General features: G+C 63.6%; 55 protein-coding genes (2 of these 55 cut by a window edge). 26 read left to right on the top strand and 29 right to left on the bottom strand.

Going from position 1 to position 55,455, the window contains the following annotated elements; all coding sequences use genetic code 11:
* Nucleotides 1-649: the 5' portion of a universal stress protein gene (locus ABVV53_RS16845; RefSeq protein WP_353985593.1), read on the bottom strand. Its footprint begins 134 nt before the window's first position; the window shows 649 of its 783 coding nt (coding positions 1-649); the start codon lies at nucleotides 647-649; its stop codon lies beyond the left edge, outside the window.
* Nucleotides 650-817: 168 nt separating this feature from the next.
* On the opposite strand from ABVV53_RS16845, the gene ABVV53_RS16850 reads away from it, so the two are divergent.
* The 3 genes from ABVV53_RS16850 to ABVV53_RS16860 all read left to right on the top strand — a co-directional run bounded on the left by ABVV53_RS16850 (nucleotide 818) and on the right by ABVV53_RS16860 (nucleotide 2,810).
* Nucleotides 818-1,537: a CoA transferase subunit A gene (locus tag ABVV53_RS16850; RefSeq protein WP_353985594.1), complete on the top strand. Its 720-nt coding sequence runs from the start codon at nucleotides 818-820 to the stop codon at nucleotides 1,535-1,537.
* Nucleotides 1,537-2,187: a CoA transferase subunit B gene (locus tag ABVV53_RS16855; RefSeq protein WP_353985595.1), complete on the top strand. Its 651-nt coding sequence runs from the start codon at nucleotides 1,537-1,539 to the stop codon at nucleotides 2,185-2,187. The genes ABVV53_RS16850 and ABVV53_RS16855 overlap by 1 nt, the downstream gene beginning before the upstream one ends.
* 77 nt (nucleotides 2,188-2,264) lie before the next feature.
* Nucleotides 2,265-2,810: a glutathione peroxidase gene (locus ABVV53_RS16860; RefSeq protein WP_353985596.1), complete on the top strand. Its 546-nt coding sequence runs from the start codon at nucleotides 2,265-2,267 to the stop codon at nucleotides 2,808-2,810.
* Between the two features lie 22 nt (nucleotides 2,811-2,832).
* On the opposite strand, the gene ABVV53_RS16865 is transcribed toward ABVV53_RS16860, so the two are convergent.
* The 7 genes from ABVV53_RS16865 to hisS form a co-directional block, all read right to left on the bottom strand.
* On the bottom strand, nucleotides 2,833-3,708 hold the full coding sequence (locus ABVV53_RS16865; protein ID WP_353985597.1) for a sulfurtransferase: 876 nt from the start codon (nucleotides 3,706-3,708) through the stop codon (nucleotides 2,833-2,835).
* A gap of 5 nt (nucleotides 3,709-3,713) precedes the next feature.
* A complete protein-coding gene (metK, locus tag ABVV53_RS16870; protein ID WP_353985598.1) occupies nucleotides 3,714-4,958 on the bottom strand; it encodes a methionine adenosyltransferase in 1,245 nt (414 codons plus the stop codon).
* A 26-nt stretch (nucleotides 4,959-4,984) separates the two neighbouring features.
* Nucleotides 4,985-6,658: an apolipoprotein N-acyltransferase gene (gene lnt, locus ABVV53_RS16875; RefSeq protein WP_353985599.1), complete on the bottom strand. Its 1,674-nt coding sequence runs from the start codon at nucleotides 6,656-6,658 to the stop codon at nucleotides 4,985-4,987.
* Between the two features lie 61 nt (nucleotides 6,659-6,719).
* The gene (locus ABVV53_RS16880) at nucleotides 6,720-7,571 is read right to left on the bottom strand and encodes a DUF4167 domain-containing protein (protein ID WP_353985600.1); all 852 of its coding nucleotides are present in this window, start codon (nucleotides 7,569-7,571) and stop codon (nucleotides 6,720-6,722) included.
* Nucleotides 7,572-7,807: 236 nt separating this feature from the next.
* Complete coding sequence (gene prmC / locus ABVV53_RS16885) at nucleotides 7,808-8,656, bottom strand: peptide chain release factor N(5)-glutamine methyltransferase (RefSeq protein ID WP_353985601.1); 849 nt, start codon at nucleotides 8,654-8,656, stop codon at nucleotides 7,808-7,810.
* A gap of 18 nt (nucleotides 8,657-8,674) precedes the next feature.
* On the bottom strand, nucleotides 8,675-9,742 hold the full coding sequence (gene prfA / locus ABVV53_RS16890; RefSeq protein ID WP_353985672.1) for a peptide chain release factor 1: 1,068 nt from the start codon (nucleotides 9,740-9,742) through the stop codon (nucleotides 8,675-8,677).
* Nucleotides 9,743-9,744: 2 nt separating this feature from the next.
* Entirely contained in the window at nucleotides 9,745-11,013 is a 1,269-nt protein-coding gene (gene hisS, locus ABVV53_RS16895) for a histidine--tRNA ligase (protein ID WP_353985602.1), read from the bottom strand.
* A 99-nt stretch (nucleotides 11,014-11,112) separates the two neighbouring features.
* Between hisS and ABVV53_RS16900 the strand changes: the two genes are divergently transcribed.
* Both ABVV53_RS16900 and ppa read left to right on the top strand, forming a co-directional pair.
* Entirely contained in the window at nucleotides 11,113-13,047 is a 1,935-nt protein-coding gene (locus ABVV53_RS16900) for a M61 family metallopeptidase (RefSeq protein WP_353985603.1), read from the top strand.
* A 106-nt stretch (nucleotides 13,048-13,153) separates the two neighbouring features.
* Nucleotides 13,154-13,717: an inorganic diphosphatase gene (gene ppa, locus ABVV53_RS16905; RefSeq protein ID WP_353985604.1), complete on the top strand. Its 564-nt coding sequence runs from the start codon at nucleotides 13,154-13,156 to the stop codon at nucleotides 13,715-13,717.
* A 61-nt stretch (nucleotides 13,718-13,778) separates the two neighbouring features.
* Here ppa and ABVV53_RS16910 read toward each other — a convergent pair whose 3' ends face one another.
* From ABVV53_RS16910 to ABVV53_RS16950, 9 genes are all read right to left on the bottom strand, one after another.
* Nucleotides 13,779-14,528, bottom strand: a complete 750-nt coding sequence (locus tag ABVV53_RS16910; RefSeq protein WP_353985605.1) for an SDR family NAD(P)-dependent oxidoreductase — start codon at nucleotides 14,526-14,528, stop codon at nucleotides 13,779-13,781.
* An 81-nt stretch (nucleotides 14,529-14,609) separates the two neighbouring features.
* The gene (gene bla / locus ABVV53_RS16915) at nucleotides 14,610-15,518 is read right to left on the bottom strand and encodes a class A beta-lactamase (RefSeq protein ID WP_353985606.1); all 909 of its coding nucleotides are present in this window, start codon (nucleotides 15,516-15,518) and stop codon (nucleotides 14,610-14,612) included.
* A gap of 11 nt (nucleotides 15,519-15,529) precedes the next feature.
* Nucleotides 15,530-16,447, bottom strand: coding sequence for an RDD family protein (locus tag ABVV53_RS16920; RefSeq protein ID WP_353985607.1), 918 nt, complete (start codon nucleotides 16,445-16,447; stop codon nucleotides 15,530-15,532).
* 2 nt (nucleotides 16,448-16,449) lie between these two features.
* Complete coding sequence (locus ABVV53_RS16925) at nucleotides 16,450-17,475, bottom strand: stage II sporulation protein M (RefSeq protein ID WP_353985608.1); 1,026 nt, start codon at nucleotides 17,473-17,475, stop codon at nucleotides 16,450-16,452.
* Nucleotides 17,475-18,803 (bottom strand): DUF58 domain-containing protein, encoded by a 1,329-nt coding sequence (locus ABVV53_RS16930; RefSeq protein ID WP_353985609.1) that lies wholly within the window; start codon nucleotides 18,801-18,803, stop codon nucleotides 17,475-17,477. Before ABVV53_RS16930 ends, ABVV53_RS16925 begins: the two co-directional genes overlap by 1 nt.
* A gap of 4 nt (nucleotides 18,804-18,807) precedes the next feature.
* Nucleotides 18,808-19,782: an AAA family ATPase gene (locus ABVV53_RS16935; protein WP_353985610.1), complete on the bottom strand. Its 975-nt coding sequence runs from the start codon at nucleotides 19,780-19,782 to the stop codon at nucleotides 18,808-18,810.
* Nucleotides 19,779-21,086 (bottom strand): DUF4350 domain-containing protein, encoded by a 1,308-nt coding sequence (locus ABVV53_RS16940; RefSeq protein ID WP_353985611.1) that lies wholly within the window; start codon nucleotides 21,084-21,086, stop codon nucleotides 19,779-19,781. Before ABVV53_RS16940 ends, ABVV53_RS16935 begins: the two co-directional genes overlap by 4 nt.
* Entirely contained in the window at nucleotides 21,083-21,721 is a 639-nt protein-coding gene (locus tag ABVV53_RS16945) for a hypothetical protein (protein WP_353985612.1), read from the bottom strand. The genes ABVV53_RS16940 and ABVV53_RS16945 overlap by 4 nt, the downstream gene beginning before the upstream one ends.
* 112 nt (nucleotides 21,722-21,833) lie before the next feature.
* Nucleotides 21,834-22,727, bottom strand: a complete 894-nt coding sequence (locus ABVV53_RS16950) for a prephenate dehydratase (protein WP_353985613.1) — start codon at nucleotides 22,725-22,727, stop codon at nucleotides 21,834-21,836.
* Between the two features lie 117 nt (nucleotides 22,728-22,844).
* On the opposite strand from ABVV53_RS16950, the gene ABVV53_RS16955 reads away from it, so the two are divergent.
* Both ABVV53_RS16955 and ABVV53_RS16960 read left to right on the top strand, forming a co-directional pair.
* Nucleotides 22,845-23,549, top strand: a complete 705-nt coding sequence (locus ABVV53_RS16955; protein WP_353985614.1) for a c-type cytochrome — start codon at nucleotides 22,845-22,847, stop codon at nucleotides 23,547-23,549.
* Between the two features lie 223 nt (nucleotides 23,550-23,772).
* Nucleotides 23,773-25,050, top strand: a complete 1,278-nt coding sequence (locus tag ABVV53_RS16960; protein WP_353985673.1) for a chloride channel protein — start codon at nucleotides 23,773-23,775, stop codon at nucleotides 25,048-25,050.
* 123 nt (nucleotides 25,051-25,173) lie between these two features.
* Here the strand turns inward: ABVV53_RS16960 and ABVV53_RS16965 are convergent, their stop codons facing one another.
* A complete protein-coding gene (locus ABVV53_RS16965; protein ID WP_353985615.1) occupies nucleotides 25,174-26,352 on the bottom strand; it encodes a GAF domain-containing sensor histidine kinase in 1,179 nt (392 codons plus the stop codon).
* 172 nt (nucleotides 26,353-26,524) lie between these two features.
* Between ABVV53_RS16965 and ABVV53_RS16970 the strand changes: the two genes are divergently transcribed.
* The 4 genes from ABVV53_RS16970 to ABVV53_RS16985 all read left to right on the top strand — a co-directional run bounded on the left by ABVV53_RS16970 (nucleotide 26,525) and on the right by ABVV53_RS16985 (nucleotide 30,427).
* Entirely contained in the window at nucleotides 26,525-27,637 is a 1,113-nt protein-coding gene (locus ABVV53_RS16970; RefSeq protein ID WP_353985616.1) for a histidine kinase dimerization/phosphoacceptor domain -containing protein, read from the top strand.
* The gene (locus tag ABVV53_RS16975) at nucleotides 27,630-28,052 is read left to right on the top strand and encodes a response regulator (protein WP_353985617.1); all 423 of its coding nucleotides are present in this window, start codon (nucleotides 27,630-27,632) and stop codon (nucleotides 28,050-28,052) included. Before ABVV53_RS16970 ends, ABVV53_RS16975 begins: the two co-directional genes overlap by 8 nt.
* A 161-nt stretch (nucleotides 28,053-28,213) precedes the next feature.
* Entirely contained in the window at nucleotides 28,214-28,483 is a 270-nt protein-coding gene (locus tag ABVV53_RS16980) for a hypothetical protein (protein WP_353985618.1), read from the top strand.
* A 546-nt stretch (nucleotides 28,484-29,029) separates the two neighbouring features.
* The gene (locus tag ABVV53_RS16985; RefSeq protein WP_353985619.1) at nucleotides 29,030-30,427 is read left to right on the top strand and encodes a methyl-accepting chemotaxis protein; all 1,398 of its coding nucleotides are present in this window, start codon (nucleotides 29,030-29,032) and stop codon (nucleotides 30,425-30,427) included.
* 35 nt (nucleotides 30,428-30,462) lie between these two features.
* On the opposite strand, the gene ABVV53_RS16990 is transcribed toward ABVV53_RS16985, so the two are convergent.
* Genes ABVV53_RS16990 through ABVV53_RS17000 form a run of 3 tightly spaced genes read right to left on the bottom strand, consistent with a single transcriptional unit; the run spans nucleotide 30,463 to nucleotide 32,688 of the window.
* Nucleotides 30,463-30,948, bottom strand: a complete 486-nt coding sequence (locus ABVV53_RS16990) for a nuclear transport factor 2 family protein (RefSeq protein ID WP_353985620.1) — start codon at nucleotides 30,946-30,948, stop codon at nucleotides 30,463-30,465.
* A gap of 33 nt (nucleotides 30,949-30,981) precedes the next feature.
* The gene (locus ABVV53_RS16995) at nucleotides 30,982-32,025 is read right to left on the bottom strand and encodes an NAD(P)H-dependent amine dehydrogenase family protein (protein WP_353985621.1); all 1,044 of its coding nucleotides are present in this window, start codon (nucleotides 32,023-32,025) and stop codon (nucleotides 30,982-30,984) included.
* Between the two features lie 51 nt (nucleotides 32,026-32,076).
* Nucleotides 32,077-32,688: a TetR/AcrR family transcriptional regulator gene (locus ABVV53_RS17000; RefSeq protein ID WP_353985622.1), complete on the bottom strand. Its 612-nt coding sequence runs from the start codon at nucleotides 32,686-32,688 to the stop codon at nucleotides 32,077-32,079.
* A 186-nt stretch (nucleotides 32,689-32,874) separates the two neighbouring features.
* Between ABVV53_RS17000 and ABVV53_RS17005 the strand changes: the two genes are divergently transcribed.
* The 4 genes from ABVV53_RS17005 (at nucleotide 32,875) to ABVV53_RS17020 (ending at nucleotide 35,361) form a co-directional block, all read left to right on the top strand.
* Nucleotides 32,875-33,540 (top strand): carboxymuconolactone decarboxylase family protein, encoded by a 666-nt coding sequence (locus ABVV53_RS17005; protein WP_353985623.1) that lies wholly within the window; start codon nucleotides 32,875-32,877, stop codon nucleotides 33,538-33,540.
* A 69-nt stretch (nucleotides 33,541-33,609) separates the two neighbouring features.
* Entirely contained in the window at nucleotides 33,610-34,362 is a 753-nt protein-coding gene (locus tag ABVV53_RS17010) for an SDR family NAD(P)-dependent oxidoreductase (protein WP_353985624.1), read from the top strand.
* A gap of 46 nt (nucleotides 34,363-34,408) precedes the next feature.
* Nucleotides 34,409-34,843 (top strand): hypothetical protein, encoded by a 435-nt coding sequence (locus ABVV53_RS17015; RefSeq protein ID WP_353985625.1) that lies wholly within the window; start codon nucleotides 34,409-34,411, stop codon nucleotides 34,841-34,843.
* A 26-nt stretch (nucleotides 34,844-34,869) separates the two neighbouring features.
* Complete coding sequence (locus tag ABVV53_RS17020; RefSeq protein WP_353985626.1) at nucleotides 34,870-35,361, top strand: nuclear transport factor 2 family protein; 492 nt, start codon at nucleotides 34,870-34,872, stop codon at nucleotides 35,359-35,361.
* A 23-nt stretch (nucleotides 35,362-35,384) separates the two neighbouring features.
* Here the strand turns inward: ABVV53_RS17020 and ABVV53_RS17025 are convergent, their stop codons facing one another.
* On the bottom strand, nucleotides 35,385-36,461 hold the full coding sequence (locus ABVV53_RS17025; protein WP_353985627.1) for an extracellular catalytic domain type 1 short-chain-length polyhydroxyalkanoate depolymerase: 1,077 nt from the start codon (nucleotides 36,459-36,461) through the stop codon (nucleotides 35,385-35,387).
* 20 nt (nucleotides 36,462-36,481) lie between these two features.
* On the bottom strand, nucleotides 36,482-36,895 hold the full coding sequence (locus ABVV53_RS17030; protein WP_353985628.1) for a hypothetical protein: 414 nt from the start codon (nucleotides 36,893-36,895) through the stop codon (nucleotides 36,482-36,484).
* A gap of 301 nt (nucleotides 36,896-37,196) precedes the next feature.
* Here ABVV53_RS17030 and ABVV53_RS17035 point away from each other — a divergent pair, with 301 nt between their 5' ends.
* Nucleotides 37,197-38,192 carry a YihY/virulence factor BrkB family protein gene (locus tag ABVV53_RS17035; RefSeq protein WP_353985629.1) on the top strand — a complete coding sequence of 332 codons (996 nt, stop codon included), beginning with the start codon at nucleotides 37,197-37,199 and terminating at the stop codon, nucleotides 38,190-38,192.
* A gap of 32 nt (nucleotides 38,193-38,224) precedes the next feature.
* Here the strand turns inward: ABVV53_RS17035 and ABVV53_RS17040 are convergent, their stop codons facing one another.
* Entirely contained in the window at nucleotides 38,225-38,959 is a 735-nt protein-coding gene (locus ABVV53_RS17040) for a hypothetical protein (RefSeq protein WP_353985630.1), read from the bottom strand.
* A gap of 227 nt (nucleotides 38,960-39,186) precedes the next feature.
* Here ABVV53_RS17040 and ABVV53_RS17045 point away from each other — a divergent pair, with 227 nt between their 5' ends.
* Nucleotides 39,187-39,981: a PhzF family phenazine biosynthesis protein gene (locus tag ABVV53_RS17045; protein ID WP_353985631.1), complete on the top strand. Its 795-nt coding sequence runs from the start codon at nucleotides 39,187-39,189 to the stop codon at nucleotides 39,979-39,981.
* A 7-nt stretch (nucleotides 39,982-39,988) separates the two neighbouring features.
* Here ABVV53_RS17045 and ABVV53_RS17050 read toward each other — a convergent pair whose 3' ends face one another.
* Nucleotides 39,989-41,110 carry a serine hydrolase domain-containing protein gene (locus ABVV53_RS17050; protein ID WP_353985632.1) on the bottom strand — a complete coding sequence of 374 codons (1,122 nt, stop codon included), beginning with the start codon at nucleotides 41,108-41,110 and terminating at the stop codon, nucleotides 39,989-39,991.
* Nucleotides 41,111-41,140: 30 nt separating this feature from the next.
* Here ABVV53_RS17050 and ABVV53_RS17055 point away from each other — a divergent pair, with 30 nt between their 5' ends.
* Nucleotides 41,141-41,497, top strand: a complete 357-nt coding sequence (locus ABVV53_RS17055) for a hypothetical protein (RefSeq protein ID WP_353985633.1) — start codon at nucleotides 41,141-41,143, stop codon at nucleotides 41,495-41,497.
* A gap of 9 nt (nucleotides 41,498-41,506) precedes the next feature.
* Here the strand turns inward: ABVV53_RS17055 and mnmA are convergent, their stop codons facing one another.
* Entirely contained in the window at nucleotides 41,507-42,658 is a 1,152-nt protein-coding gene (gene mnmA / locus ABVV53_RS17060) for a tRNA 2-thiouridine(34) synthase MnmA (RefSeq protein WP_353985634.1), read from the bottom strand.
* A gap of 130 nt (nucleotides 42,659-42,788) precedes the next feature.
* Here mnmA and ABVV53_RS17065 point away from each other — a divergent pair, with 130 nt between their 5' ends.
* From ABVV53_RS17065 to ABVV53_RS17090, 6 genes are all read left to right on the top strand, one after another.
* Nucleotides 42,789-43,115, top strand: coding sequence for a hypothetical protein (locus tag ABVV53_RS17065; RefSeq protein WP_353985635.1), 327 nt, complete (start codon nucleotides 42,789-42,791; stop codon nucleotides 43,113-43,115).
* Nucleotides 43,112-43,411, top strand: a complete 300-nt coding sequence (gene sciP, locus ABVV53_RS17070) for a CtrA inhibitor SciP (RefSeq protein WP_353985636.1) — start codon at nucleotides 43,112-43,114, stop codon at nucleotides 43,409-43,411. The genes ABVV53_RS17065 and sciP overlap by 4 nt, the downstream gene beginning before the upstream one ends.
* A 321-nt stretch (nucleotides 43,412-43,732) precedes the next feature.
* Nucleotides 43,733-44,917 (top strand): efflux RND transporter periplasmic adaptor subunit, encoded by a 1,185-nt coding sequence (locus tag ABVV53_RS17075; RefSeq protein ID WP_353985637.1) that lies wholly within the window; start codon nucleotides 43,733-43,735, stop codon nucleotides 44,915-44,917.
* A 16-nt stretch (nucleotides 44,918-44,933) separates the two neighbouring features.
* On the top strand, nucleotides 44,934-48,377 hold the full coding sequence (locus tag ABVV53_RS17080; protein ID WP_353985638.1) for an efflux RND transporter permease subunit: 3,444 nt from the start codon (nucleotides 44,934-44,936) through the stop codon (nucleotides 48,375-48,377).
* Nucleotides 48,378-48,477: 100 nt separating this feature from the next.
* Nucleotides 48,478-49,686 (top strand): DUF445 domain-containing protein, encoded by a 1,209-nt coding sequence (locus tag ABVV53_RS17085; protein WP_353985639.1) that lies wholly within the window; start codon nucleotides 48,478-48,480, stop codon nucleotides 49,684-49,686.
* On the top strand, nucleotides 49,683-50,222 hold the full coding sequence (locus tag ABVV53_RS17090) for a GNAT family N-acetyltransferase (RefSeq protein WP_353985640.1): 540 nt from the start codon (nucleotides 49,683-49,685) through the stop codon (nucleotides 50,220-50,222). The genes ABVV53_RS17085 and ABVV53_RS17090 overlap by 4 nt, the downstream gene beginning before the upstream one ends.
* 39 nt (nucleotides 50,223-50,261) lie before the next feature.
* Here the strand turns inward: ABVV53_RS17090 and ABVV53_RS17095 are convergent, their stop codons facing one another.
* The gene (locus tag ABVV53_RS17095; RefSeq protein WP_353985641.1) at nucleotides 50,262-51,137 is read right to left on the bottom strand and encodes an LOG family protein; all 876 of its coding nucleotides are present in this window, start codon (nucleotides 51,135-51,137) and stop codon (nucleotides 50,262-50,264) included.
* A gap of 99 nt (nucleotides 51,138-51,236) precedes the next feature.
* Here ABVV53_RS17095 and ABVV53_RS17100 point away from each other — a divergent pair, with 99 nt between their 5' ends.
* Nucleotides 51,237-52,286 carry a S66 peptidase family protein gene (locus tag ABVV53_RS17100; RefSeq protein ID WP_353985642.1) on the top strand — a complete coding sequence of 350 codons (1,050 nt, stop codon included), beginning with the start codon at nucleotides 51,237-51,239 and terminating at the stop codon, nucleotides 52,284-52,286.
* Between the two features lie 63 nt (nucleotides 52,287-52,349).
* Nucleotides 52,350-53,702, top strand: coding sequence for a DUF2254 domain-containing protein (locus ABVV53_RS17105; RefSeq protein ID WP_353985643.1), 1,353 nt, complete (start codon nucleotides 52,350-52,352; stop codon nucleotides 53,700-53,702).
* A gap of 11 nt (nucleotides 53,703-53,713) precedes the next feature.
* Here the strand turns inward: ABVV53_RS17105 and ABVV53_RS17110 are convergent, their stop codons facing one another.
* Together ABVV53_RS17110 and ABVV53_RS17115 are read right to left on the bottom strand one after the other, a co-directional pair.
* Nucleotides 53,714-54,376, bottom strand: a complete 663-nt coding sequence (locus ABVV53_RS17110; protein WP_353985644.1) for an RlmE family RNA methyltransferase — start codon at nucleotides 54,374-54,376, stop codon at nucleotides 53,714-53,716.
* Nucleotides 54,373-55,455 carry the 3' portion of a Ppx/GppA phosphatase family protein gene (locus ABVV53_RS17115; protein ID WP_353985645.1) on the bottom strand. Its footprint extends 174 nt past the window's final position, so the window shows 1,083 of its 1,257 coding nt (coding positions 175-1,257); its start codon lies off the right edge, out of view; the stop codon is at nucleotides 54,373-54,375. The genes ABVV53_RS17110 and ABVV53_RS17115 overlap by 4 nt, the downstream gene beginning before the upstream one ends.

A 55,455-nucleotide genomic window follows, 5' to 3' on the forward strand; every position in this document is an offset into this window, starting at 1 on the left:
CCGCAAGGGCAAGGGTTTCTTCCACCGATCCATCAGGTTCGACTTCCTTTAGCTCTGCCCTGATGCCGTAACGCGAGAGATAGCGCAGCACGTCCGTCCCGGGAAACCCGCCGGGCTTCTCTGCGATACGAATCACTTCCACGGTTTCGCAGTTGACCAGAAGCGGCACAGCCGCCCGCACTGCCGCTGCGGCTTCATCCCCGCCGTTCCAGCCAATGCAGGCACGGCGGGGCGGCAGCACGACGTGACCTTCGTCCGGCAGCGCAAGCACCGGAACTTGCCCCATCATAGCAACGTCACCGGCGATCGGGCCTGAGCGTGAAAGGACGACCAGGTCTGCCAGTCGCGCCGCTGACGCCAGAGCAGCGCCGGGTTCTTCTTCGCTACGCACCAAATCGAACGGCACCCCTTCGCGAGTCAGGCGCTGCTCCAGGGCAGCCACTGCCTCGTCTTCGTCCTTGCGGGCCTGCTCCAAGGCATCACCGACGATGTAGCTGCCGCCGATGCCGTCGAAGGCGACATATCGGGATACAGGCAGGCTGAACAAGACGGTGAGATGCGCGCCGAATGATCGTGCAAGACCAAGAGCGGCTTGCAAGCGCACTTCGGTTCCGGGGCCGGCTTCACCGCTAACGAGTATCGAACGCATGCCTTTCTCCTCCTTCATCTCGCACGGACTTACCGTGGGCAGGATTTCAAACTCCATGACGCAAGTCAAAAGGCGGGATCGGGAACTGGACCTTCGCGTAACGCTTGGGCTATCGGCAGCAGGAAGCGCGCTGCAGCGCAAAATGCGAAGCCAGCAGGGAGGCCGCCCATGAACAAGCTTTACCCCGACGCCACCGCCGCGCTTGACGGCCTGCTAAGGGACGGGCTGCTGATTGCCGCCGGCGGCTTCGGCTTGTGCGGCATCCCCGAACGACTGCTCGACGCCGTCCGCGACAGCGGGGTCAAGGATCTGACTTTCGCCTCTAACAATGCCGGCATCGACAACGAAGGCATCGGCAAACTGCTGCGCACCAAGCAGGTAAAGAAGATGATCTCGTCCTACGTTGGCGAGAACAAGGAGTTTGAGCGCCAGTACCTCTCGGGTGAACTCCAGGTGGAATTCTGCCCGCAGGGTACTCTGGCAGAGAGACTGCGTGCTGGCGGTGCCGGTATCCCCGGCTTCTATACCAAGACCGGCGTCGGCACTCTCATCGCCGAAGGTAAGGAAACCAAAGTTCTGGCCGGTCGGAATGGCGAAGAGGAATACGTGCTGGAGCGAGGCATCTTTGCCGATCTGTCTCTGGTGAAGGCCTGGAAGGCGGATGAGACCGGCAACGTGATGTTCCGCAAGACCGCGCGCAACTTCAACGTCCCGGCCGCCACTTGTGGCAAGATCTGCGTCGTTGAAGTGGAAGAGATCGTGCCCACTGGCTCGCTGGATCCTGACGCCATCCACCTACCCGGCGTCTTCGTGCAGCGGATGATCGTTGGGGCTCCGTACGACAAGAAAATCGAGTTCACGACCACGCGCGAGAGGGAGACCGTCTGATGCCTCAGGAAAGCAAAGGCTGGACCCGCGACGAAATGGCCGCCCGTGCCGCGCAGGAGCTGCAGGACGGCTTCTACGTCAACCTCGGCATCGGCATCCCCACTCTCGTCGCGAACCATGTGCCCAAGGGCATGACAGTGACGCTGCAGTCCGAGAATGGCATGCTGGGCATCGGCCCCTTCCCCTACCCTGATGAAGTTGACCCCGACCTCATCAACGCGGGCAAGCAGACTGTCAGCGAGCTGCCACACTCGGCCTACTTCGATAGTGCGACGAGCTTCGCGATGATCCGTGGAGGGCACATCGACCTGGCCGTGCTCGGCGCCATGGAAGTGGCCGAGAATGGCGACATCGCCAACTGGATGATCCCGGGCAAGATGATCAAGGGCATGGGCGGAGCGATGGACCTGGTCGCTGGCGTGAAGAAGATCATCGTCGTGATGGAGCACACTTCGAAGAACGGCGATCCCAAGTTCATCCCCGCTTGTACCTTGCCCCTTACCGGGAAGAACGTGGTGGACATGATCGTCACCGACATGTGTGTCTTCGCACGCCCCGATCACGCCAGCCCGTTCCGCCTGATCGAACTGGCGCCCGGAGTTACCGCAGAGGAGGTCGCGGCAAAGACCACGGCGCGCTATGAGAGCTAGAAACGCATCTTAGCGATGTCTTGCAGCGGTCATGGGTCGGCCCCATAACTCCTCCCTCATCATTGGGAGATCACAGCATGGCCGACCTCGCAGCAGTTCCACTGACCCGCATCAATGGTGCGCCCGACACTCTTGGCGATCATGCCGGCAAAGTCCTGCTCGTGGTCAACGTGGCTTCGAAGTGCGGACTCACGCCCCAGTACGAGGGTCTGGAAAAGCTCTACAAGAGCTACAAGGATCAGGGCTTCGAGGTGCTCGGCTTTCCCGCCAACGACTTCGGCGCACAGGAGCCCGGCTCGCATGAGGAGATCGAGGAGTTCTGCCAAGTGAACTACGGCGTCTCTTTCCCTCTCTTCACCAAGGCACCTGTCAGCGGACCCGACAAGCAGCCCCTCTATGCCGCCTTGACTGAGTCTGTGCCGACAAAGCAGGGCGACGTCGATGGGATGAAAGAGCGCTTCAAGGGCTACGGCATGACGCCGAACGACGATCCCGAGGTCCTCTGGAACTTCGAGAAGTTCCTGATCGGACGCGACGGATCGGTAGTCGGCCGCTTCGCGCCGGCGATGACCCCCGATGATCCCGTACTGGTCTCCGCGATCGAGGCTGAACTGAAGAAGTGAACCGCCGGACGCTGAGGGGGCATCACGCCCCCTTGGCGATTGGCCGGGACGGATCGGAGGTCCACTCGCTCCACGAGCCCGGGTAGAGCCTGGCCCCCTTGAGGCCGGCTAGTTCCATGGCAAGCGCATTGTGGCATGCGGTTACGCCGGAACCGCATTGCAGAACGCTCTGGTGGGGCGCCTTGCCAGAGAGCGCCTTCTGGAATGCCTCAGCTAATTCCGTTGGCGAGCGAAAGCGGCCGTCTTTGTCGAGATTGTCGCGAAAGAACCTGTTGCTTGCTCCGGGAATGTGCCCGGAGACTGCATCCAGCGGATGAGGCTCGCCCGCAAAGCGCTTCGGGTCGCGGGCATCAATCACCTGCAGATCGTCACGCGTGAGATCTGCGAGCAGTTCGTCAGCCGTCACAGGCTCCCCCACGAGCGGGGCACCGGGTGCAATGTCGCCTTGGCGCGCGACAGGCGGCTCACCCACCTCGATCGGTAACCCGGCTTCTATCCAGGCTTGTTTGCCACCGTCGAGCACGGCCACGGGCGAATGGCCGAGCCACCGGAGCATCCACCAGAGCCGCGCTGCATACATCCCGCCGCTACCATCGTAGGCGACGACTTGCCGGCCGGAGCAAAGCCCCAGCCGGCGCATCGTGGCTGCGAAGGCAGTCCGGGCGGGGAGCGGATGCCGGCCACCGCCTCCGCTCACCAGCCCAGACAGGTCCTGCTCCAGATCGACATAACGCGCGCCCGGCAGATGACCTTCACGAAAGAGCTCAAGGCCCCGCACCGGATCGGCGAGATCGAATTCGCAACCGATCAGAAGCAGGTCGTCGCCGTTGGCCAGAACTTCACGCAAGGTCTCGACGGAGATGACAGTCTCGTAGGCTCCCCCGCTTATTCTCGGCATCGGGCTTATTCAGCAGGCTCCAGCTTTCCGCTCTCTTGAGCGACGGCTGCCAACAGCGCCTCGCCAAGATCCGTGCGCTCCCACGGGAAGAGTTCACCCTCGGGCTTGCGCCCGAAGTGGCCGTAAGCCGCGCTTGAACGATAGATGGGCTTGTTCAGGCCCAGCCCAACGCGAATGCCTCGCGGAGTAAGGCCGCCCAGCTTGTCTGCCGCGACTTGTACGATCGCGGCCTCCAACACCGGGTCCGCCACTGTCCCTGTGCCGTGCGTGTCGACATAGAGCGATAGCGGAGAGGAGATGCCGATGGCATAGGAAACCTGAATTGTGCAGCGGCGCGCAAGGCCTGCGGCAACCACGTTCTTTGCCAGGTAACGCGTGACGTAAGCTGCCGAACGATCAACCTTCGTCGGGTCCTTGCCAGAAAAGGCGCCGCCACCATGGGGCGATGCGCCGCCGTAGGTGTCCACGATAATCTTACGCCCGGTCAGGCCGGCATCGCCATCAGGGCCGCCGATCACGAAGCTGCCGGTCGGATTGATGTGGTAGACGGTCTGGTCCGACAGAAGCTCGGCGGGAAGCACTTCGGCCACAACGTTCTTTACGTAAGCCTTGAGCTCGGCCTCTTTTTCGCCCGAGTCCCAGCCTTCCTTGTGCTGGGTAGAGACCACGATGGCCGTAGCGGCTGCCGGGCGGCCGTTTTCAAAGCGCAGGGTCACCTGGCTTTTCGCGTCGGGTTCCAGGAACGGCGCCGCGCCGGAGTGCCGGTCATCCGACATCCGCTGTAGAATCTTGTGGCTGTAGTCGAGGGTGGCCGGCATCAGATCGGGAGTCTCGTCACAAGCGAAACCAAACATGATGCCCTGATCGCCAGCACCTTCGTCCTTGTTACCGCTGGCGTCCACGCCTTGCGCGATATGGGCGGACTGGCCGTGGAGGCAATTGCTGAACTCGAACGTCTTCCAGTGGAAGCCTTCCTGCTCATAGCCGATCTGGCGGACGACCTCGCGCACTGTCGCTTCGATCTCCTCAAGCGCGCCGGGGGCCCACTCGCCGTTCTCGTAAACGCCTTTGCAGCGGATCTCACCTGCCAGGACGACTCGCTGCGTGGTGGTCAGTGTCTCACAAGCTATGCGCGCCTCTGGGTCCTTTGAAAGGAAGAGGTCCACGATCGCGTCAGAGATCTGGTCAGCGACTTTGTCCGGGTGGCCCTCGGAGACGCTTTCGGAGGTGAAGACATAGTTTTTACGCATCGGTCACCCATCATATAAAGATATCTTTATAGGCCGCGATAGGGCTTGCGCCGCTTGCGCGCAACCATCGATGCGGCGAGCAGCAGAACGGCGAACGCCAATGGCAACACGTTGCCATAGCGAGCAAACAGCGTCGGCTCATGCGCAGGAGGAATGCGTCCGTCGATCCGACCAGCGACGTGAGCGGGAAGAAACTCGCGCACGATACCATCCGCGTCGATCACGGCACTGATACCCGTGGTGGTCGAGCGGAGTACCGGCAGCCCCTCCTCGACAGCCCGAAGTCGCGCCTGAGCCAAGTGCTGTGGTGGCCCCCAGCTACCAAACCATCCATCATTTGAGGGGTTAAAAATGTAGTCGGGCCGTTGTGCACGGTCGACCACCTCGCCCGAAAAGATGATTTCATAGCAAATCTGGATGCCCGCCTTGCCCCACGCGCCGAAATCATAGGTGCGCGGCCCTGGTCCCGGCCAAAAGTCCAGCGCGCCCGCAACAAGTCGACGCGCGCCGAGCGGCTCGAGCAGCCAGCGCAGAGCAAGATACTCCCCGTAAGGCACAAGGTGGGCCTTGGAGTATCCGGCAAGAATGCTGCCGCGCCAGTCTATCGCGGTCACCGAGTTGCGTGCCGCCAGCACTTCGCGATCCTTGACCACAAGATCGACGGCACCCGTGAGAAGCAGGCTATAGGAGCCGATGACCTGTCCGATCCGCTCTCGTGCCAGCACCGGATCGGCGGCGTAAGTCATCTGGCGATAGAAGTACTCGGGATACCCGTCGCGCAGGTAGTCGACGAGCCCCGATTCGGGCCAGAACACGACGCGTCGGTCTCCTCGATTTTGGGGTATCGTAAGGCGCGCCATCTTGATGAAATGCGCTTCGTAGTTGCGTGGATCGTCCAGCGTTTCCTGGCGCAGATCGGGCTGAATCAAGGTAAAGCGGATCTGCCCCTCGTGCCGTGCAAGATAGCCGGGCGAGAGCGCCATCTGCAGCGTCACCCCCGCCACAAGCGCAGTCAGCGCTGCAGCCCATCCAAGGCGGTTTCTGCCGCTCGCAAACAGCACTTCGCGGGCGAGTGTCCGTACGGCGGCAGCAATCACGACAAGGAGGCCCGAAAGGCCGTACGTGCCGATCCAAGGCGCGAGCACCGCAAGACCTTGTCCGGAGTAAGGTCCAAGTAGAGCCACGCCGAGTGGATTCCAGGCAAAGCCTGTGAATACCCACGCCCGGAGCCACTCCGCACCAATCCAACAGCCTGCGAGGGCAAGACCCAGGCCGCCTCGGCCTCCCGGCGGGTCCAGACGAAGACCAGTTCCCGGACCCCGCAGTTTATGGGCGAGAAGCCACGCGCCAAGCGCCGCCAATGCAGGGTACAAGGCAAGGTACAGCGACAGCAAAACAACTGCGATACCACCAAGCCACGCGGGCATCTCGGCCTGGTAGGTGAAGGCCGTCGCAATCCAGTTATTGCCGATGGTGAAGTGGGAAAGTCCGAAGAGCCAACCTAGGAAGAACGCCTGCTTGGCTCGTGGCGCCCGATCAACCAGCTCGATCAGCCAAGCGATGGCGATGATCGTCAGCGGCCACCAAGCGAGCGGCTGGAAGCCGCAGGCAGCCAAAGCGCCAGCCGCGAGCGCGCCAGCATGGGGGTGCCGGATCCATGCTGGCAATCCGCTGAGCGGCGCGTTCGACGGCTTATCCATATCGTGCGGCTTGCCGCTCGAGCGAGTGCGGAGCAAGCGAATCTGCCCCGCCGTTGCCCGATCAGTTTACAGTTTCAAGCGAGCCTGCCGCATCATCCGATGGCGGCGAGACACGGCGCGTACGCCGCTTGGGCTTGGCCGGCGCCTCCTCAGCAGCCTCTTCCTTTCGTGTAGAGATCGCAGGCGGAAGGCTCGTCGGGTCAAGACTGGCCGGCGCCTCGTCGACATCAGCCGTCATAGCCGCACCCTCGACCTCCTGCTTTTCGCGGCGGGGCTTGCGCGCTCGCGGCGTACGCGGCGCGCGGCTCTCGCGCACAAAAGGATTCTCGTTTTCTTCGAAGGCCACAGCCTCACCCTCAGCGACGGGCTGGCTCTCACCAGCAGGCGCTTCATTCCGAAGCTGCTCATTGCGAGGCTGACGTTCTGCACGGTCATTCCGATCGGGCCGCTCAGCTCGCTCCGGACGCCTGCCACGATCGGGGCCACGCTCGGCACGGCTGTCACCATTCCCGCCATTGCCCTGAGCCGATCCGTTCGCGCCAGCGTTTCCGCTCTGCCCGCCACCGGAACGCTCGTAGGGAGAGCCGCTGTCGGCGTAGGCATCTTCCTCGGCGTAGTCGTCGCCGTAATCAGACGCCCGCTCCTCGCGACGAGGCTGACGAGACTCTTCCTGCCGCTGCCGCTGGTCGGCGATGACGCGGAAGTAGTGGTCGGCGAACTGGAGGTAATATTCCTCCGTCACGCGATCACCATTCAGATGCGCATCGTGCGCCAGCTTACGGTATTTCTCCAGCAACTGCGGCGCGTTGCCCCGCGCCCTGCTGTCGATCCGGTTCAGTTGCTGACCGCCTTGTGGACGATTATTACCGCGGCCACGCCGACGGTTGTTGTTGTTATTACGATTGTTATTCAAGGATAGCTTTCCTCAAAACTCCGGGCCGTTTCGAACCCTTCTGAGTTCACGATGCCGTATGTCGCCCACCACGGCTCGCCATTCGAGCACCGTGGCCCCGACATCTGCAAAGCCGCAACTCCCCCGTCGCGGCCAACTGCAAATGCTGGAGTCAAACCGGGTATGGGGAAGTTCACGTCCATATGCCGGTTCGCTTGCAGCCTTAAGAGTTGTGCCAGCAAAAACCAAGCGAAATCTCACCCTCCGAACGATAATTCCAGAGCGCGCGGCCGCCCTCCCAAGTCCAGGTGCACCTGAGCACAAAGGCCCGCCGCGTTGGCTATGGCACTGACCGCGTCAGCCTGGCTCGATCCGATTTCCACCAATGCCGCTCCTCGCGGCGCCAGAAGAGCCGGCATTTGGGGAATGAGAAGGTGGTAAGCGTCCAGCCCATCCTCGCCGGCAAACAAAGCCCCTGCCGGCTCGAAACTCCGGACTGACGAGTGAAGGTCCGCCTGCTCTTCGACGTACGGAGGGTTGGCGAGAATCAGATCGAATCTCCCGCCGAGCCCTTCATCCCAACCGGGTTGAGACCAGTCTGCCGTCAGGAAGCGGGCGCGCACCTCCAGCTTCAGGACCTGTGCATTGCTCCGCGCCACTGCCAACGCCTCTTCGCTGCGATCGATACCCATGCCGTCGGCGTCCAGCAGATTCGTGAGCACGGCGAGAAGCAAGGCTCCCGACCCGGTGCCGCAGTCCAGCACCCTGCGGGCGGTGGGTTGCGCCGCCAAGGCATGCTCGACCACGACTTCGCTATCTGCACGCGGGATCAGAACGTCACGATTGACCCTGAAAGGCAGGCCGTAAAACTCCTGGTGCCCCACGATGTAGGCGACGGGCTCATGCTGGAGGCGCCGCTCGATCGAGGCCGCGAATTGCGCCGGCACAGCATGGCCCATGTGCCGTAGCAGCAGGTCGGAACGCGAGGTGTTGAGCGCATGAGCCATCAGCACTTCGGCATCGAGGCGCGCGGTGTCGCTTGTGGCCGCGAGGCGTGCGGCGGCTTCGCGGATCGCGTGCGATACCGTAGGAAGCGCCTCGGTCACCCTGGCACACACCACCGCTCAGCCATCCATCGCTGCAAGGCGTTTCGCCTCATCCTTCGCGATGAGAGCATCGACCAACTCGGCAAGGCCCGGCCCTTCAAGGATCTCGGGCAAGCGGTGCAGAGTGAGGTTGATGCGGTGATCGGTCACGCGCCCCTGCGGGAAATTGTAGGTGCGGATGCGCTCCGAGCGATCGCCCGAGCCGACCATGGCCTTTCGTGCCTCGGCTTCCGCACCGTGCGCTTCCTCGCGCAGCTTGTCGTAAATGCGGGTGCGCAGGACCTGCATGGCCTTTGCCTTGTTCTTGTGCTGGCTGCGCTCATCCTGCTGGATTACGACAATGCCGGTAGGCAAGTGAGTGATACGCACCGCCGAATCCGTGGTGTTGACGTGCTGCCCGCCGGCGCCGCTGGCCCGATAGATGTCGATCTTGAGGTCCTTGTCCTCGATCTGCACGTCCACTTCGCTCGGCTCCGGCAAGACTGCCACTGTCGCCGCAGATGTATGTATACGCCCGCCGCTTTCGGTCACCGGCACACGCTGGACACGGTGGACGCCGCTCTCAAACTTGAGCTTGGCGAAAACACCGGTGCCCGCGACGTTGGCCACGACTTCCTTGAAGCCACCAATATCGCTGGCGTTGGCGCTGATCATCTCAAGGCGCCAGCCCTGCTCGGCGGCATAGCGTTCGTACATGCGGTACAGGTCGGCGGCAAAGAGCGCCGCTTCGTCACCACCGGTGCCGGCGCGGATTTCCAGCATGGCGGGCCGCTGGTCCGCAGCGTCCCGCGGCAACATGGCAAGCGCGAGGCGGCGCTCCGCCTCCGGCAGCTCTGCCTTTAACCGCGCGACCTCCTCCTCCGCGAGCGCCCGCATCTCGGGATCGGGGTCTTGCAGCACCTGCAAGCTTGCGAGTTCGCCGCGCATCGCGATCACGTCGGATGCCACTCGCGCCACAGGCTCAAGTTCAGCGTAGTCACGGCTTGCCGCAACGAAGGCGTCACCCTCCAGCGTGCCGGAGGCAAGACGCGCCTCCAGTTCTGCAAAGCGCGCCCCAATTTGCTGAAGGCGTGCGTCGGAGACGATGCTCACACGCCGATCCTTGCCGGGATGGCATGAAGCGGTAGCCGCTCCTGCTCACCCAAGACCAAGTCCTTCACCGTGGCCTCCCCAGCGGCGAGCTCGTCGTCGCCCACGATCAGAGCAAAACGCGCGCCGCTGTCATTGGCACGGCTCATGCGCTTCTTCATGTTGCCACGAAAGCCCATGTCGACCGCGAGGCCGGAACGACGCAGTGTCGCAGCAAGGCCAAGGCATGCACTTTCCGCCGCCGCCCCCATTGGGACGATGGCGACATCGGCCTTGGCCTCGGGAACTTCGCCCGCGTCCGCCACAAGCATCGCCAGCCGCTCGATTCCCGCTGCCCAGCCGACGGCGGGAGTAGCCGCGCCACCCAGCGCTTCCATGAGGCCATCATACCTGCCACCCCCCAACACGGTCCCTTGTGCGCCCAGCCGGTCGGTGACGAATTCGAAAGCCGTGTGTCGATAGTAATCCAAACCGCGCACAAGGGCTGGAGCCCGGGTATGAGCCACCCCCGCCGCATCCAGTCCTTGGATTACCGCAGCAAAGAAATCCTGCGCCTCGGAGGACAGGTAATCGTCGATGCGCGGCGCAGCATCGGCAAAGGGCCGGTCGCGCGAATCCTTCGAATCGAGAATACGGAGGGGGTTGCGCTCGAGCCGGTCCTGCGAGTCCTCCGACAGCTCCAAGCGATGCGCGCGGAAGTACTCGACGAGTGCTGCACGCCATGCCTCGCGACTAGCGCCGTCCCCCAAGGTGTTAAGCTGCAGCGTGACGCCATCGGCAATGCCGAGCTCGCGCAGGAGCTGGTCGGCCATTACCAGAAGTTCCACGTCTGCCGCCGGCTCCCCGGCACCGATAATCTCGGCATCGATCTGATGAAACTGACGATAGCGGCCCTTCTGCGGACGCTCGTAGCGGAATAGCGGGCCATGCGTCGCCACTTTGAGCGGGGCGAATTGCTGCCACCCATCCGTCAGATAGGCGCGAGCGATGCCTGCGGTGAACTCCGGCCGCAAGGTCAGCGAGTCGCCGCCCCGATCCTCAAACGAGTACATCTCCTTGGAAACGACATCGGTGGTCTCACCCAGCGAGCGTGAGAAAACCGCGGTTTTCTCGAATACGGGCATCTCGACGCGGCGAAAGCGATAGAGACGGCGGACGCGTTCAAAGGTCTCCACCACACGTGCGAAGGCCTCGGCCTCGGCGCCGAAGATGTCCTGGGTGCCGCGGATCGGGCTCGGAGTGGTAGCAGGCGAAGTGGCAGTGTTCATGGGCGCGCGCTTAACCCGTTTCGCGAGCGCAGGCAAAGCCGCGAGCTGTCCCGTTATTTTGGGACTTGCGGCAAGCGCCGCCTCTGCGCAAGCTGAGGCATGAAGATCACGTTCGCGCTCGCAGCCGCCTCCCTCGCCATTTCCCCAATCGCCCTGGCGCAGCAAGTGCCGGGCAACAGCGCCCCGGTGCCGACACCGCTGCCGGCGCCGATACCGGAAGCGCGTGACATCGCCTACCCCGGCACCATCGGGATCGACATCGACGCCACCGACGTGACCCGCGGCCTCTACAAGGTCACACAAACGATTCCCGTTGCGCCCGGCACGCGCGAACTGACGCTGCTGGAGCCGCTGTGGGTGCCCGGCGGGCACGCGCCGCGCAACACCCTGCCCCTTTTCGCGGACATCCGCTTCACCGCAAACGGAAAGCCGGTCGCCTGGACCCGCGATCCCGTTGCAGTGAACGCCTTCCATCTGGCGCTGCCGGAGGGTGCACGAACTGTAACTGCCAACTTCATACATACCTCGCCGGTGCAGAGCGACGAGGGGCGGATCACGATGACGCGGGAAATGCTCAACCTGCAGTGGGAAAAGATGACACTCTATCCGGCAGGCCATTACACGCGGCAGATCACGGTCGCCCCGCGTGTCAAAGTGCCGGAGGGCTGGACTGTCTTCACCGCGTTGGACGGAATGACGCGCACCGGCGACACGGTCCGCTGGTCGCCCACGAACTATGAAACGCTGGTGGATTCGCCCATCTTCGCGGGCCGTTATGCGAAGAGCTGGGATCTGGGGCAAAATGTGCGGATGGATGCTGTGGCAGACGTGCCGCAGGATCTGGCGATCAAGCCCGAGCACCTCGCGACTTATCGCAAGTTGGTTACAGAAGCACTGGCACTGTTCGGCGCCCGCCACTTCGACCATTATACCCTGCTGACCGCCCTCACCGATCGCATGGGCGGCATCGGCCTGGAGCATCACCGCTCCAGCGAGAACCAGATGGAGCCGAAAGTCTTCGTCGATTGGGAAGCGTTCGACTGGGATCGCAACGTCATCGCGCATGAGTTGGTGCATAGCTGGAACGGCAAGTATCGCCGGCCTGCAGACTTGTGGACGCCCGACTATCAGTACCCGATGCGCAATTCGTTGTTGTGGGTCTACGAAGGGCAGACCCAGTTCTGGGGACTGGTGCTAGCCGCGCGCTCAGGCATTCAGGCGAAGGAGACGGTTCTGGGCGCCTTCGCAGCAAACGCCGCACGCTATGCGGAAGGGACACCGGGGCGCGCCTGGCGCTCCGTGGAGGACACCACCAAGGACCCCATCATCAACGGCCGCCGTCCGCTGCCGTTCGACACGCTGACGCGCGGCGAGGACTACTACAACGAAGGTGCCCTCGTCTGGCTTGAGGCCGACCAGGTGATCCGCGAGGGAACGCGCGGAGCCAAGGGGCTGGACGATTTCGCCCGCGCCTTCTTCGGCATGCGCGACGGAGACTGGGGCCAGTTGCCCTATACCTTTGGCGAAGTCGTCACGACGTTGAACAGCGTCTATCCGTACGATTGGGCCAAGTTCCTGCGCACGCGCCTCTACGAACCGGGTCAGCCTTCCCCCCTCGCCGGACTCAAGAAGGCGGGTTACCGCCTTGTGTGGAAGGACAGCCCCAACCCTTATCAGGCCGGCATCGCCAAGTACCGCAACTCCCTCGACCTCAGCTATTCTCTTGGTATCTCTATTCGCGAGGACGGCACCGTCAGTTCCACGACTTGGGACAGCCCCGCCTTCGACGCAGGCCTCGTGAAGGGCGTCAAGATCGCGGCCGTGAACGGCAACGCGTACTCGCAACAGGTGATCAAGGATGCCATCACCATGGCCAAGGACACCCGCCAACCCATTGAACTACTGGTCAAGCGTGGCGAGCGCTACATAACAGTCCCCGTTGAATGGAATGGCGGTCTGCGTTGGCCGTGGCTGGAGCGCACAACCGGGCAGAAGGAGGCGCCGCTCGACCGCCTGCTCGCGCCCCGCCGATAGAGTTGCAACTTAGCTGGATTCACATTGCAGCGCAGCATTGTGAAGGCTAAGCCGCCGCCGTCAAAGTCAACCGAAGCGCCTGAAGGCGCGGGATAGAAGGACGGCCATGCGTATTGACATGATCCCGGTGGGGGAAAATCCGCCCGAGAACCTGAACGTCATTATCGAAGTTCCTGTCGGCGGGGAGCCGGTTAAGTACGAGTTCGATAAGGCGTCGGGTGCGCTCTTCGTCGACCGGATCCTGCACACGCCGATGCGCTATCCCGCGAACTACGGTTTCGTCCCGCACACCCTGTCGCCCGATGGCGACCCGCTGGACGCGCTCGTCATCGCGCGCTCGCCGTTTGTACCGGGCGCGGTCGTGGCTGCTCGCCCGATTGCCGTGCTCAACCTTGAGGACGAAGCCGGCGGCGACGAGAAGCTCGTCTGCGTGCCCAGCGACTCGGTTTTCCCCTACTACTCCAATGTCTCGGAGAAGGACGACCTGCCAGGCATCGTGATGGAGCAGATCGAACACTTCTTCACCCACTACAAGGATCTGGAAAAGAAGAAGTGGGTCCGCGTCGGCACCTGGGGCGGAGCTGAGGACGCGCGCCGGATCGTCATCGAAGCGATCGAGCGCTACAAGCAGGACAAGGTTGCCGCGGAAGAGTCCGTCACCGCAAGCTAAAGAAAAAGGCCGGCGGATCGCTCCGCCGGCCTTCTTGTTTCTGGACTTGATTGGTGAGCGATCAGCTCACGACGCGGCCGCCGCTGACGCCGATCGTCTGGCCGGTAACGTAACCGCTGGCTTCGTTGCACAACCAGGCACAGGCGTTGGCGATATCGTCGGGCTCGCCCATGCGCCGCACCGGGATCGTCTGCAGCAGCACCTCGGTCGGGATCTGGAAGCGGTCGCGATTTTCTTCCGACATGATCGTGCCCATCACGGAGCCCGGCGGGATGTTGTTGACGGTAACGCCATAGGGGCCAAACTCCTGCGCCATCGAACGCGTCATCGTGACCACTGCGCCCTTCGAGGAAGAATAGCAGATCATGTTGACCGCACCGGTCTGTGCGCTCGACGAGGAGATATTGACGATGCGGCCCCACTTGGCAGCCTTCATGTCCTCTAGCACCAGCTGTGTCAGGATCATCGGCCCGCGCACATTGACGGCGTAGACGAAGTCCCAGCGCTCGTCGGTCATGTCCTCAAACTTCGTGAAGTCAGTGACACCTGCGTTGTTTACGAGGATCGTGATCGGCCCCAGCGCGTCGCGGCACTTCTCGATCGCGGCTTTGCACTGCTCACGGCTGGACACGTCAGCTCCCAGAGCGATGGCACTGCCGCCAGCCTGCTTGATAGCCTCGACTGTGTCTGCGCAGCGCTCGGCATCCAGATCGAGAACGCCGACTGCGACGCCTTCTTTGGCGAGCCGCTTGGCGCAGGCAGCACCGATTCCGGCTGCAGCTCCGGTGACGACGGCAACTCTATTGGTCATGCAGGATCCTCCCAAGGCTTCCAGTTCAGACCCGGCTTAGCCTAATTCACCTGCACGTGAACCCCAGAATTGAACAGCTGTTCAGCCGGTCTCGCCGCGGCTTTGGGCCCAACTTGCAGCGAGGCTTCCGACCTGGGCCAAAGCCCCTTCGGCCTCCGGCCGCATGTCACCACCGCTGTCCACGGGATCCTCGAAGTAGCTCGCGACGATCAGAGGCGATCGTCCAGGCGGCGCCACGAAGGCAATATCGACGTACGTGGCGGGCAAACCATCAGGGATTGCCGTCCCGGTCTTGTCGCCTGCATCCCAGCCGCCAGGAAGTCCGGCGCGAATGCGGCGCGCGCCCGTGGCGGTTTCGCGCATCCAGCCGCGCAAGCGCTCGGCGTCGGAACGGCTAAGCACATCCCCATAGAGGATTTCTCCCACAGTATGAGCCATGGCCATCGGAGTGGTGCTGTTCTCCAATGTGCCAGGTGGAATACGATTGAGTGCAGGCTCGTAGGCGTCAAGACGGCTCACGGGATCGCCAAGCTCACGCCAGAAGCGAGTGACCGCTCCTGGTCCGCCCAGGCGGCGCATGAGGATGTTTGCGGCCGCATTGTCGCTAGTCACTTGAGTCGCATGCGCCAGTTCAACGAAAGTCATGGCACCGCGCGCAAGATTGCGGGTGGTCACGGGCGAAACCGACATAAGGTCTTCGCGCCCGTAGCGAATAGGCTCGTCCAGCTTGATCCGCTCCTCTGCAGCTTCACGCAGCACCAGCGCGGCGAGGGAGAGCTTGAAGCTGGAGCAATGGCAAAAGCGCTCGCCCTGGCGCCAGCCGAGGCCTTGACCGCTGCCCGTGTCGAGCACGAAGGCACCGAGCCGCCCACCACTCGCCTTTTCCAGGTCCTCTAACCGCTCGTCGAAACGAACGGCAGACCTTGCCGGGGATACGCAGGCGCTCAGCAGGACAGCGCCCGCGCCCGCAAGAACAGTTCGCCTTTCCATCGTATCGATCCTCAGTCTTCCCATGTGTGCTTGTCCACTTTACGCCGTCCCATCCGCATGCCGGCCTCCAACCTCGCACGCAGCTCGCCATAGTAGGCTTCGAGAAACGCGCGCGGGTCTTCTGCGCCGTCCTGCCGGTTGATCTTACCCGCGATGGCCGTCTGCACTGCGGCAAGCGCAGGATTGCGATCCTCGCGCAGGATACGCTCGAGGGTTTGCAACTCGTATTCACCATAGACCGCCAGTTCAGCCTCGGTGAAGCGGTACTGTGGTCCCTGCGTGGGAGCCGGCAAGGCCACAGGCGCTTCAAGCTTGCGCCGTGGCGCCTCGACCACCCACGTTCCGGCTATGACGTCCCCCGCACGCAAACGGTCTCGGTTGAAGAAGGGGAAAAGCAGGAAAATGGCGAACCAGCCCGTAGCCGTGAGCCAAGCCGGCGTGCTGTCCGCCCCGGCCGAAGCGATGAAGGCAATCGGCAAAAACAGCTCGATGTCACGCAGAAGGTTACGAGCGATCACCATCTCGGCGGTGAGCCGGCCTCCATCGCGTGCGGCAATGCGAATGCCGGTCAAACGCTTCCCCGGCGTTGCTCCCCTTGGCCCCAGTTCAAACCCGAGGAACCAGGCATAGCGCAGCAGGAAGCTGGTGATGATCCACACAACGACGACCAACTGCAATGCCGCAGGTGCCTCGCTACCCACTGTATCGAGCCGGCTGAGCAGCGCTGCGAGGCCCCCTGCCAGGGAAACAAGCGCGATTGTGATGACGATGAAGACGATCGTGAGAAACGTGAAGTCCAGCAACAGCGCCCCGGCACGTGCTCCGCGACTGGCAACGGTCATCGGCAGGGCCACACCCTCCGGCGTGATCAGCACCCGGTCGCGATCCGTATGAGCAAGGCGAGAAGGCAGCGCTGCGGTGACGGCCATGGTCAGCCTCTTTCCGTCCGGGCGAACGCGAAGAAATAGGCGGACCAAGCTGCCAGCATGAAGCCGCCAATCGCCAAACGCCCGGGCGTACTGTCGACAAGCTGACGCGCAAAACCTTCAAGAAGAGCGGCAACTACCAGCATGAGCACGACGCCCGTCATCACTTGGGCAGCGCGGCGCCCGGCCTCCGCTGCGGCTGTCAGGACACTGCGCTCTCCAGGGAAGGCCATCGATCGGCCGATGTGTAAGCCGGAGGCCCCAGCAAGGAGGATCGCGAAAAGCTCGGTCGTGCCGTGTACGGACAGCCAGGCGGTGAAATCCAGCGTCAAGCCCGCACCGGCGTAGAGCCAGAGCATTGCGCCGAGAACTGCGGTGTTCTGCACCAGCAGCATCAGCGTGGGCACTCCAAAGGCGAAGCCCAGCGCGAAAGCCAGGATCGAGACTCCTGCGTTATTGCTGAACAGGTAGGCCGCAAACGCGCCGAGCCCCTTCTGCTCCGTCTGACCGAACAGGGTGGCTTGAAGCGCCTCTCGGCTTGCGCCGGGAACGCGAGCGTCGGCGAACTGTGCAGGAACCAGCACCCGGTACCATTCCACATCACCTGCAACGAGCAGCCAGCCGACGATCACGCCCGCCACCATCACGCCCAGCGCAAGCAATAGATCCATCCCGAGTCCGCGAACGGCCCGGCTCCATTCTCCTCCCAGGAAACCGCGCAACCACGTCCCTAACGATGAGCGCGGCCCATAGACCACGAACCAGGCTCGCTGCACCAGCACCTCCAGATACCGCAGCGTGGCGGTATCGAGCGAGATGGCACGGGCGATCGAGAGGCTGGAGGCGACGGTGCGGTAGAGCTGGGGCAGGGCCAGCAGATCCTCGTCCGAAATGCGGCGCAAGCGCCCCTTTTCCACGGCAGTGACGATAGCATCGAGGCGCTTCCAATCCGCCTCACGCTCCACCCGAAAGCGATCGGAGCGCAGCAGCGCCGCCGTGAAGGCATCGTCCGTGTACAGCGCAGTAGCCATCAGCCGATTGCTCCCCGGCGCTTGATCGTGAGGTATTCGTCCAGAAGGCGAGTCCCAATCCGGTCGTGCCGCGCCTCGATCACATCGACGCCGAGCTGGCGTAGCCGCAGCAGCACCAGAGCACGCTGACGCAGCAGTCCGTCGGCCGAGACGGCTATAGCCAGCGCATCGAGATCCGCCGGGGATGCCGTGGAAAGCGCTTCCAGCTCAGCATCCACCAGGGTGACGAAGATCACCACATGGCGAGCAACGAGGCGCGAAACGCTCTCGATCATCAACTCGGCTCCCGTGGGGTCGCTGAAGTCAGAGAACACCACAATCAGGGAGCGGCGAGTGAGCCGAGCCGCCAACGTTGCCATCGCTAGCGTAAAGTTGGGTTCCTCAGCGCGATAGTCGAAGGCAGCGGCGGTGCGCTGAAGGCGATGAAACTGGGCCGAACCGGAAACGAAGGGGCTGACCGCCTCCGGCTTTGCCGCGAAACCATAGAGCGCCACCCGATCCCCGCCCTTAAGCGCCACGTAAGCGGTCGTGAGCGCGGCACTCGTGGCATGGTCGATGCGAGGCATGCCAGCCACCGGCTCGCACATCGCCTGGCCGCAGTCGAGCGCGAAGACGATCTGATTGTTGCGCTCAGTCTCCATCTCCTTGGCGTAGAGCTGGCCATGGCGCGCGGACGCCTTCCAGTCGATGCGGCGACGGTCCATGCCGGGCTCGTACTCAGACAATGCCTCGAACTGCGTGCCCTCACCGCGGATACGCCTTGCGATCAGACCGAAGTGAGCATCGCGCAGGAAAGTCTGCAAGGCGGGAGAGCGCACATCGCCGAGGTTGGGCCACACGCGCACTTCATTGTTCAGTGCCCTCGCATGCTGGCGCGCGCCAAGCCCAAGCGGACCAGTCCAACGCAACCAGGCGGCGCTCACCGGGCCGGTACCCCGGCGCGCTGGCGTGAAGGCGACCTTGGCCGCCCAGGCCGCGGCGGAACCATCTAGCGACGCAGAGCAACGCCCGCCCTCAGCCAGCCGGAGATCGCACGCGAGCGCAGCCTCTACACGCGACCGGCGCCCGCAACTGAAGTGCGCGTGAAAGGAAAACGCACTTGCCGCGCCGACTTCGGTATCGTGGGGTATGGTGACCGTGAACGTCTCCAGGCGCCCGGCCATGAGCCCGTCAGCCACAGCAAGCATAAGAACCGCAAGGGCCAGCGCCACGACGGAAAGCCAAGCTTCCGGAGCAAGCGCCGCCACGAGGACAGCCACGGGCGCCGCACCCGCGAGCAGAGCCACCGTGCGGCCGGTGGGCACTATAGGAGCAAGGGTCCGCCCCATCGACTCAGCGCGGCGCCTCGGTGGTAGCGACCAGGCCGGCTACGAGATCCTCGACCTGTCGTCCCTCGATCTCGGCCGAGGGGCTGAGCGCCAAGCGATGCCGCAGCACTCCGGCGGCGAGCGCCTTGACGTCGTCAGGCAGCACGTAATCGCGCCCCTCGATCGCAGCTCGGGCCCGCGCGGCGCCCGCCAGAAGCACCGCAGCACGCGGGGAGGCGCCCAGCGAAAGATCCGCACTTTCACGCGTCGCACGGATGAGCCGCACGACGTAGTCCGCGACAGGCTCGGACAAAGTGACTTGCGCGACGGCAGCCGTAACCGCTGTCAGGCGCTGGCTCTCGACCACGGGAGCGATCCCGAGGTCTGCCGGTGCAGGCAGCCCGCGGTTCTCCGCATAACGAGCGACGATGGCGCGCTCCTCGTCATGGCAGGGATACGGCACCATGAGCTTGAACAGAAAGCGGTCGAGCTGCGCCTCGGGCAGCGGATAGACGCCTTGACTCTCGATCGGGTTCTGCGTCGCTACGACCATGAAGTGCGCGGGCAACGCGTGCGCGGTGCCGTCGAGTGTCACTTGCCGCTCCTGCATCGCTTCGAGCAGGGCCGCTTGCGTCTTTGGCGGCGTGCGGTTGATCTCGTCGGCCAGCAGCAGATCGCGGAAGATCGGCCCGTGGGTGAGCGTGAACGTGCTGGTCTGGAAGTTGAACAGGTTGGAGCCGAGGATATCGCCCGGCATCAGGTCCGGCGTGAACTGTATTCGGCCGTAGTCCAGGCCAAGGCTTGCCGCAAAGCACTGCGCAAGGAAGGTCTTTGCGGTCCCCGGAGGCCCCTCAAGCAGGACGTGCCCCCGCGCCATCAACGCGATCAGCAAGTGCTCGACGACCTCCGCCTGGCCCACGACGGCCTTGGCGATCTCGCCTCGGATGGCTGCGGCGAGGTCTGCCACCTCGGAGAGCGCAGCGGGCGGCGTATGGGTCATCGAACAAGCGTCCTTTCGAGGGCATGAAGGTCTTGCGCCGCCTTGAGGAGCTCGCGCGGCGATCGCGCGCTCGACAGCCGGGTAGCAAGTTGAGAAAAGGCATGCTCGCCTTCGCCTCGCGTCAGTGCGGCACGGTCAAGGGCGCGCAGCTCAGAGGCCGCATCCGCAGTTCGCCCCAGCGCCAGGGCGCGAGCCGAACGCTGTCGGGAGGCTTCGGCGTAGGGACCGCCCAGCAAGTGGAAGCGGCGCGACCGCACAATCAGCGCTGCCGCGTTCGTCACGAGCGCACGCTTGCCGAAAGCGATTGCCCGTTCCGGCACACGCGGCGGTCCGAATCGTACGAACGCGCGCCAGCCCGTGGCCGCTGCGGCAAGCAGGAGGCACAGCGTTGCGGCCAGAAATGGTGGTGAAAAGGCCAATGTCAGGAGGTTGCTGCTTCGCCCCAGCCCTGCAAGCGTGAGATCGAAGGTGACAGGCGTCCGCTCCCTCCCGGCGGTTGCAGTAACGAGAGCGAGGGCGAGAGCTGCACGGCGCCGATCGGCCATAGCGTAGTTGTTGAGCAGGTCGGGCTCGGCAACGATCACCAGCGGATAGGCGGCTCCCTCGGGATCGCGCGCATCGCCGGTGAGCGCCGGCCCTGCGGTGCCATCATCCCGGTAGCCGGCGAGTGTCTGACCGCGCGCGTCACGCACGAGGCTTACTACCGAGCCGGAGCTAAGCGATTGCACCGGCGCACCGTCCGGCAAGCGGCCGGTAAGACCAAAGCCCCGCCAGACGCCGGCCGCGTCTGCATTTTCCGCTCGCAAGTCAAGCGCACCGAAGCTGGCCAGATCCCCTGCCCAGCGAGGCGGCCGCGCATCGGTGAGAACTACCCAGCCCGCCTTGGCCTTAGTCGAAGCGCGCAACTGCGCAGGCACCGGGGCGGCCAGCCACTTGGGAAGCACCAGCAGCGTAGGGCCCAGGTGGCGGTGCTCAGCAATGGCCGTTTCAATGTCGTGCGCATCCGCCCCATGTTCGGGCGTCAGAACAAGCAGGCCCGCCTCGTCGAAGGCTGCCTTGCTGCGGCTGCGGCGCACCGACAGGCCACGCCGCTCAAGGTAGCTGGCGAGCGCCGCATACCCATTAAGCCCCCGCCCCTCCGCGTGCGCGCCGCCATTGTTGCTGCTTCCTTCGGCAAGGCCATTGCCGATCATCCAGAGGAGGGCGACGAAAACGAGCGAGCCGAACAGCACCAACGCCAGAGCGGTGCGGGTAGTGAACGGACTGCTGCCGACAGCCACTGCTGGCCCCGAGGCTTCGCTCATCTGCGTAGTTCCGCCAGGGCGAAATTCGCGTAGGCAGCGCGCGCGGCGGACCAATCCCCCGCATCCAGGTCGCGCAGCGCAAAAAGGCTGCGCTCGACCCGCTCCGCGATCGTCGCGAAGGCCGCCCGGGCGGCTTGCGGCAGATGCGGCAGGGCCGCGATCTCGCGCGCGGTGCTGGCGGGGAGCAGTGCTTCAGGCCTCGCGGCACGGATCTGGCCGACGCTGCGCTGGAGCAGAAGGTGCGCTGCCTCACCATAGCGACCTGCGGCAGCGAGCCGGTCGGCATCCTCAAGCAGCGCCAAGGCGTCTTCGTGTGCAGGAAGCCACTCGCCCGGATGGCTCCGCCGCTTACGAAAGCGCTTGAGAAGCGGTACGACCAGACGCCAGACCAGCAACAGCGCCAGGACTACGGCTCCTCCGATCAGCAGCTTTTCGATCACGGGCCAGGCGGCGACCAACCCTTCTGCCGCAGGACCGAAGATCGCACGCAGCATGCGGCTGAGCCACTCAATCCACGCGGGAGTCTCAGGGGGCTGGACGGGAGGCAAAGGCGCGAACTGGATTTCGGCCGAGCGCCGCACGGCTTCCCAGTCGGTCGCGGCATCGCCAGCGCCCCCGCTTGCAGCCGCCGCCATGGCGATAGTTGCGCCGCTCCCCGTCACCGGAAGACTGGTGGCATGCCGCCCCCGCCCACGCAAGCGCGACGCGACCCCGCGCTAACGCGACTCGGGCGCTCCGCTGTTGCGGTCAACCTCTGGCCCGGGCCTGCCGATAGCTGCCGAGCAGGCGCACGAACTTGCAGTGGAATGCCAGTTCCTCCATCGCCTGATCGATGCGAGGATTGCCCGGCGCGCCTTCAATGTCGGCATAGAAGGTTGTCGCGGCGAAACTAGCGCCGACTTGGTAGCTTTCCAGCTTAGTCATGTTGACGCCGTTCGTCGCGAAGGCGCCCAGCGCCTTGTAAAGCGCTGCAGGCACGTTCTTCACTTCGAAGATGAAAGTCGTCATCGCCGGGGCGCCGCTGAGTGCCACCGGATCGAGCGGTTCACGCGCGAGGACCACGAACCGGGTCATGTTGTCCGCCGCGTCCTCAACGTTGCGCTCCACGATGTCGAGGCCGTAGAGTTCGGCCGCAAGCGCGGGCGCGATAGCACAGGCGGTCGGATCGCCCTGCTCCTTGACGTAGGCCGCAGCGCCTGCGGTGTCGGCATAGGACAGGGGCACGATGCCACGTTCGCGCAGATAGTGGCGCGACTGCCCCAACGCCTGCGGGTGGCTGTATGCGCCCGTGAACGGCCCCTGCCCTAGCCCCATCAGCGCATGATGAATTTCCATGAAGTGCTCGCCAACGATGGCAAGGCCACTTTCGGGCAGCAGGAAATGGATGTCCGCGACGCGGCCGTTCTGCGAATTTTCGATCGGGATGATCGCGCGTGCAGCCCGCCCCTCCTTCACCGCATCGAGCGCATCCTCGAAGGCGAAACAGGGCAGCGGCAGGCAGTGTGGATCGTACTCGAGTGCGGCGCGATGGCCGTTGCAGCCCGGCGCGCCTTGAAGCGCGAGAGCGCGGGCCGGGTGGGCGGCGGCATCGTCCGCCATCTTGGTGACGAGCGCACGTGCGGGTTGTGGGTAGGAGTCCATCTCGCGGGGGCGCTTAGGCGCGACAGCGTACAACCGCAATGGCTCTTGCGCTCGCCTGCGCCCGACACTAGAGCGCAGCGCAATCGGCTGAGCAAATACCCGCGGGGCAATCTTTAAATGGACGACCGTTTCAACACCATCGCCGGCTGGACCCTGTTCGCGGGCGTTGTCGGCCTTGGTCTTGCGAGCATCAGCTCGCACTATTTCAGCGCTAATAAGCCGCATCGCCCTGAAACGATGGGCTACGAGATCGAGGGTGTCGAGGCCGAAGGCGGCGAAGCCGCGGAAGTGCCGATTGCCACCCTGCTCGCGTCTGCTGACGTGGCGAAGGGCGAGTCCGTCTTCGCCAAGTGCACGTCTTGCCACACGATCAACGCCGGGGGCGCCAACGGCATCGGCCCCAACCTGCACGGAGTGGTGGGCAAGCCCATCGCGCAGCATCCGGGGTTTGCATTCTCGGACGCCCTAAAGAGCAAGGGCGGCAACTGGACCTTCGAGGCGATGAACGAGTGGCTCAAGAGCCCCAAGGCGTTCGCCCCCGGCACAAAGATGACCTTTGCGGGTCTGTCGAAGGCAGAAGACCGCGCGAACCTGATCGCCTGGATGAACACGCAGGGTTCGAACTTGCCGCTGCCTGCGGCTGCGGATGCTCCAGCTGAGGGCGCAGCCGCCGATGAGCCAGCCGTGACCCCGCCGGGCGGCGGAGCATCGCCTGCGCCTTCGGGTGAGCAGGCGGAAGCAGGCGCCATGGCGATGCCGGCTCCCAAGCTGGAAGGCGGCGGGGACAAGGCTGGCACGGTCGGTAGCCCCGTCGCTCCCTGATGTTCTCTTTCGTACCCCGCTGTGAGGCGGGGTACGCATGTCTTCCCAGGCGCTCGCGAGAGCGGGTTCGCATCGCTGGCCCGACCTCCGGTGCGACACCACGGAACACCTCGCGAGCACGCCGCGAATCGCCTCAGTTTTTGACTGCTGAGTGGGTGAGAGTGACGCGCGGTTCACTGCCCCGCCAATTCAGCGCGTGAACACCATGCTGCTTCGATCATTGATGGACCGCGTGCTTCCAAGCACAGCCGAAGGCATGGTGCCGGTCGCCCGCCGACGGATCGCCACTGCTGTCGGCGCCGTGCTGCTCGGGTTGGTGGCGCTGGCGTTCGCCTGGCTCGGCGATCGCGCTCAATCCCTGCTGATTCTGATGGCCCAGCGCTGGTCCTATGCGCCTTTGCTTGTCACGCCCGCGATCTTTGCCGCGGTGGCCTGGGTCACCGGACGCTGGTTCGCCACTGCGCGCGGATCGGGCATTCCGCAGGTGATCGCGGCAACGCGCGAGCCAGCCCCATCCAGCACCGGCCCGCTTGTTTCGCTGCGAACCGCTGCGGCCAAGTTCGGGTTGACGCTGATGATGCTGCTGGCCGGCGGATCGGTCGGGCGCGAGGGGCCCACCGTGCAGATCAGTGCGGCGATCATGATCGCCGTCCATCGGTTCCTGCGAGTGCCGATTACCGCAGGCGTGTATATCGCCGGAGGCGCAGCGGGCGTATCTGCCGCCTTTAACACACCCTTGGCCGGAGTCGCTTTCGCGATCGAGGAACTCGCTTCGGCCTATGAGCAGCAAGTGGCAGTGCTCGTCATGGCTGCGGTGATGATCGCCGGCTTCGTCAGCTTGGGCCTTGCGGGCGACTACGTTTACTTCGGCGTGATGCGACAGACGCTGGAGCTTCACACAGCCATAGTCGTCATTCCCGTTGTGGCCGTTTGCGGCGGGCTTGCCGGAGGACTGTTTTCGCGCTGCGTGCTGCGCCTGGGCCAGACCGAGCATCCGCTGGTCGTCGCAGCAAGAGCAAGGCCGGTGCAACTGGCCCTTGGCTGCGGCCTCGTCGTCGCTGTCTTGGGAGTGGCGACCCAGAACACCTGGGGCACCGGCTACGAGACTACGCGCGCGATGGTGGAAGGGGAGCAGGCGGCTCTGTGGTTCGGGCCTGCCAAGCTTGTCTCAACGCTGGCGACGACGCTGAGCGGGACCCCCGGTGGCATCTTCGCTCCGTCTCTTTCGGTCGGCGCTGGAATCGGAAATTTCCTTTCCCCGTTTCTCGATGCGCCAGCAGGCGTCGTCGTGGTGCTCGGGATGGCATCATACTTCGTAGGCGTCGTCCGTGCGCCGCTCACCGCGGTCATCATCATCACCGAGACCACGGCCAGCCGAGGCCTGGTGATCCCCCTCTTTGCCGCTGCTCTTATCGCCGATGCGGTCAGCGCCCTGGTTTGCCGACAGCGCCTGTATCACGGGCTCTCCGCCGGATTCCTGCCGCCGCGGGAAAAGGGCTGAACCGCGCCAGCGTTAGCACTGGGTCGAGCTCCTCAAGCGTGAAGCCGCCGCTTGCGCCCTAGTCGAAGGATCGCTGGCTGCGGAGATGATGCCGAGTGCCGCAGCAGCGCCACATGCGCGGCCTCAGCTTGCTTCGACAGGCATCCTGGCCACGAAGCGAGTCTCTTGGGGGGATGACGACACCCCGATCTGTCCGCCGTGAGCCGACGCAATCTCAGAAGCTATGTACAGGCCAAGGCCCAGTCCTTCACGGTCGGCGCCAGCCTTGCCGCGAACGAAGGGGTGGAACAATCTGGATCTGGCCGATGCCGGTATCTCCTCTCCGGCATTCGCAACCGAGAGCACCAGCTGATCCGCCTCGATCGTGCAGTTCACCGTAATCGGCTGATCCGTCGCACCATGGGTGAGTGCATTTGCCAGAAGATTAGAGACCAGTTGCCCTACCCGCTGCGCGTCGCAATACGCCGCAATGGGGGCGTCGCATCCACCCAGGATGATCGACTGCTCCGGATGGCTCGACGCAAGCTCCTGCACCGCTTGGCGAACGACCGTGGCAACATCGGTGATCTGCCGGTCAAGCGTCAGGCCACCGCCCAGCCGACCGCGCGCGAAATCCAGGATATTGTTGATCATCTTGGCCATGCGGTCGATGCTGCCCTGCATCTGCTCAAGAATGACCGGAGCGCTCTCCGACTGGGGCGCTTTGCTCAACATAGCGATACCGGCCTGCACCGATGCCAGTGGGTTGCGGAGGTCATGCCCGAGAACGGCGATGAACTGCTCCCGCAGTTCCCCTGCCTCTATTTCGGATGCAAGACGGCGTTCAGAGCGGATGAGCTTGTCGGCGGCGTTGAGATGGAAGCCGAGGAGATCGGCGAACATCCGGAATGTATGCTGCACCTCTGCGCGGGCGAGATCGCGCGGTTGTGGGTCGATCGCGCAAAGAGTCCCAAAGAAACTGCCGTCAGGAAGCTTGATCGGCATCGAGATATAGCTGCGAAAGCCGTACATGGCGGGAGTGTGATGATCCCGATAGGCTTCATCATCCACCACATCAGAGATGATCACCGGCTCGCCGCACTGACGGATCTCGTTGCAAATCGTCGTTTCGAGCTTCAGTTCGCCACCGGCAGCCAGCCCAAAATCGATGTCGTCACGGACGCTGCACGCGATCCACTTTTCTTCGCTGACATGCGCGATCGCGGCAAAGCCCATTCCGGTAAGTCGACAAACCGTGTCCAGGATTGTGGGCACGACGGCGATCCGCTGAACCGCTTCTACCCCGCCTGCGCCCGATGCCATTGAAAACCCCATCAGAAGGCGTCTCTAGCGCACACCAGTGAACCACGGAAGCGCAAACGGCCCACAAACGCCCATTCTGCAAGACAATCCGAAATGGACCGATAAAGCCGCGTAGCTTGCCGCCACCGCTCTGCTATTGCGAGTAAGCGATCAGTGGTTCAGGATGCGCGCCATGACGTTGAAGCAGCACGTGGTCATCTCGTCCGAGGAGCCCGGCATCAACCCCGGCTTACCCCGGCTTCGCCTTGCACTGGTGGCTGAAGCTGCGGAGCGACTCCTTGCAGCCGACGATCCGGCCCGAATGGTGGATGAACTGTTCGGCCTCATCCAGTCGGAGCTGCGGCTCGATGTCTTCTTCAATTATCGGCTCGCGAATGGTTGCCTGATTCTTGAGGCTCATGGGGGCCTGACCGACGAACAAGCTGCCGCTGGATCGCAGCTTCATCTGGGGCAGGCGGTGTGCGGCTGCGCCGCGCGTGACCGACAGCGCTTCCACATGACGGGTGTGCAGGCCTCTGACGACCCGCTGGTCGCCTTCGTCAAGGACGTTGGGCTCAACTGCTATGTATGCACGCCCCTCGTCCATGGCGGTACGCTGGTCGGCACCCTGGGTTTCGGACGAAAATGGGCGGACCGGTTCACGGACGACGAGCTCAGCTTCCTTCACACGCTGTGTCACTACGTCGCTCTCGCCAAGTACCGGCTGCGTGTTGAGCAGGAGCTGCGCGCCGGTATCGCGCATCGCGAACGCCTTTTGAGCGAGCTCAACCATCGCGTCCGCAACGCCCTGCAACTCGCGGTAAGCGTGATACGCCTGGAAGCGGGTGCCGAGGCGGATCAGGCGTGCGCGGCGGCGATGCGGCGCGCGGGAGATCGGATCGAAGTGATCGCCTCCGCACATCGGCCGATCTACGCTTCGGGAGATCTGAGCACCGTCTGCATTGCCGAGCTGCTAGGAGACGTGGGTGGCAATCGGGCGGCCACATCGATAAAGGTCACGACAACCGAAGGGGCTCGGCTTCCGATCGAACAAGGGGTGGCGCTCGCACTGCTAGTCGATACAATCTTGAGCGATGCACGGCAAATAGGCAAAACCGCCCCGATGGAGATCATCGTGGAAGGTGCCAGTGGAGCAATCACGGAAGTGGTCCTGAGAGGTGTGGCACAGTCCGACGATGTCTTGGCGCAGCGGCTGCCTCGCGCCTTGCTGCGTCAGTTGGAAGCCATGCATTCAACAGAGGGTGAAGCCCTAATCATCCGCTTGCCCGCGAGGCCGCATGCTTGATGACGAAGCGGAAGTCCGGCCGCTGAACCTGCTGGTGGTGGAGGATGAGGCTCTTATCGCGATGCTGATCGAGGATGCTCTTACGCTGCACGGCCACACCGTCGTCGGCATTGCAGACAACGTCGACGATGCGCTCGCGCTGGCTGAAGAGCACGAAATAGATCTTGCGCTCTGCGACGTCCGCCTGGCGAAAGGCGATAGCGGCGTGGATGCCGCCTTGAAGCTCGCAGATCGAGGAGTCCCCGTGGTCTATCTGAGTGGCAACTGCCCTGGCAGCGCGGGCCATCCCTTGATCCTTGGTTGCGTCAGCAAACCGTTCCACACCGCTGCGCTCCATAAGTCCGTGGCCGCAGCCCATGCGATTGCGGCTGGCGCAAAGTCCGATCCGCCTGAGGCTCTCACTCTCTACCACTGAGTCCGTTGGGGGGCGCCGACACGGTGGCCGCTGCGAGCATTGGGCTCTCGCGCGGCACCACCTTACACCTCGCTTCTTCGTGAAATCGCATGCAATAGTGATCGTGCAACAATACCTGATGAAGCTCGTTGTGGCTCCAGGACAGTGAAGGAGGATTTATAATGGTAGATCATCGTCGGGACGGAAGCGGCTCGAAAAAGGGCATTGTAATCGCCATCTTGGTCGTCCTCATCCTGTTGGTCATCGCTTGGGCTGCAGGGCTGTTTGACGTGGATACCCAGGGGGAACTTACTGCACCGGAAATCAGCGTGGACGGCGGATCGCTTCCGAACGTCAATGCTGATGTTGCAGACATCGACGTCGGCACGAAGACCGAAACCGTCGAAGTGCCCACGATCGACGTGAACAGCGCGGAAGCTGACGCGGAATAAAGACTAAGTGACGAGCTGTCTTTGAAGTACAGCCGCTTCTGCCAGCCAGGAGCGGCTGCCACCAGCTAATTGCCAGAACAATCGGGCGGCTCGTCTCCTACAATCGCTCTCTTCGACCGGCTCATGCAAAACCAAAAGAGGTTGGGATTTCCAGTCTCACCAAGTGGCACCCTCCCTCGCCTTAAGGGGAAACCGCCTCTGCTGAGCGCGGAGGCGTACCGATGAGCGGGAGCGCTGAGAAGCGATTCGCATCCTTTGAATTCCGAGACTTCTGCCGCGCAGCCGTTCAAAATAGCGTGGCATACACATGTCCTTTGGGGCAGATGTGCGCCGTCTTCAAATAGGCCCTGCCATCAAGGTTTTAGTCCCCGGCGCACCGCTTTGCACTTTACATTGCAATCGCCTTCCCCTCTTTCTGTGATCGCATTCCGAGAGCTTCCCTTTATCATTAATACACTCCTTACCCTGTAGGCGTACCGGGTAGCACAGCGCTGCTGGATCCTACACGCCGGGTTGCCGCGCGACGCGTAGCACGAGGAGGTTCAAGTGAACTGGTTTGAAGCAATTGCCCCTATACGCCTTAAGACCAAAGTCGCTTTTGGGGCGCTGACTGCGCTGACGGGCATCACCGCCATCAGCGCCCTCTTCGGCAGTGCCCTTGCCACATTGTGCGTCGGCGTTGCCGCTACCGTGCTGTCCGCGATCCTGAGCGCTCGCTTCCGGCGCGCTATTTCCGATCCTTACGTCACCACTGTGGTGCGTATGGAAGGGCTGGCTGCTGGCGATCTCACCTCACCCATCCAGTTCACCGACTACAAGGACTGCGTGGGACGCATGACCGGGGCGATGTTCACGTTCCGCGATACGGCCCTTCAGCAGCAGGCGCATGCGAAGGAGCAAAAGGCGGTCGTGGACCTCCTCAGCGATCATCTGCGCAAGCTTGCAGCCGGAGACCTGACGGCAGTCGTCACCGCGGACATGCCAGACTCCTATGCGGACCTGAAGAGCAACTTCAACGAGGCACTCAGAAACCTCTCTGCTCTCATCGGCTCGATCACCGAAAGCGCCACCGTCATCCGGGATGGCTCGGGTGAGATCGCGCACGCGAGCGAGGACTTGGCCCGACGCACCGAGAGCAACGCAGCGTCGCTTGAAGAGACCTCTGCCGCCATAGCCCAGATCGACGGGCGCTTGAAAGCTTCGGTCGAAGCCGCATCGCGGACAGTCGAAAAGGCCGACGGTGCGATTGCAACGGTCGCAAACGGACGGAAAATTGCGGACCAGGTGGTGGAGTCCATGAACCGGGTTTCAGAAAGCGCGAAGGGTATCGACAGCGTTATCGAGGGCGTCGATAAGATCGCGTTCCAGACGCGGGTCCTGGCCATGAATGCTGCCGTCGAAGCGGGGCGTGCCGGAGAGGCTGGCCGGGGCTTCGCAGTTGTCGCCGACCTTGTCTCGGCCCTTGCCATGCGCGCAGAGGAAGAGGCCAAGCGCGCCCGCGACCAGCTCACGATTACGCAGTGCGAGATCGGAACCGCGGTTGACGCCGTTCAGAAGGTCGACGGCGCTCTGGCAGAGATCTCGGGGGATGTGCAACTTGTTCATGAACTGCTCGGCAACATGGCGGCAGACAACGAGGCGCAGGCGTCGGCGATCACCCAAATCGCTGCGGCAACAACAACGATGGATCAGGCCACTCAGCAGAATGCTGCGATGGTTGAGGAAACCTCTGCCGCTGCTCAAAACCTGACCCAAGAGGTGCAGGCGATGGTTGAGGAAACCGCGCGGTTTAACACCGATGCGCCGAACGTGGCGCGCTTGAAAGCCACCCCCTCCCGCCCGAAAGGGGCTTCAACCTCTGATTATGCCGCCCGTAGCAAACCCGTTCCGACGCGTGCGGCACCGGCGCTCGCCACAGCGGCGGATGACTGGACCTCGTTCTAACCGGACTTCCGGCCCGGAATACCGCGCCCTCTTCCTCAGGTCTCCTGGGAGAGGGCGCGGCGCATAACCTCATGAGAGGCGGGTGTTCCGTCCAAAACCCGATTGAAGCGCTCCTTGATGCGCCAGCCCTTGGGCGTGCGGACGAGCGACCAGTAATTGATGGCGCCGCGCATGATGAACCACTCCTCACCGCGGCGCACGATCACGAACGAGTAGGCGACCGCTTCCGCCTCGTCGCCGTGGATCTCGATGCGCGGTGTCGCGGTGAGGTGCGATGCTCCGGTGTGGACAAGCCCCTGGTGACCGGCGTCGTTATACATGCTGATGAGCGCCTTGGGCGTGAAGCGAGTCACCCCTCCGGCATCGTAGATTCCGTCCTCCACCCACAAGTCTGCCGCCGCCTCGGCTGAGCCACTGTCAACGGCGGGCCCGTATGTGTTGAGCAGCCGGATGATCTCCAGCTGATCCTCTGCGCTGCGCAGCCGCGTCTCGATCGCGGCCAGCCGTTCCTCCAGGTCCATTACACTCCTCCTCGTTGATCCAGACCGAAGACATCAGCGCACCTGACCTTGGGTGCATGCGAGCCCCAGCTCCCGATGGGTCACAATGCCGGGTTCAGCGTCGCAAACGGCGGGGATCATGTTCACGCCCGCCATGGCCGTCCACAAGCTGATATAACGGGTCTCGCCGCGGATCGCCTCCGGTTCGGGCATGCGCAACTCCATCGGCGGGTTGCCCTCGACCAGGATGCGGTAGCCGGTGGGACCACAGTCCCACTGCGGCGTCATGCCGCTCTCGCCCATGCGCCAGAAGAAGTGGTAGCTGATGAAGGGCCGCCCATCGACCCAGCCAGTCCACTCATAGTGCTGTCCCGCGACGGTGCCGGCTTTCACCACACCGCGAGAATGGGCGATGTCGTGATCCGCGGCGGCGACCTCGAGCTTGGTGGTCAGCTTCTCGATGCGTTTGCCCAGCGTTTGCGCGACCAGCTCCATCGATTCCGCGAAGAAGTACGGCGCGTCCGCAGAGCGATTGGGATTGGCCAGCAAGTCCTCACAGGCGCGGCCGAAGCCCATGATATCGATATAGTTGGACTGGTTGGCGAGCTGGTCCACCACCTCGTAGACGTGGATGTGATCGATCCGCTCCATGATCCGGGTCAGCGTGAGCGGCAGGATGTCACCTGCGAAGCCAGGATGGATGCCGGAGCCATGAAAGCTGGTGCCGCCTTCCCGGCACGCCGCCTCGATTTGCGCGAATGCGGCGGCGGAACGCTCAGTCGGAAAGAACGGACCCAACGGCGACACGACGTTCTTGCCTGAGCGGAGCAGACGGCACACCATGTCGATGTCCTGCTGCGCCGGAGCGAAATGGACGCAGTCCGCCTCCGTCGCGAGGATGGCCTCGACGTTGTCTGTCGCCAGAACGCCGACATCGGCAATGCCGCTAAGCGCCCCGGCATCCTTGCCGACCTTCTCGGGATCGGTGACGAATACGCCTGCCAGCACGAAGGCTGGATTCTCGACGAAATGGCGTATCGCGGCTGCCCCGACTTTGCCGGTGGCCCATTGGACGACGCGGTAAGTCTTGTCTGCCATGATGCTCAATCTCCCCATGTCGATGGTGTGGCACGCCGTGCCCGCTGGTCTTCAGTCGTGAGTGACGATCGGTCCGGATGACTGCGCCGCCGCTCCGGCAACGTTGTCGGAAGCACGGGTGAGCGGCCCGAGGCGGGCCAGAAGGCTTTCGACGAGCGCTACGGCCTCTGTATGCCCGCTGTCCAAGCCCAGCATCTTGTCCGCGCTCATGACGCGGGCCATGCCGTCCATCAGCATCCCTACAGCAACCGGCGGGTACGTCTCGCTGCTGAGCCCGGCCGTATGCAACGCTTTCTCCGCAGCCGCGGCATATATGTCCCGGGTCCGCTCGGCAGCGCGCGCAATCTCCTGGCGAAGCTGGTTGCGGTGCGTCGCGAGCGCCACGAACTCCTTGTGCAATCGTGGCACATCAGGATCGATGCTCAGCTGCCAAAGCGCCTTAAGTGGTTCTTCGCAAGCGATGGCCTTGCACAGCGCCTGGAAATGCCGCTGCTCCGCGCGGTGCAGGAGTGCCAGGAACAACTCGTCCATGGTCTTGAAGTAGTAGTGCACCAGCTTCGACTTGAGACCAGCGACAGCCGCAACCTTGCGTGAGCTCACCGCGGCGTAGCCTTCGTCCCGCAAGATGGCCTCTGCCGCATCCAAGATGGCAGTCCGGCTCATGCCCTGTCGCTCCCTCTCGCGCACTCTCAGCCCCGAATTAGGGCAGGCGCCTGATTTTCCATGCAAGACCTGGTACCCACTTGCAAGGGCTGCTGAACAGATGTTAGGCACTCGCCCAAGAAGATGCAAACGCCTGGAGAGTTCCTCCAGCTGACGTTCTGCACGGGAAGGGAGAGATGGTCAGCCGTGAAGGAAAGCCCCCAGACGCTCCAGGATCTGCCCGTCCGGATCCCTCCGTTGCCGCGAGAAAAGTGGACCGATGCAGCGCGCGAGGTCTTCACCTTCTGGGGTGAGCCCGGCGCTGAGGAGAATGGCTCGCAGACCACCAGCCAGATGGTCCTTGCGAATCACCCGCCCCTGGCAATGGCCTTCAACCGCTTCGGCAAACACTTGCTGATCGACAACACCGCGCCATCGTGGGCTCGTGAACTCGTGACGCTGCGCGTCGCATGGCATCTGAAGTCGCAATACGAGTGGCATTACCATGTCGGCTACGCGCTTAACCTCGGCATGACGCTGGAGCAGGTTGCGGACGTGGGCGTTGGCCCGGACGCCGGCTCGTGGAGCGAAGTGGACGCAGCCCTCCTGCGCTGCGTGGACGAGCTGTGGGAGAACTCCCGCGTGACGGACGCTACATGGTCAGTCCTGGCGCAGCATTACAGCACCGAGCAGTTGATGGATCTCATCTTCGCCCTGGGGCACTACGTGATGCTCGGCTGGGCTTTCGCAGCGTTCGGCGTGCAACTGGAAGACGGCGTCGATCCGATTGGCTTCGACTTGAAGACTCGGTCCGGCCGGGCTCCCGAAGCCACTTATAAGCCCGGCGAAGGAGAGGGTTGGGCCAACACGTAGCGCGCGGGCCGACGTCTGCGCTTGCTTTACGAATGAAGCGCAAAGGCGCACCTCTGGAAAGGATTTGCTATGAACAGATTGACGGGCAAAGTCGCAGTCGTGACCGGGGGCAGCCAAGGCATCGGCTTGGCGATCGCTCGGGGCATGGCGCGAGACGGCGCAGCCGTGGTGATCTCCAGCAGGCGTGCTGACGCCATTGAGGAAGCCGCCCAGCGGCTCGCCAGCGAGGGCGCGCAAGTGGTGGGCGTACAGGCTGATGTCGCGAGCCGCGAGGATGCCCAGCGCACCATCGCCACTGCCGTCGAACGCTTTGGCCGCGTAGATATCCTCGTCAACAATGCGCAAGCTACGCGTCAGGCGAAGATCGAGGACATCACTGACGATTCCATCGCGTTGACATTCGGATCCGGGCTGTTCGGTACGCTCTATCACATGCAGGCGGCGTTCCCGCACTTGCGCGAGCGTGGCGGTTCGGTGATCAACTTCGGCACGCGCCAGGGAATCTACGGCGAGCCGGGCGACGGCATCTATGGTGCGAACAAGGAAGGCATCCGGGGCCTGTCCCGGTCTGCCGCGCGTGAGTGGGGCCAGTTCGGCATCCGCGTCAACGTGATCAATCCGGCCGCGCTCAGCCCTTCGGCGGAGAAGGCGCTCAACGCGAACCCGGAGCGGGCGCAGAAGTACTACGACGAAATTTCACTGCGGCGCTTCGGTCGTCCCGATGAAGATATCGCGCCCATTGCCGTGTTCCTCGCAAGCGACGATGGACACTACGTGACGGGGCAGACGATCAACGCCGATGGCGGGCAGATCATGCTTTGACGCGCCCGGAAAAGCGAGCTGCACAACTATAACGGGAGAGAGAGACATGGCTAACGAAATGCCAAAATCCAGCGAGTTCACCGGCCTCACTCGCAAGGTTATCGAGTACAGCGAAGCGTTCGCGGAGATCGTCGAGAAGGCAAAGGGAGGCACTTTGTCGGATGCGGACTGGCAGCGCATCGAGCAGATCGTGGACACGGAGGCTTTCGAACGCGTGGGCATCTTCCTGGGCGCGCAGGCGGAGGTCATCGACTGGGCCAAGTACAAGTACTATGTCTCGCAGTACGCGGCCGGCACGACCTGGGAGGGAACCTTGCGCCACGTGACGGAGGAACCGGGCCGGGTCATCCTTGAACTGGAAGAGCGCAACGCAAGCGACGGCGTGACCGATGTTTCGAACACGGTGACCATCTACGAGTTCAGCGACGCCGGGAAGCTTCGTCACCTCGACGTCTACATCATGCCACTGGAGAAGCGGTGACGGCAGCCGTGTCTGAAAATCCCCCCATGACCGAAATGAGCGGTCTGGAGCGGCTGGTCGAACTTCAGGCAATCCACGACCTGAAGGGGCGGCGCGATCATGCCGTCGACCAGAAGGACTGGGACACTTACGCGGAGCTGCACAGCGACGACTATGTGGCTATGTCGATCGGCGATACGCCGATCGTCGGCGGCAGGGCGGCAGCCGACGCATTGGCGATCCTCATGGCCAACGTCACCACTGTCCACCACTGCCACACACCCGTCATCGAGTTCCAGAACCGAAGCAACGCAACGGGCGTGTGGGCGATGGAAGACAACCTCTTCTGGCAGCGTGACGGAGAGAAGCAGTGGCTGCGCGGCTTTGGCTTCTACCATGAGCGCTACGTGAGGGGCGCCGACGGGAAATGGCGCTTCAGCTACCGCAAGCTCGAGCGCACTCACGCGGAGACTTCACCGGGCGCATCGCTGCTGGCGGTCGACACATCCGGAGAGAACCACCGCGTGGGAGGGGGCTGACAGCGAAAGCCCTCTACGGATCTTCAACTGCGTTTCCGCTCCAGGAAAAAGCGTGCCATCTCGCGCGAAGCGTCCGGTCCGCTCGGATCGGTATAAGAGCCGGAGGAATCTCCGCCAGACCATGCATGCCCTGATCCGCTGACGCTCCAGTGCTCGAGCAGCACCGTGCCGGCCGGATCTACGCTGATCTCGCGGCTATAGCTTCGCCCGGTACCGCTGCGGCCCTGCTCCCGGCGAACCTGAAGAGGTACGCCTGCCGCAGCAGTGGCGGCAGCAATGATCTCGCGGCTGTTCGACTGATCCACGGTCCCGTCGCGGTCTCCATGAAACGTGATCACGGGTACGAAGCGAGCGTTGCGGCCCTTAGCACGCGATGTTCTGCCACCGCCTTTCATGGCGGCCAGCGCACTCGGAAGGTCTTTTGCGGCGCCACAAGGCAGCCCTGAGTGAACGCCCACGGCCGCGTAGATGTCCGGATATGCGGCGGCCATGATCGCGGCAGCGGCTCCTCCTGCGGACAAGCCCGCGACATAGACGCGATCCGGGTCGGCCGCGTGCTCGGCAATCACCTGGCGGGTCATCGCAGCAAGCAGCGCCGGCTCGCCACGGTCGCGCTGCTGATCCGCCGGCTTGAACCAGTTCCAGCATTTCTGCGGATTGGCGGCCTGAGTTTGTCGGGGATATGCGACCATGAAGCCAAGTTCCTCTGCCAGGCGGTTCATGCCGGTGCCGCGGGCAAAGTCCTCCGGAGACTGCGTGCAGCCGTGCAGCAGAACGATCAGCGGCATGCCCTGTCGGAACTGATCTGGCCGGTACAGCAGATAGCTCATGACACCTTCGCGGCCGCGATACGTGCGCTCATCGAAGGTCCCCTTTGCCTCGACCGTCTCAGGGCGTTCGCGACCCACAGATTCGCGCATGCGCGCCAGCGCTGGCTCAGGAAGAAGGCCGGAGATGGTCTCCCCTCCTCTCCCGGGCGCGGGGGGCGCTGCGCCGGAGACACCCCCGCTCAGTGCGGAGCGCAGCAGGGCAGTCGCTTCCGCCAGGTTGCCCGATCGAGTGAGACGAAGCGCCTCGGCCATTGAAGAGTGAAGTGCCATGCGGCTGTCCTTGCTGATTTTCACGAGATACGGTCGGCAAGAGCAGCTCTGACAGCCGGACTGGCCTGAAGCGTACCCAAGACGGTGAGGGATGCGATTGCCTCGCGGGCGAGTTCGGGTGTGACATCTGCCGAGATCACAGCGAGGCCCAGAACGCGGATCTCCAGTGTTTCCCCTGCATCGCGCACCGCCTCAAGCTGCTCACGCGAGAAGTGGCTGATGCCGAGATCCAGGCGTTTGCGCACCACCGACTTCTCAGCCGTGGCGCGGTGGCGCTCCAACTGGTTTCGTATGGCGGTGCGGATGAAGTCTGTGCGGTTCGAGTAGAAGCCGTCCTGCACCAGCAGGTCGATATGGCCGAGATCCACGTAGCCCAGATTGATGGTGATCTTCTCGCTATCCGGTTTCGCCTTCAGTGCTCGCTCACCCATCATAGCACCATCTTATTACCATCCACGTGGATGGTATTTAGGTGCGGTCGCGAATGGTTCAAGCGCGTGAAGCTGGATTTCGGCTCTGCCCGAAAGCCGCGCTTCGGTTATGTTCGGGAGGTTACGCCCAGCCACCGCACGGCAGGGACGCCCTGGATGGGGAAACATCCTTCTGAACTGACCTTTTTAGGCCGGCTGGCGGCCACAAAGCCCGAGGTCACAGGCCCTGTCAGCGGAACGAGTGCCGTCCGGCCGGGTTCTTATTCTCTGGTGCCGCGCCGGCGCCACGAAAGCGGAGATCGTAGTGGGCAGTTCAACGCAGCAGCGGCATACCGAGGCACCCGATACTGCGGGACGCGGCCGGAACACCACCTCCCCTTGGAAAATGCCGTTCGCCGGCTGGAAAGACGTGGCAGTCCGCACGGCCAAGGAGGCATCCAAGGATAACGTCGGGCTCGTGGCAGCGGGCGTGTCATTCTACGGATTCCTCGCTCTGTTGCCGCTGATGGGAGCCATCGTGCTGAGCTATGGCCTCCTGGCCGATCCCCAGACCGTCACGCGCAACATGAGCGCGATGATGGACATCATGCCCAAGGACGTGGCGCAACTCATCGGAGAGCAACTGCTGGGGGTCGTCCAGACGTCCAGCGAAAAGAAAGGCCTGGGCGTTCTGGTCGCTCTCGCACTCGCCATCTTCAGCGCGCGAAACGGCGCTGCCGCCATCGTGACGGCGCTGAACATCGCTTACGAGGAGGAAGAGAGCCGCGGCTTCATCAAGGTGAACCTGCTGGCATTGACGATCACTGCCGCTGCCGTCGTCATGGCCGTGCTGGCCCTGCTCGCAGTCGCGGTGATGACCCAGGTCGAAGCGCTCCTGCCCGCCTCCCCGGTCCTCGCGCTCGGCTCCAGGATCTTATCCTATATCGCGCTGGCAGGGCTCGCAGCGGGCGCGGCGGCATTGCTTTACCGATTTGGCCCCGCGCGCGACGATGCCCGTTGGGAGTGGCTGTCGGTGGGATCGGTGCTGTTCGCAGTGAGCTGGGTTGCGCTGACGCTGGGCTTTGGGGCCTACGTTGCGAACTTCGGGAACTACAGCGCCACCTACGGCTCACTGGCCGCGGTGGTGATCCTGCTGACCTGGCTGTTCTTGTCGAGCTACCTTCTCGTGTTCGGGGCCGAGCTGAACTCCGAGCTGGAGCACCAGACCCGCCGCGATACCACGACCGGCCCTGAACGGTCGATGGGCAACCGCGGCGCATGGTCCGCCGACCACGTCGCCGGGGCGGGCGAACATGGCTGACAGCTAGCGTTGCAGGGGATCGAAGGCGCTGCTTAGCCCGTCATCAGCAGAAGACCGGCGAACGCAGCCGCGCCCGCCGCAAAAGCGGAGAACCGGCTCTTGCGCTCTTCCGGGAGCTCTTCCTTCAGCACGTTCAGAATGATGCCGCCCGTCAGAAAGGCGAACAAGGCGCTGAGCAGAAGATTGGAAATCTGCGTAGCCAGGCCGACCGCCAGTCCAAGAACCGGTGCCACCGCGAGCACCCAGCGGCCGTAGCGATGGTACACCTGACCATGCTGTTCCCGAAGGCCTTGGTCGTTCACCACGAAGTGCAGCCCCATCGCGATGGCATAGATGATGAGACCGCGCAGGTCCGGTTCTTCGCGGTGCACCAGCAGATAGCCGATCAGCACATTGTAAATGGCAAAGGCGCCAAGATGCAGCCAGAAGACGCCTAGCGGCGTACTTGCGCCGCCATCGGCATCTCTGCCCCGGCTCTTCAATCTGGCGAACCGTTCGATGCCGTAGAACAGGCTCAGGCCCAGCAAGGCTACAAGATATGCGTGAGTCTCGATCGCACCAAGCAGCCCGGCGTCACGGGTGTGTTCAGTCAGCGATTCCTGATGTTCGGCGAGTTCCGGCAGCAGATGGACGAACACATAGGCCACTGACACCCCGCCCGCCCCGGACAACCAGATACTCCGCGGAGTTCTCGTGAACGCAGTCAACTTGGCGCCGAAGACGTGCACCAGGACGAAGAGCGCAATGGTGAGCAGGATGATCAGCATAGTCAGATTCAATTCGAGTGCTCCTTCTGCACCACCCTACCACCGGACCTCGGCTGTCCGGGGGCAGCAAGGCTCTTGGCACATGGTCCCCAACGCGGCGTTGAGAGTCTGGTTCACTGGAAGAGGCAAACAACGGCACTTAGACAGCCTGCGCGGGACGCCTTCGCACAGGCACGATTTCGACGCATAACGTCGGTAGATTACTCTCGACAGGAAAGACCCAGCCAATGCCTTCTGTACCCTATTGGCATGTCGACGCCTTCGCCGACCAGCCTTTCACCGGCAATCAGGCTGCGGTGATGCTGCTGGAGGAGTGGCCCGACGACGCCGTGCTGAAAGCCATCGGTGAGGAAAACAACTTCGCGGAGACAGCCTTTCTCGTGCGCGACACCAGCGGGACGGCTGACTGCGAACTGCGGTGGTTCACGCCCAAGTGCGAGATTCGCCTCTGTGGACACGCGACGCTGGCGTCAGGGCATGTGTTGCTCGGCCTCGCGCCGCAAGCCGATGCGGTCACCTTCCGCACTCGCAAGGCCGGTATCCTTACCGTGCGCCGTGCAGGAGACGCTCTTGAGGTGGGGCTGCCGGCGATCCCAACGACGCCGGGCAGGTTTCCCGAAGCCGTCGCTCTTGTGGGTGCTGAGCCGCTGGAAGTCTGGCGCTCGCCACTCGGCTACAACATTTTCCTGTATTCCGACGAAAACAGCGTGCGCGCGCTGGTGCCGGACCTGCGTGGACTGGAAGCGCTTGGAGACGATCAGTTCATCGTCACTGCCCGTGGGAGCGGAACGGACGTGGTCAGCCGCGTATTCGTACCCGACGGCGGTGTTGATGAGGACAGCGTGACTGGCTCAGCGCACGCGGCGCTGACCTGGTTCTGGAGCAATAAGCTCGGCAAAGACACGCTGACTGCATTTCAGGCGTCCACGCGTGGCGGTCAGCTCTCTTGCCGGCTTGCCGCGGATGTGGCGTGGTTGGGCGGCCCCTGCGTCACGGTGGTGGAAGGCCGCTTCGCCTTCTGATTGGTCCTTAGCCGGGGAACAGATCGAGCAATACGCCCATCCTGTCGTGCAGCGCGCCGTACTGCTCAGGCGCGCTGTGGCCGAGACGGACAACAGTGAGCAACTGGCCGGGTGATCCCACCACGTACTGCCCGTGTTCGCCCCGGCATGCGAACAAATCCTTTCGAGGCTGCCCCGGCCAAAGCGGTGCCACGCCCTCGGGCGGCGTTCCGTTGAGCCACACTCCAGCGCCATATGCCGGATTGCGCGGAGAAGCGGTGCGCATGAATGTCACCCAACGATGCGGCAGAACCTGCGCGCCTTTGACCGAGCCGTTGTGGCGCAAGAACTCTCCCAGCTGCGCCCAGTCGCGCGCGGGGGCGAGCATCATGCTGGAGCCGACCAGAGTGCCTGCCCGGTCGAACGTCACGCGCGTGCTCTTCATGCCGACAGGATCGAGAACGCGCGTGCGCAGATAGTCGGCGACGGCCCGGTGGCGCAGATCAGGATCGCGGCTGTCCGTGAGCACCCGCGATGCAAGATCGGCCAGGATGACGCCGGTCGCCGAGGACGGCTCGAACAGGCGTCCCGCGGGTGCTTCAAGCGGCTGAGCCTCGGCATAGGCGGCCATGTCGTCACGACCATCGAGGAACAGCATGCGCATCCGGTCAGACTTGCTTTCGGACTGGGCATTCTCCTCGTGACGCAGACCTGAGCGCATCTGGAGAAGTTGGCGCAGGGTGATTTCGCCGCGCGGATCGCCCGGCCTCTGCCAGTCCGGCACAGGCGCTGTCTCGTCCATGCGCAGGCGCCCGTCGCTAACCAGCTGGCCGATCATGAGAGACGTGATGCACTGCGCCATCGACCAGCCCGGCAGCGACGTCTTTGCGCCAGTCTCGGGAGCGTAGCGCTCAACGACAACGGTGCCGCGCTTCATGACGAGCAGCGCCTGCGTGCGGCCAACCGCCTCCTCATCGAACAACGCGTCAATCGCGCGGCCGAGCGGCACGGAGGGAGCCCCGCCGTCGTCCCGAATAGCGGCCTTCGCTTCCGCACTGGGCGGGGGCGGGCCATCGGGCTGGCGGTCACAGGCGGCCAAGGGTGGCAGCAAGGCAAGTGCGAGGATAAGGGGCAGGTAACGCGGCGACATGCGCGCGGGTGATGTGCGAGGTGGGAGGCGATGGCAACAGCCAAGACGACAGCGACGGGAGAGCGCCAGCCTTTGCGTTGGAGACGCAACCTCGCACTTCTGGTGCTGGTTCTCGCTCTCGGCACCGTCGCCTATTTCTGGGCGCGTATGCGGGAATCCGCGCTGACAAGCAGTGCCTATGCGGCGCAAACCGCTTGCCTATGCCGGTTTGCGGCTGGTCGCAGCCTGCAAGCTTGCGAGGGCGACCCAGGCATCACCCGCCCCTGGGTCACGTTTGACGAAGACCCTTCCACTCACAGCATCACCGCCGGTGTGCCAGGTGTCGCTTCGCAGACCGCGCGTTGGTCGCGCGAAAGTGGCTGCATGCTGGAGCCCTGGCGCGACTGACCGCTACACTCACCCAGCCGGTGTAGTGCTCGCGATCCAGCCGCCACCAAGGACACGCTCCCCGGCGTAAATCACTGCTGCCTGCCCGGGAGCGACGCCGTACTCCGGGTCGGAGAAGCGGATTGTCGCCTCGGCACCATCGCCGAGCGGCCCCTCGAGAGTAACAGGCACTGGCTTTGCCAGCGATCGCACCTTAGCCATCAGCGGCTGATCCGGTATGGGGCCGATGCGGTTGGTTTCGACAATCCTGGCAGCGCTGACGCCGAGCATCCGCCGGGGCCCCACCAGCACCCGGCGGTCTTCCGCTGCGATCCCGACGACGTAGAGCGGCTCTGGCTGGCCGCCGATTTCAAGTCCGCGACGCTGACCGACCGTGTAGTGGATGATGCCTCGGTGATGGCCAAGCACCGCCCCGCTCTCAGCATGGACGATCTCTCCCTGGGCATCGGCCTCTGGACGGATCTGTCGGACCACCCTGGCGTAGTCACCGTCCGGCACGAAGCAGATGTCCTGACTGTCGGGCTTGGCGGCGACCCGGAGCCCCGCGGCTTCTGCCAAACGGCGGGTTTCGCTTTTGGGCAAGCCGCCGAGGGGAAACCGCAGGAAATCCAGCTGCGCCTCGGTGGTAGCGTAAAGGAAGTAGCTCTGGTCACGAGCGGGATCGGCGGCGCGGTGCAGTTCCGGCCCGGCGGCGCCTTCGAAGCGACGGACATAGTGCCCGGTCGCGAGGCAGTCTGCGCCCAGATCGCGCGCCATGGCGAACAAGTCCGTGAACTTGGGTCCCATGTTGCATCGGATGCACGGGATCGGCGTGCGGCCGGCGAGATAATCGTCGGCAAAACGGTCGACCACCTCTTCGCGGAAGGCGCTCTCGTGATCGAAGACGTAGTGAGCAATGCCGAGCCGGTCGGCGACAGCGCGCGCATCGCGGATGTCGTCACCCGCGCAGCAGGCCCCCTTGCGGCCAGTTGCCGCGCCGTAGTCATAAAGCTGAAGAGTAACGCCAATCGTTTCCGCCCCGCTCGCCGCCGCCAAAGCCGCAACGACCGAGCTGTCGACCCCGCCTGACATCGCCACGACGATCCGTCGTGCGCTGATTGAGCCGGGAAGCTGAAACAACTCGGCGGGGTTCACTCCAGCAATGTTGCTTATGAGATCCATCGTCACCTCATAGCGGATCAAGGCCCCTCTGGCCACGTCGTGCGGAATCCGGCGCCCGGTTAACCAAGCTGAACAAGCGGTAAAGGCCGCCTTTACCTCGCCTTGACCATAGGGATGGTAGCACCCGCCCATGGACATGCTGTTTGATCTCGAAAATACAGCGACTGGGCAATTCCAGCGCGCAAAAGTGCAGCTGACCGGCCACCCCAGCTGGCTCGAACTCCTGAGCCGCATGATCGCCTCGCGTGAGGCAAGTGTTTCTCTGGCAAAAGAAATGCAGCCCGTTTCGTCCATAGGTCAAGGCAGCTTCGCCGGTTCTGCTGCACCACTCGTCGCAGCTCACTCAAAATCCAAAGGATCTGTTAACCCAACCGATTTAGGCAATTGCAAGTCAAGTGAGGCCACAACCTCGCAGGCCGCCGGCCGTACGATTTCCGGTGGACGAGGGTACATATGATCGAAAATCAGAAGATCCGTCCGGCCCAGGTCATTGGTCCGCTTGGTGAGCCGCTAACTCTGGATTCCCTCCCCGCGCCCTCGACCCGGCGGTGGGTGGTGCGCCGCAAGGCGGAAGTCGTCGCAGCCGTCAACGGAGGGCTGCTGTCGATCGACGATGTTTGCGAGCGTTATCAACTCACGCTCGAGGAATTTGCCTCGTGGCAGCGCGCGGTGGATCGCTCCGGTATGCAGGGGCTGCGGGTCACACGCATCCAGCATTACCGCGACCTTTACGAACGCCAGCAGAAGTATTGATCCGGGTGCCGCGCAACCTGTGCCTTAAAAGCTGAAATGGGAGGCGGAGGCGCGGCAGACGCCGCTCTCCCGCTCCCCATCCGCGCCGGACCACCGCCGGCTGACCCTCGCGCTGGCCGTGGCTGAAAGAGCACGCTCAAGCCTGCAGACCGATATCGAGCATTCACCGGCGAGATGGCGTTTGCCACTCGCCTGCGCCGGGTATATGGCACGCACTGGTTATTTTTTCCGGTGAGGGCGGTGATCGCAAGCAATGCGGCGTCTCGTCGCACTGGCTTTGCGATGTTCTGCTTCGAGCCGGCGTCGTGCAGGTGGCAGCGGATGAATTACGACGCCAAGATCGAGACAACGAGCAATACTGATCATTCGCTCGACGCGGACGGCGTGCAAGACGCGCGGTCGCGGCGCCGTGTCCTGCTGATCGTCGGCCTCGTTGTCGTCGCGATGGTTGCACTCTGGTTCTTCATGCATTCGGGTGGAGAGGATACGCTCGCCACCGAAGCCGCTACCCAAGTTCCCGTAGTCACCGTCGCAAGCCCAGGAAGGACGACCATCTCGGGCGAGATCACCGGCAACGGCACGATCTCCGCGCGGCGCGAAATCCCGGTGGGCTCCGTCGGTGAAGGCGGCCAAGTCGCAAGCGTTCTTGTCGATGCGGGGGACTGGGTCAAGGAAGGCCAGACGCTTGCCGTCGTCGATCGCTCCGTGCAAACTCAGCAGGCTGCCAGCTTGGCAGCACAAGTGAATGTCGCGGAGGCGGACGCACGCCTTGCCCAGGCCAACCTTGATCGCGCTCTCAAGCTGGTGGAGCGCGGCTTCATCTCGAGAGCCGATATTGACCGGCTGACGGCTGAGCGCGACGCGGCCAGGGCACGCGTCGAAGTCGCTCGCGCACAGCTCGGTGAAGCGCGCGCCCGCAACAACCGCCTCAACATCATAGCGCCTGAGGGCGGACTTGTCCTGTCGCGCGATGTCGAGCCGGGCCAGGTCGTAGGCGGCGGAAGCGGCGTTCTGTTCCGCATCGCCAAAGGCGGCGAGATGGAACTGGCAGCCCGCCTCAGCGAAGCCGATCTCGCGAAGTTGTCCGTCGGCGTCCCTGCCGAAGTGATGCCGGTCGGTTCCGACCGGACGTTCGAAGGACAGGTCTGGCAATTATCGCCCATCGTGAACGAGCAGGACCGCCAGGGAGAGGCACGCATCGCCCTTCCCTACGCGCCGGGCCTCCGTCCCGGCGGCTTTGCCACTGCGCGGATCGCCTCGGGCACTTTGGTGGCGCCGCGGCTGCCGGAGTCCGCGATCATGACCGACGAGAAGGGCTCCTTCGTCTACATCGTCAACAAAGACGGACGTGTTGAGCGTCGTGCCGTGACCACCGGACTCGTCACCGCTGAAGGTATTGCCATCACAGAGGGCCTGAGCGGCACCGAGCAAGTCGTGCTGCGTGCGGGCGGATTCTTGAACCCCGGCGACGTGGTGAAAACTCGCCGCGCCGAGCAGGGTGGCTGAGCGAAAGACAAATACTATGGGTCTTCGCAACATCTCGGCATGGTCGATCCGCAACCCGATCATCCCGATCGTGTTCTTCTTCGGCCTGCTCGTCGCGGGAGTGGTCTCGTTCAGCCGGATGGACGTGAACAACATGCCGGACATCGAATTCCCGGGCGTGATCGTCCAGGTTTCGCAACCCGGTGCCGCGCCCAGCGAGATCGAAACACAGATCACGCAGATCGTCGAGGGAGCGGTCCGCTCGATCCCGGGCATTGAGGAGATCCAGTCCACTGCATCTGAAGGCAGTTCGGTGACAACGGTCTTCTTCAATGTCGGTACCGACGCGGACGAGGCCACCAACCAGGTCAAGAACGCCGTAGACCAGATCCGCTCCGAGCTGCCCGAAGGTATTCTTGAGCCGCAAGTGCAGAAAATCGAGGCAGGCGGCGGCGGCTCGCTGGCCTACTTCGCAGTAAGCGCAGACGATATGACGATGGAGCAGCTCAGCTGGTTCATCGACGACACCGTGGCCAAGAGCCTGCTTTCCGTAGAAGGCCTTGCCAAGGTCGAGCGCGCGGGCGGCGTTGATCGAGAGATCCGCGTCGTCGTGGATCCTACTCGCATGGCCGCCCTCGGCGTCACCGCCCGGGACATCAACAACGTGCTGCGCGCCGTCAACGTCGATGCTGCCGGCGGCAGGGCAGAGATCGCCGGATCGCGTCAATCGGTTCGCGTGCTCGGCAATGCCGGCAGCGCCTATGAACTCTCGCAGACCCAGATTAATTTGGGCAATGGCCGATCCGTCAAGCTCGCCGATATCGCCAACGTCTACGACGGCTACTCGGAGCAGGTGCGGATCGCCAAGCTGAACGGACGCGAAGTCGTGACCTTCGGCTTCGAGCGGGCGCTCGGTGCTTCCGAAGTGACGGTCTACGACGAGGCGATGGAGCGGCTCGAGCAGATCAAGGAAGAAAATCCGAACGTCCACTTCACGGAGCTGTTCAGTCAGGTCGATTACACCAAGGAGCAGTACACCAGTTCGATGGAGGCACTCGTCGAAGGGGCAGTGCTGGCCATCGTGATTGTCTACCTATTCCTGCGAGACTGGCGCGCCACCTTCATCTCGGCCGTGGCCATTCCGCTTTCGGCGATCCCAACCTTCTGGTTCATGGACTTGCTCGGCTTCACGCTGAACTTCCTGTCCTTGTTGGCGCTCAGCCTCGTGGCCGGCGTGCTCGTCGACGACGCCATCGTCGAGATTGAGAATATCGTGCGTCATATGCGCATGGGCAAAACGGCTTATCAGGCTTCGATAGATGCGGCCGACGAGATCGGTCTTGCCGTGGTCGCCACCACGTTTTCGATCGTCGCGGTCTTCCTGCCGGTTGGCCTCATGCCGGGCATCCCCGGCCAGTTCTTCAAAGCGTTTGGCCTCACGGTGGTCGCCGCGGTGCTGATGAGTCTCGCGGTCGCGCGCGTGGTCACGCCGATGCTCGCCGCGTATTTCCTCAAGGCTCACGGCCATGCCGAACACGGCGGCGGCAAGGCCATGGACATCTACCTGCGCATTCTGAGCTGGACGCTGGACAGCCGTGAATCGCACCGGCTGCGTGCGCTCGTGCAGCGCGCGCCGGCAAAAGCGTGGTTCTATCCACTCGGCGCCCTGCTGATGCTGGCCATCCTGGCTGTGGGTATCGGCCTGGCGTTTGTCGTCTTCAAGACAATCGACGCGGCCCTGCGCGGCATGGGATTCGACCGGACCGCATTCATCCTCTCCGCCGCCGTCGCGCCGATCGCGGCCCCGTTCGTAGTGTTCATCCTGGGACGGCTGTTCCGGACCATCATCGGTGCCTTGGGTGCTTTCGGCAAATGGTACCGCTACATCTCGGATCGCTTCGCCGCCCGCATGCGCGACCACCGGTTCTACGCCTTCTGCGCCGGTCTCTATGCCCTGGTCGTCACTTTCGCGCTGCTGGCGGGAGCGCCGCAACAGTTCCAGCCGAACACGAACGAAGACACCAGCCGCGTCAATATCGAGATGGTACCCGGCACCACGCTGGAGCAGACCTCCGAGGTCGCCGGCCGCGTTACCCGGCTGATAGAGAAGCAGCCCGAAGTCGAGCTGGTTATGGAAGCGGCCCGCGAGGGCAACGCCACGCTGTACGTCTCCCTCAAACCCGCCGGCGAGCGCGATACGACCAGCATCCAGTTTGAGCGCAGGCTGGCTCCTGAGCTGCAACAGATCGCGGATGCCCGCGTCAGCTTCGCCAGCCAGTCCGGCGGCTTCGGCTCCGGTCGTGACATCTCGGTCATGCTTTCCGGCAGCAATCCAGAGCAACTGCAGGCCGCAGCCCAGACGCTGGTCGAGCAAATGCGCGCGATCGACGGCGTGGTCGCGCCCCGAGTGGCGGCAGACCTCAAGCGGCCCGAGCTGGTCATCGTGCCGCGTCTGGAGCTCGCAGCGCAACTCGGCGTCACCACATCCGCACTCAGCCAGACGATCCGGATCGCGACGCTTGGAGAGATCGACCAGAACACGGCCAAGTTCTCACTCACCGACCGGCAAGTGCCGATCCGGGTGATTCTGCCTACGGAATCGCGCCAGAATCTCTCCACGATCGAGAATCTGCCAGTGCCTACCGCCTCCGGCGGATCGGTGCCCCTCAAGCGGGTAGCGGAGATTCGGTTCGGAGCCGGGCCTACGCAGATCCAGCGTTACAATCAGGCGCGCCGCATCTTCGTCGGTGCGGACCTTGGACCGGGCAAGGTCAAGGGGCCGATCATGGCGCAGATCCAGAATCTGCCGATCATGCAAGACCTTCCAAACGGGGTCTCGAATGCACCTGTTGGCGAGGACAAATGGCAGGCGGAGATGATCAACAACTTTATCATCGCCGTCATCAGTGGTATCTTCCTCGTGTTCGCGGTGCTGGTGCTGCTCTACAAGCGCTTCGTCTCCCCGCTGGTGAACATGGCATCGTTGCTGCTCGCGCCTCTGGGTGGGTTGTTGGCGCTGACCATCGTCGGCCAACCGGTCTCGATGCCAGTGTATATCGGCATTCTCATGCTGCTGGGCATCGTCGCCAAGAACTCCATCCTCCTGATCGACTTCGCGATCGAGGAAATGGAGAAGGGAGTGAACAAGCTGCACGCCATCATGGACGCAGGTCGCAAGCGCGCGCAGCCGATCGTGATGACCACTGTCGCGATGACCGCGGGCATGGTTCCGACCGCGCTTTCCCTATCGGGCGACGCGGCGTTCCGCGCGCCGATGGGCCTCACCGTGATCGGCGGCCTGCTGCTCTCGACCTTGCTGACGCTGGTGATCGTGCCGGCGGCTTTCAGCCTGGCGGACGGCTTTGAAAAGCGGATCGGCCCCAAACTTCGCCATACGTTCCTCACGTATGACCCCGCGCAGGTTAAGGCCGCGGCGGCGCAACACAGCCCCGCCGACGACGGTGGCTTGCCGGCCGAATAGCCGCTCGTTCGCGGCCTAACTTCCACGGAGCGTGCTTCTGCCATCCTCGCCGCTACGCCAGAGCTCAGTATCAGTCCCGACCACCGACCGTGCTCGCCGCATGCGTCAGACCGCCACGGGGCTTCTACTGTTCATGGGCATCGCTTTCATCGCGATGCAGCACTTCGCCGGCACGCACCCGGCCTGGGGCTTTGCCATTGCCTTTACGGAAGCCGCGATGGTTGGCGGTCTTGCCGATTGGTTCGCGGTGACCGCTCTGTTCCGCCGCCCTCTGGGCTTGCCGATCCCCCATACCGCGATCATCCCCACCAACAAGGATCGCATTGCCGACACCATGGGCGCTTTCCTGCGCGACAACTTCCTGACGCCGCAGGTGGTCGCCCGCCGAGTGGCAAGCTTCAATGTAGCGGCCAGTGCGGGCTCTTTCCTTGCTGGCTCCAGTGGAGACGGCCAGTCCCGCCTTCGCGCGGGAGCTGCGAACCTATTCGCGGACATTCTGGAATCGCTCGACCCGGAGCGGATCGGGACGCAAGTGCGCGCCGGCTTGGCTCATCAGATCGGCAAGATCGAGCTTGCGCCGCTGCTCGGCCAGATGCTCTCCGCATCGATTGCGGATCGCAGACACCTTCCGCTGATCGAAGGAGGCATCCGCTGGGCGGGAGAGGCACTGGAGGCTAACGAAGACCTTGTCCGCTCCATGATCCGCGAGCGTGCTAACGGGCTGATGCGCTTCGCTGGCCTCGACACTCGCCTGGCGAACGGCGTGCTGGATGGGCTCTACAAGCTTATGGCCGAGATGATTGTGCAGCCCGATCACCCCCTCAAGCTCAAGATCGAGGTCATGCTTGAGGAACTGGCGGACAAGCTGATGCACGATCCCGCGATGCGCCTGAAGGTGGAACGAGCCAAGCTCGACCTGCTTTCCAATCCCGCCGTCGCAGATTGGTGGCAGAGCGTATGGGAGCGGCTGCGTCGTGCGCTGATCGACGCAGCACGCAATCCCAACGCTGGGCTGGGCGAACGGCTCGAGGGGATGATGGGCGAACTGGGTCAGGCCCTGCGTGAGGACGCGGCGCTGCAGCACCAGATCAACCGTTTCGCCCGTCGGACGCTGGTGGGCGTGGCGTCCAGATACGGAGACGAGATCGTGCGCATTGTGTCCGAAACCGTGAAGCGCTGGGATGCGCAAACCGTGACCGAGCGCCTTGAAGGTGCTGTCGGACGAGACCTTCAGTTCATCCGAATCAACGGCACGCTCGTTGGGGGGCTGTTCGGTCTTGGCATCCACGCAGTGGAACGCTGGCTGTGACGGTGGAGCCTCTGCTCAAGACCGAGCGATTCGACTTGTGGCGCCCCAGAGGACCGCAAGACCTCGACGGGATTTGCCGGCTCATCGCCGATGAAGAGACGCGCCGGTTTCTGGGCACCATCGAGCCATCGCGGCAGTCGCAGTGGGAGCGACTGATGCGCAATGCCGGCTCGTGGAGCCTCTACGGGTATGGCTCCTTCTTTGTCCGCCCCCGCGGAAGCGATGAGATCATCGGCAATTGTGGTGTCTTCCACTCCTGGCGCGGCATCGAGCCGCGGATGGACGATCAGCCCGAAGGGGGCTGGGTCGTGCGGCGCGACTACTGGGGACAAGGCCTCGCCCGAGAGGTGATGGACGTGGCCCTCGCCTGGTTCGGCGCCAAGCATGGACCCAAGCGGATCGTGGCCATGATCGAGCGCGAGAACGTCGGCTCGCAGCGCGTCGCCGCTGGCCTGGGCTTCACCCCCTATGCCGAGAAGCTGGAAGAGAACGGCACCATGCTGGACTTTTACGAGCGCTTGCCACAGCCGCAGTGAGAGCATCGGCAGCCCGGGGGCATGCCCCCCAAGCCGTATTCAGCAGAAGTCTAGCCCGTAGAACTTGACGATGTGCTCCCATCCCTCTTCGGCGGTTTCGCACCAATGGAAGAGATCTGTGTCGTTGGGGTTGATCACGCCCTCTTCCGCCATTGCGTCGAAGTTGATGACCCGGTTCCAGTATTCCTTGCCGTAGAGCAGGATCGGGATTGGCTTCATCTTGCCGGTCTGCACCAAGGTTAGCAGTTCCAGGAACTCGTCCAGCGTGCCCAAGCCGCCCGGGAATACCGCTACCGCGCGAGCGCGGAGCAGGAAGTGCATCTTGCGCAGCGCGAAATAGTGGAACTGGAAGGAGAGCCGCGGAGTGACGTAGGGATTGGGCGCCTGCTCATGCGGAAGCACGATGTTAAGGCCAAGAGACTCGGCCCCGACGTCCGCCGCACCGCGGTTCGCCGCTTCCATGATCGAGGGGCCACCCCCGGAGCAGACTACGAACTGGCGCATGCCGTTCTCGACAATGGCGCAAGAACTTGCCGTGCGCGCGAGCTTGCGCGCTTCCTCGTAGTACTTGGATTTTGCGACGAGGCGCTCGGCAACAGCCTTGCGCTCAGGCGTGGTGGCCGTCGCCAGCACCGCCTCGCAATGCTCGGGCGCGGGTATGCGTGCTGAGCCATACATCACCAGAGTGGAGCCGATATTGGCTTCCTCCAGCAGCATCTCGGGCTTGAGCAATTCGAGCTGGAAGCGGACCGGACGCAATTCGTCGCGCAGCAGGAATTCGGAATCGAGGAATGCCAGCCGATAGGCTGGGTGCTGCGTCTGCGGCGTGCCGTCCTGCGCCTCGGCGAAGGATGCTTCCTGCTCGGCCTTATAGAAGCGACGGTGTGTTAGCTTTTTGTCTTCAGGTTCAGTCATAAGCGATCACATGGCGACTCTCGCGGCCGGCGTCGAGAGCAAAGCAGAAGGCAGCGACGCTGGCTCGCCCGCCGCGCACTGAGGCGCTACTGTCGTCTGATGCCGAACCGACGTAGTCTCCTCGCAGGGCTTGCTGCCACCGCCGCCCTTTCTGCCAGCCAAGCCTCGCTTGCGAGGCGCTTGCCCCCTTCCCTGGCTGTAACGTCCAAGCCCTCCCGCCTGCACTCTGGAGACACGCTGGGACTGGTTGCGCCAGCTGGCTTCGTCGCCGACAGGTTCGGCGTGGATGCCATCGAAGACACGGTCCGCGCCATGGGTTTGGTGCCGAAGCTTGCCCCACACCTTACCGCCCGCGAAGGCTACCTTGCAGGTGACGACCGCACGCGCGCCGCAGATTTCCAAGCGATGTTCGCCGATGAGGATGTTGCGGCCGTGATGAGCGTGCGCGGCGGCTGGGGCTGCGCGCGCATCCTGCCTTACCTAGACTTCGCGGCACTCACCCGCAGCCCCAAGCTCTTCATCGGCTTCAGTGATAACACGGCGCTGCACATGGCTATCGCGGCGCGCTGTGGCTTTCCCACGATTCATGGATCGAATGCCTCAACCTCGTGGCGGCAATCCTCATGGGACGCATTCCACGCGCTCGCTTTCGAGGGTGCGACACCGACAATCGCCACGCCCTCCAGCCCCGCTGCGCTCCTGACCAGCGGGGCCTCACGCGTCCGCACCTTCCACTCGGGCAAAGCGCGAGGACGGCTGCTCGGCGGCAACCTTTCGGTTCTGAGCGCGCTTGTTGGCACGCCTTTTTTGCCGGATTTCACCGGCGCGATCCTGTTCCTCGAAGACGTCAACGAGTCCGAGTACAGGATCGACCGTATGCTCACACAACTGGCGCTGTCCGGTATCCTGGCCAGAGTTGCCGGGATCGTCTTCGGGCAATGCACGAACTGCGCCGAGCAGGCGGCGGGCTACGGCAACTTCACCATCTACGAAGTACTTGATCGCGCTTTCGCCTCGCTTGGCGTGCCGGCGTTCCAGGGTGCACCGTTCGGGCATATCTCCGGGCAAGTCAGCATCCCCGAAGGTGTCATGGCCGAAATCGACGCCGATGCGGGCACCATTCGCGTGCTGGAGCCGGCGGTGGCCTGAAACAAGCGCATCCGCCGCACCCCGGCGCTAGAACCAAGCACCCGCCAGCGCGTTCAGCTGAGCATGGGTGGTGCAATCATAAACTGGCTCCGCGCGAGCTGGGACACGGTGCGTACGAGCTTGTGGCTCATTCCTGCGGTGATGTTCTTCCTGGGCGTCGCGCTGGCGGTAGCAGCGCTCGATTTCTCGATCGGGTGGGAGGAAGGCCGACGGCTCGCCAAGTGGATCGGCAGCGGTGATGGTGATGATTCCCGCAATCTGATCTCCACATTGCTCTCGGGCGTCATTTCGATGGCCAGCATCGCGTTCTCGGTAACGGTCGTGGCCCTCACCCTTGCTACCAACACGTACGGGTCCAGGCTCATCCGGATCTTTCGCTCAGACCGGCGAACCCAGCTTGTCCTTGGCACGTTCGTGATGACGATCGTGTATCTGCTGCTAGTGCTGCGGGCATTGCGAGGATCTGCGCCCGCGGCTGAGGTGCCGGAGGTCGCCGTTGCCGGCGGAAGCTTCCTGGCGCTTGCCTCCGTATTTGCCCTGCTGGCCTTCATCCAGGGCGTCGCAAGTCTGATAGCAGCCGATGAAGTGGTCCGCCGCGTCCGGCGTGAACTCGACGCCGCGATTTCCGAATTGCCGATGCTGGGCGCGGAAGCGGCACCGCCCGCCCAGGCCGACGGTCGCGATCAGCAATGGACAAAGCTTCGGCTTCCACACGAAGGCTATGTGCAGTCAGTGGAGTACGCCAGGATCGTTCGGTGGGCGCAAAGGCACGATGCTGTCGTGCGGCTAGATTTCCGCCCTGGCGACTTCGTCGTGGAAGGCGACCGCAAGGTCTCCATCACCCCGCCTCCGCCGGACCCCGAGCGGGCCCGCAAGCAGATCAAGATGTTCATCGTCAGCGGAGAACAACGCACTCCCACGCAGGACCTGGAGTTCGCCATTCGCCATCTCGTGGAGGTAGCGGTGCGCGCACTTTCGCCGGGGATCAACGATCCGTTCACCGCGATGGCCGTGATCGACAGGTTGCGCGGCGCCTTGGCCAAGCTCGCCGTTCGCACGCTTCCGGCCCGGATTCTGACTGGCAGTGACGGACAAGTACGGGTGCTAAGGCGGGTGAGCGATTACGCCGGCGCCGTGGATGCCGCGCTTGATCAAATCCGCCAGGCTGGGTCTACGATGCCTTCGATCCTCATCCACATGCTGGAGGCGATCGAGGGGTTGGCGGATCACATTCGAACCGAAGAGCAGAGGGCCGCCTTGAGGCGCCACGCGGAACTTGTGCGCGACGCCGCCCGCCGGGACGTTCGCGAGCCGCAGGACCAGCGGGATGTCGAGCGGGCATACGAACGAGCGCTCGAAGCCCTGTCCGCGCTGGATGTGTCGGCGCCGGATTTCCGCAGCCGCAGGCCGGCTTAACGCCTTTGAGTTTACCGGCCCTTGAAGCCCTTGGCGATGACGTACCACTCGGAGGAGTCCTTGCGGCTTGCGGGCGGCTTGGCGTGCTTCACGGTGGTGAAGTGCCGCTTCAGCAGCGCCAGCAGCGTGGCATCCGTCCCGCCCGCCAGCACTTTCGCCACAAAGCCCCCGCCCGGCGCAAGAGACGCAATCGCGAAGTCGGCTGCGGTCTCGACCAGGCCCATGGTGCGCAAGTGGTCGGTCTGCTTGTGACCCACCGTGTTGGCCGCCATGTCCGACATGACGAGGTCAGGCGCGCCTTCCAGCGCGGCTTCCAAGGCGGCAGGCGCTTCCTCTGCCATGAAGTCCATCTCGAAGATCGTGACGCCCTCGATCGGCTCAGTCGGCAAAAGGTCGATGCCGACAATCTTCGCCTCGGGACGGCGCAGGCGCACGACCTGGCTCCAGCCGCCGGGCGCAATGCCAAGGTCCACCACGCGAGTGACGCCCTTCAGCAGATCGAACTTCTCGTCCAGTTCCGCAAGCTTGTAAGCAGCGCGGCTGCGGTAGCCATCGGCCTTCGCTTTCTTGACGTAGGGGTCGTTGATCTGCCGCGTCAGCCACCGGGCCGAACTGGTCGTGCGCTTCTTGGCGGTGCGCAGGCGCTCACCGGGATCGCGGCCGGAACGACTCATGACCGGCCCGCGGCGCGATAACGCTCGCCACCTTGCCCGTGCGCCGCGATCAGGCTGCGCAAGATGCCCTCCCGAATGCCGCGATCGGCCACCCCGAGACGGCTCGCAGGCCATAAGTCGAGTATGGACTCCAGGATAGCGCAGCCGGCCACAACCAGATCGGCGCGCTCTCGCCCGATGCAGGCCAGCTGGCGCCGTTCCTCGATGGGCATGGAGGACAGCCGTTCGCTGATCGCACGCATGGCCTTGGCGGGCACGATCAGGCCGTCCACGGCACTACGGTCATACTGCGGTAACTCCAGATGAAGGCTGGCAAGAGTAGTCACTGTGCCGCTGGTGCCCAGCAGGCGCAGCGGCCCCGTGCGGGCGGCCGAATCCCGCGCCGGTTGAGTGCGGCGCGCAAAGGCGGCGAAGCTTTCCGAAACCAGCCCGTGCATGTGCCGGTATCGCTCGAGCCGAGCCTCCCGCGTCAGCCCTTCGGCGCCGCAACTTTCGCTCAGCGAGACGACACCCCAAGGCACGCTCTGCCAATCCAGGATGCGTGGCACCGTGTCGGTGCTTTCGATCAGCACCAACTCGGTCGAGCCGCCGCCGATGTCGAAGATCATGGCCGGTCCCATGCCCTCCTCAAGCAGCACGTGACAGCCCAGAACAGCAAGGCGTGCTTCCTCGCGCGCACTGATGATGTCGAGGGCAATGCCCGTTTCCTGGCGCACCCGCTCGATGAACGCGCCGCCGTTGTCGGCTCGCCGGCAAGCCTCTGTGGCTACTGATCGCGCAAGATAGACGTTGCGGCGCATGAGCTTGTCCGCACACACGCGCAGGGCGCCAAGCGTCCGGTCCATTGCTTCGTCGGAAAGGCGGCCCGTCTGCGCGAGGCCCTCACCCAGCCTGACGACGCGGCTGAAGGCGTCAATCACCGTGAAGTTCTCACCCGAAGGGCGAGCGATCAGCAACCGGCAATTGTTGGTACCAAGATCTATCGCGGCATAGGCTTGGCGGTGTTGCCGCTGGTGAAGGGGGCTGCGGGGCGCTGAGACGCCGTTGTGCTCATCCCGGCATGGACCAGTGAAAGTTCC

It is taken from the genome of Novosphingobium kalidii (assembly GCF_040534015.1).
Taxonomy (GTDB): Bacteria; Pseudomonadota; Alphaproteobacteria; order Sphingomonadales; family Sphingomonadaceae; genus Novosphingobium; species Novosphingobium kalidii.

Coding starts and splice junctions, on each gene's coding strand:
- metK (WP_353985598.1), bottom strand. CDS start 4,958: ATGCGTAAAAACTATGTCTTCACCTCCGAAAGCGTCTCCGAGGGCCAC.
- ABVV53_RS17110 (WP_353985644.1), bottom strand. CDS start 54,376: ATGAGTCGTTCCGGCCGCGATCCCGGTGAGCGCCTGCGCACCGCCAAG.
- ABVV53_RS16930 (WP_353985609.1), bottom strand. CDS start 18,803: ATGGGGCGGACCCTTGCTCCTATAGTGCCCACCGGCCGCACGGTGGCT.
- ABVV53_RS16900 (WP_353985603.1), top strand. CDS start 11,113: ATGAAGATCACGTTCGCGCTCGCAGCCGCCTCCCTCGCCATTTCCCCA.
- ABVV53_RS16995 (WP_353985621.1), bottom strand. CDS start 32,025: ATGGCAGACAAGACTTACCGCGTCGTCCAATGGGCCACCGGCAAAGTC.
- ABVV53_RS17000 (WP_353985622.1), bottom strand. CDS start 32,688: ATGAGCCGGACTGCCATCTTGGATGCGGCAGAGGCCATCTTGCGGGAC.
- ABVV53_RS16960 (WP_353985673.1), top strand. CDS start 23,773: ATGGACCGCGTGCTTCCAAGCACAGCCGAAGGCATGGTGCCGGTCGCC.
- ABVV53_RS16955 (WP_353985614.1), top strand. CDS start 22,845: ATGGACGACCGTTTCAACACCATCGCCGGCTGGACCCTGTTCGCGGGC.
- ABVV53_RS17040 (WP_353985630.1), bottom strand. CDS start 38,959: ATGCTGATCATCCTGCTCACCATTGCGCTCTTCGTCCTGGTGCACGTC.
- ABVV53_RS16855 (WP_353985595.1), top strand. CDS start 1,537: ATGCCTCAGGAAAGCAAAGGCTGGACCCGCGACGAAATGGCCGCCCGT.
- ppa (WP_353985604.1), top strand. CDS start 13,154: ATGCGTATTGACATGATCCCGGTGGGGGAAAATCCGCCCGAGAACCTG.
- ABVV53_RS17055 (WP_353985633.1), top strand. CDS start 41,141: ATGGCAACAGCCAAGACGACAGCGACGGGAGAGCGCCAGCCTTTGCGT.
- ABVV53_RS17105 (WP_353985643.1), top strand. CDS start 52,350: ATGGGTGGTGCAATCATAAACTGGCTCCGCGCGAGCTGGGACACGGTG.
- ABVV53_RS16970 (WP_353985616.1), top strand. CDS start 26,525: ATGACGTTGAAGCAGCACGTGGTCATCTCGTCCGAGGAGCCCGGCATC.
- ABVV53_RS17075 (WP_353985637.1), top strand. CDS start 43,733: ATGAATTACGACGCCAAGATCGAGACAACGAGCAATACTGATCATTCG.
- bla (WP_353985606.1), bottom strand. CDS start 15,518: ATGGAAAGGCGAACTGTTCTTGCGGGCGCGGGCGCTGTCCTGCTGAGC.
- ABVV53_RS16940 (WP_353985611.1), bottom strand. CDS start 21,086: ATGAGCGAAGCCTCGGGGCCAGCAGTGGCTGTCGGCAGCAGTCCGTTC.
- ABVV53_RS17015 (WP_353985625.1), top strand. CDS start 34,409: ATGGCTAACGAAATGCCAAAATCCAGCGAGTTCACCGGCCTCACTCGC.
- mnmA (WP_353985634.1), bottom strand. CDS start 42,658: ATGGATCTCATAAGCAACATTGCTGGAGTGAACCCCGCCGAGTTGTTT.
- ABVV53_RS17050 (WP_353985632.1), bottom strand. CDS start 41,110: ATGTCGCCGCGTTACCTGCCCCTTATCCTCGCACTTGCCTTGCTGCCA.
- ABVV53_RS16910 (WP_353985605.1), bottom strand. CDS start 14,528: ATGACCAATAGAGTTGCCGTCGTCACCGGAGCTGCAGCCGGAATCGGT.
- ABVV53_RS17025 (WP_353985627.1), bottom strand. CDS start 36,461: ATGGCACTTCACTCTTCAATGGCCGAGGCGCTTCGTCTCACTCGATCG.
- hisS (WP_353985602.1), bottom strand. CDS start 11,013: ATGAACACTGCCACTTCGCCTGCTACCACTCCGAGCCCGATCCGCGGC.
- ABVV53_RS16990 (WP_353985620.1), bottom strand. CDS start 30,948: ATGGACCTGGAGGAACGGCTGGCCGCGATCGAGACGCGGCTGCGCAGC.
- ABVV53_RS16850 (WP_353985594.1), top strand. CDS start 818: ATGAACAAGCTTTACCCCGACGCCACCGCCGCGCTTGACGGCCTGCTA.
- ABVV53_RS17065 (WP_353985635.1), top strand. CDS start 42,789: ATGGACATGCTGTTTGATCTCGAAAATACAGCGACTGGGCAATTCCAG.
- ABVV53_RS17010 (WP_353985624.1), top strand. CDS start 33,610: ATGAACAGATTGACGGGCAAAGTCGCAGTCGTGACCGGGGGCAGCCAA.
- ABVV53_RS17100 (WP_353985642.1), top strand. CDS start 51,237: ATGCCGAACCGACGTAGTCTCCTCGCAGGGCTTGCTGCCACCGCCGCC.
- ABVV53_RS16925 (WP_353985608.1), bottom strand. CDS start 17,475: ATGGCTACTGCGCTGTACACGGACGATGCCTTCACGGCGGCGCTGCTG.
- sciP (WP_353985636.1), top strand. CDS start 43,112: ATGATCGAAAATCAGAAGATCCGTCCGGCCCAGGTCATTGGTCCGCTT.
- ABVV53_RS17030 (WP_353985628.1), bottom strand. CDS start 36,895: ATGATGGGTGAGCGAGCACTGAAGGCGAAACCGGATAGCGAGAAGATC.
- ABVV53_RS16980 (WP_353985618.1), top strand. CDS start 28,214: ATGGTAGATCATCGTCGGGACGGAAGCGGCTCGAAAAAGGGCATTGTA.
- ABVV53_RS16920 (WP_353985607.1), bottom strand. CDS start 16,447: ATGGCCGTCACCGCAGCGCTGCCTTCTCGCCTTGCTCATACGGATCGC.
- ABVV53_RS16860 (WP_353985596.1), top strand. CDS start 2,265: ATGGCCGACCTCGCAGCAGTTCCACTGACCCGCATCAATGGTGCGCCC.
- ABVV53_RS16975 (WP_353985617.1), top strand. CDS start 27,630: ATGCTTGATGACGAAGCGGAAGTCCGGCCGCTGAACCTGCTGGTGGTG.
- ABVV53_RS17095 (WP_353985641.1), bottom strand. CDS start 51,137: ATGACTGAACCTGAAGACAAAAAGCTAACACACCGTCGCTTCTATAAG.
- ABVV53_RS17045 (WP_353985631.1), top strand. CDS start 39,187: ATGCCTTCTGTACCCTATTGGCATGTCGACGCCTTCGCCGACCAGCCT.
- ABVV53_RS16935 (WP_353985610.1), bottom strand. CDS start 19,782: ATGACCCATACGCCGCCCGCTGCGCTCTCCGAGGTGGCAGACCTCGCC.
- ABVV53_RS16865 (WP_353985597.1), bottom strand. CDS start 3,708: ATGCCGAGAATAAGCGGGGGAGCCTACGAGACTGTCATCTCCGTCGAG.
- ABVV53_RS17080 (WP_353985638.1), top strand. CDS start 44,934: ATGGGTCTTCGCAACATCTCGGCATGGTCGATCCGCAACCCGATCATC.
- ABVV53_RS16965 (WP_353985615.1), bottom strand. CDS start 26,352: ATGGCATCGGGCGCAGGCGGGGTAGAAGCGGTTCAGCGGATCGCCGTC.
- ABVV53_RS16950 (WP_353985613.1), bottom strand. CDS start 22,727: ATGGACTCCTACCCACAACCCGCACGTGCGCTCGTCACCAAGATGGCG.
- ABVV53_RS17085 (WP_353985639.1), top strand. CDS start 48,478: ATGCGTCAGACCGCCACGGGGCTTCTACTGTTCATGGGCATCGCTTTC.
- lnt (WP_353985599.1), bottom strand. CDS start 6,658: ATGGATAAGCCGTCGAACGCGCCGCTCAGCGGATTGCCAGCATGGATC.
- ABVV53_RS16945 (WP_353985612.1), bottom strand. CDS start 21,721: ATGGCGGCGGCTGCAAGCGGGGGCGCTGGCGATGCCGCGACCGACTGG.
- ABVV53_RS17020 (WP_353985626.1), top strand. CDS start 34,870: ATGACCGAAATGAGCGGTCTGGAGCGGCTGGTCGAACTTCAGGCAATC.